Origin of the sequence: Pseudomonas sp. M5, from assembly GCF_016907075.1 — a bacterium.
GTDB classification, from domain to species: Bacteria; Pseudomonadota; Gammaproteobacteria; order Pseudomonadales; family Pseudomonadaceae; genus Aquipseudomonas; species Aquipseudomonas putida_E.
On record NZ_JAFBBH010000001.1, the window covers coordinates 2,888,884 to 2,945,859 of the forward strand.

Here is a 56,976-nt window from a genome sequence, read left to right on the forward strand (position 1 = left end):
TGAGGAGAAATTTCGTAAGATGGAAGTTGTGAACCTTTTGTTGGAGTGGAACCTAGCAGGCGAATCTGTTCACGCCTCTTTATAGCAGCGCTTATTATTTCCAAACGAAGTTCTTCAGAAATATCCGGAACGCCTTGCACTTTATTCTCAGAGTCAACCCGCGCAACAATATAGCGTAATGATTCGTTATAATGTGGTTTTACGGCATTACTTTCAAATCCACTTATCTCTTCATCGTCGTGCGCAACGCAAGAGTAAATCTCAGAAATATCTGGATCATAGGCAGGCTCTTTAACTCGCATCTCGGTCGCATATATGCCGTATTGTGCAATTACTCTATGCACCTTCGTCGCTGGATAAATCAGGAATGATTGCTTCTTTTTTTTGTCGATACGGTAACACTGTTGAGTCAATGGGTCGACCAAGAAGCTTCTGATCCTAAGTATTGGTTCTTTGTTCACGGGCAGATCAGCCTCTGTTGATACAGCCAAGCCGCGATGAGTGATTTTAAATAGATATCTCCCATTCATATGAGATATCTCTATCCATCCTGCTTGCATCAGAGGGATCAAGATTTCTATTACCAACTGCTTAGGAAGGCTGGTTTGCCTAGAGAGTTCATCAGGTGTAGTTGGGCCTGAGGCAATGGTTTGTAGTATCAAATGATCGACAGCTCCCCAGTTTATGCGTTTCATAATTTTGAATTTATGAACCCCATAACCAAATGGAACCTTAACAAATATAGTTGAGTTGATCTGTTTGTCTTCCATTGAACGCTCCTACGAAATTTTGCTCAGGCTCAAAATTTGCTCGTACTGTATGGTTGCAATTTTTCCAGCATTCTTGAGGCTTTCAATTTCATCCACTAGCTTAACAAGGAACTCATTGTTAGTATTGCCCTTGCGAATTTCTTCATTTCTTATTTTTTGCGCCCAGCAAGACATGAACTCATAAGACCCTACTATTACCATTTGATATTTAGCTCTGCTAAGAAGCACATTCATTCTTCGGCTGTCTAGCAGGAACCCCAATGCGCCAAAAGAGTATGACTCGCTATTGTTTCGAACTAGGGATATGGCGACAATATCGGCTTCCGCCCCCTGAAAACTGTCAACAGTTTTGCAAAAAGTAGCTGAGTCGTCAGGCTTGGAGAATTTCTGTAAGTTTTTGAGATCAAGCTCTGCTCGTTCTAGATCCCTTTCCAGGTATCTGACCTGGACCGCATACGGGGATAATATCGCTAACTTTGGCTGCTTATCACTCGGTACAGCTCGAAGCCGAGCTAGTGCCTTAATCAGAACTTTTCGCTCAAGCGTATTATTCCACGTAGGCTTCTCTTCTTTCGACTTCACTCCTCGATTGGCTTGAGTGTCCGGGGTCTCAATCCAAACTATCGCAGCACTGTTTAGTCTAGCGGTTACTTTGCAACCGCCTTCAAAGTAAAATGGTCTAGGATTCGATAAGTACTCAACCTTTTTTCTATCGTAGGTCGTGAGTTTTTTATCATAAAACGTGGACGAGATTAAATCTGCAATATCTGGGTGCATTCTGTGCTGAATAGACAGCATGCTTGCAATTGGTCGGTGAAATTCATTTGAACCATAATATTCAAGTGATTTTTTTGCGACGGATACTTCTTCATCAATGAGTGATTCGAAAAGTAAGTGCAGACGGAGCGCTTCAGAGCTTATTTCACTTAGGAGTTCAGATGAAATCTCTCTTATCTTTTCAGATGTGAACATCTCCTTAATGAATTCACCTTTGATTTGGCTATTATAAATTTCAGTAGACATTTCTAGTGCGCCTCTGAGTCGTTCCGGGTCTCTCAAGGTCTGGCGCATTTGTTCAGTCGCATAAGGGGGGAGTTGCTTATGATCTCCAATCATCAATCTTCGATACGACAGAAGTAGAGGACTTAACAGTTCAATGCCCGTGACCTTTCCGGTCTCTTCCATAATACTCCAATCAAACTGGGACCGAGTTTTAATGAGATCCTCTATCTGCCTAGAGTTGGTAGTTGTGAAAACTAAATTCGCCGATCTCAATAACTGCCCCATGAAAGAAAATCTCAAGGCCCTATTGCCATCTCTACAGAGATCTAGAATTTTGTCTTTCGTAATGTTTGCCGGGGCATCTCTGAAGGAATCACTGTTTTTTAGGCCTATCAGATAATCTCGCGCTAAATCATCTAGCTGCGTTAGTGCGTCCTTCTCATCATCGCCTGATGCGTCTTTTATACAGCTAACTATCAGAGGAGATGTTTTTCCTTGAGACGCCAGGGAGTTTTTAACCTCTTGATAGAGGTGTTGAACTGTAGAATGACTCTGAGCTGTAAGTAGTAACCTAGAGCTAGGCTCCGTTTCAAATACCTGCCTAACTAATGCAGTGACTAAGTGAGTTTTCCCAACTCCGGGAGGACCTTGAACCAGATATAGAGGCAAAGTGCTTTGAATTTTTCTAAAGACATCCTGCTTTGACGTATCTAATTGCTCAAATGCAGAATTGGCAACAGCAGTCTCGTGCGAATCCATGCATTCTAGGTGCGGATATTCAAGCATCTTTGCTAGCTCTGCATGCTCACTAAGCGCATCGATTGCAAATGCTCTTCTACTTAACTGCTTAGTAGTACCTTGTGCAGATGCCGGGACTAAGTAGCAGTACTGATATAGCGGGTCTGGATTACTTGCCTGAAACTCAAATATGCTCTCTCCTGATATTTCTTGGTGCTGCAGGAATGTGAGCACAACTTCTTGATCGTCTTCGGAGAAATTAATATTGCTTACTAGATTCCAACTTGGCTCTGATACTTTTTCCCCGAGCAAAAGTTCTTTAAATCTTTTTGCCGGGCTATTCACCTTCAGCATTCCAGAAATGTCATCAGCGACAGTGTCAGACCTACTTTTAAGTCGCACAATGTTTTGTCCAGGATCCTCTACGTCTGGAGAGTAGGTAATTATTTCTACGGGATAAATTTCTGACTTGGCATATGCTATTTCTGCCAAGTGATATGCAGCAAATCCGAGAAGAAGTTTAGTTGACTTCTCATCAACTGTTCTATTTTTGCGCAATTCATCAATGACACTATGCCATGATTTGGAATTCTGGGAGGCTAGGCCAGTCCGGTCATTGTGTGTGAAACACGAAATTTTTGAATTAATTATTGTTGTCGGGTTTGTGCCATCGACTTTACGCGGCGGGGTAAGATAAGCTTGAGTACAGAATGCATAATCCCACGATCCGTCTGCGTCAACAGTATTCCTTTTATTTTTCGTCAACACGTATGTTAGGGTTGATCCTAAAAGTATAATTTCCTCTGCATCTTTATCTGTCTTGTATATAGAAAGAATGGAGATATCGCGCAAATCATTTTCTATAAAATTTATGAATTCTGAAACATTGTGCGCTGGGATAGGTATCCCGTGGGCTTCGAAAAATGCTTTTTGTATCGCCGAATATACAGGAACTCGCTTTGCGCCTGCCCCTGGATTATTTGCAGGAGGTGTAAGGAGGAATGCAATGCTAAAACTCTCTACTTGCGGCGAGCTAAACTGATCTAGTTTTTTTATTATTGATTCTAGCTTTGGCTGAACTACCTCATAACTCAATCCTTCAAACGTAATGCTTGAGTCAATTCTTATCACCCCAGTCAAGCCACGAATAAGATTTATCTCGTCAAGTATTAAATCTGTTTCTTCGATTATCTCTTTTACTGGCCTACTTAAGTCATATATTGAAGACATACTTATATCTAAGATCTCAATAATTAGCCTGCCTAAGTCATGCCAGTCAGTGAGAAATGAGAATATATTCTCTTTGGAGTAATCCGGGGAATTATTTATAACTCTTTCGTCAGACATGTGCTGTAGTCGGATCGACCATTCGAATCCTGTTAACTGAAAGTCATTTTCCTCACTGCTTATGTCGGTAAGAATAGAGTTGGAATCGAGATTTCGGTGCAAAATTCCTTGAGAGTGTAATATTTGCAGAGCCTGCGAAATTCTATCAACGTTCCGCCATAGCTTAACCCTGTTGGATTTTTTCTTTAAGTTACCCACCCATGGCCTAACTCTAAGTGTCCCTTTTACACTTTTAGATACATGGAGTGAGAGTGGACGACGGTCCCCGGTACCTAAAACCAAGTAGAATCCGTCCTGATCACTATTGGAAGCGACAATTGGGGCGATAAAATCACCGACTCCCGGGCACCCCTTGAGCCGGTGAAGTTGGCGTACTTCATAAAGCCATATATCTTGTAGTGTTCTCTCAGTATCAGGGCTTTCTTGGACCCAGTGCTTGATCAGCACTGGCAACCCCTCTAACTCTGCTTCAATCAGTGCCGGTGATTGGTCTGTTGAGTCAAATTCCTTGATAATATTTAAATTTTCAAACCTTTCTAAATAACGGCTCCCTGATATCATTTCTTTCTCCCTGATGACGGTTATTTTTGGTGTTACATTTAGATTCAACGCCTTTGATGATAAACATTGTCAATCTAAGGCATAGCTAGCCCGACGCTAATGGCTCAATGCTATCTAATCCGCGTTCCCGGTGCTGAAATTCTTTCGTAGATCGGAAAAAGTCTCTAGCGGGGCCTAGGCTAAGGTCCTCTGTCATGCCCTGACAGGCGCAGGTATGCGAACGTATGTCGCGTTTTTTTGAACGCGGCGTTAACGTCTCCCGCTGATTGGACGCTCTTATCCTAGTGGTCAGCCGTAGCTAGGTTGTCGGTCGTACTCTCAGTCCCGGCCGGCCCGCTTCCCAAGCAATGTCACGGGCCAGGCTCAGTCTTCCCCACGTCATCCCGCCAAGAATGCTGAGTGTTATCAGGGATCAAGGCCCCTGCGACCTGTGGGGATGTCCTCTAACGCGGGACTGGCGGCTCCTTACGACCAAGAGCAAGGGCATCTCATGATCTGGCCTCCTGAGCACCGTTACGGTGGGCGGGTGGAGGCTACACTGGCTGACGAGACCAGTGCCACGAGATCCTGAGCCGGGAGAACGCAGCGGTGCGATGACCGGGGCATGCCTGACTGTCAGTCAGGTGCAGTCCATTCCTTGGTCTGCGGCACCATCATCTACATCGCTGTTGCTGGTGACATCGGCGTTTGTCACGCCGATTGTCACGAGTGGGGTAGCCGCAAAGCCAAGTGCGATGAGGGCTGCAGCAGTGTTAGACGCGCCCGTCTCTTTCCAGTGAAAGAGACGGGCGCAGGTTGGCGCACGCGAAATGGCCATGCGGGTAGGTTGCTGCAGGGCAGCGAAGTACGAGGTGTTGTCAGGCGCACAAAGGGCCATGATCTGAAGTAGGCATCCATCACCGGGGAGGTGACCGGGCGAGCTGCCGGACGCGAATCGCCATTTGGGGGAGAACCACCGCGGGAGCGGCGTGACCTTGAAGGTTCGGGTCACCTGGGGTGCTGTCATAGACAGCGCTTGCACGGCCAGTTCTACGCCTGTGGATAAAACCGGTCAAGGGTCGAAACTCAGCGCTACTTGGGACGTGAAAAGCGGTTATCCACCGATGGAATTGAGTGGTAAATCCCGGACAACGTCTTGGCTTTTAGCTATTCAAAGTAAGGTCCATCCAAACAGGGCGGCTTTGCAGCCCTGTTTGGATGGACCCGCGTGAAAGAGCAGCCAGCGCCGATCTTACAGGCTCACCCGCGATTGAATGCGCCATGACCATTTGGCAAGGCGGTGACGTAATCGCCTACCGGGTGGGCAAACTCATGCGGAGTGACATGGCCCGATCTGTTGGCATCGATGTAATTACTCCACCACGCCATGATCAACCGACGCTGCTCCAGAAATTGGGCCTTGTGGATATACGCGGCGCGCACGCGGTTACGCTCCTGATGGCTCATCTGCCGCTCAATCGCCGCGTCCGTCCACAGCCCTGATTCGAGCAAGGCGCTACAAGCCATGGTCCTGAAACCATGCCCGCACACGTCCTTGGTGGTGTCGTACCCCATATTGCGCAGCACCTGGTTAACCGTGTTCTCCGACAAAGGCTTCCAGTACCTGTGATCACCGGGCAACACCAATTCAGAGAAGCGATTCAAGCTACGCAACTGTTCAAGGATCTCGATGACTTGCGGAGACAGCGGCACTATCTGAATGTCCCCGCTCATCTTGGTCCCGCGCGTGGAATAGCGGACGCCTTCAATCGGCTTGCGGGTATCGGGGATCTCCCACATCGCACGTTGCAGGTCGAATTCATCCCACCGCGCAAAGCGCAGTTCGCTGGAGCGCACGAACACATGCAGCGTCAGCAGCACTGCGAGCCGGGTCAGCTCGCGACCAGTGTAGTTGTCGATTCGATCCAATAATTCAGGAAGGCGGTTTAGCGAGAGTGCAGGACGGTGCACGGTGCGCGGCGCTTGAATCGAGCCGGCGAGATCGAGCGCCGGATTCTGAGTGATCTGCCGCGCCCGCTTCGCACCCCGCATGATCGTGGATAGATAGTTCTGCACACGCAGCGCAACATCCATGGTGCCGCGATCCTTGATTCGCTGGGTGACCTCAAGGAGATCGTGGGTGTCGAGCTCAGCAATCGGCCGCTGGCCAATCAGTGGAAACACATGGGTGCGTAACCTGCTCAGCACCGTCTTGGCGTGGCCCTCGGTCCAGCGCCGAGACATTTCGACGTGCCACTCCAGGGCAACGGTTTCAAAGAGTAGGCTCGCACGCTGAGCAGCGATTTTGGCCTTCTGCTTTTCTTCCATCGGATCAAGGTTATCGAGCAACAAGGCCTTGGCCTCATCACGCTTGGTCCTCGCGACGGCCAACGAAACGATGGGGTACTGCCGATGATCAGCGTGCCTTCCTTGCCGTTGGGTTTGAAATACCGCAGCCGCCAAGTCTTCGAGCCACAGGGCGTGACGTACAGGTACATGCCCCCGCCGTCGAACAATTTATAGGCGCGATCACGCGGTTTGGCCGTGCGGCACTTGAGGTCGCTGAGCGGAATGGCTAGACGTGGCATAGGGATACGTTCTCCATTCAGGAAAGACGCTGTACCCCAAAAATACCCCCGGTTATTGGGGATTTTGTTGGTTCCCGACGGAGGGTCGTGGAAACGAAAAACCGGCCATAAGGCCGGTTTAGAGCGCTTCCAAAGCATTCAGTGGAATGCAGTGGAGCTGGATGTGGTGCCGGAGACAGGAATCGAACCTGCGACCTTCGCGTTACGAGTGCGCTGCTCTACCGACTGAGCTACACCGGCGTGTAGCGCAACGTACCACTGCCGCAGCCGTTACGCAAACGCCTGTTTCCGCTGACTTATTCCCCTGCCTTTAGGCCCCTTTGCAGCCACTGGGCGCCAGGTCTTCCTCGATGTTGGTGGTGCAGCGCCAGCCGGTAGCCGAGCGCGTCAGGGTGAGGGCCTTGCCCACCACATTGGCCGGCGCGTCCACCAGGGTGCAGACGATGCTCCCGCTGCCGTCGGCAGCCTTGCCGGCAGCGGTGATCGCGCAATGCGCGGTCGCGGGCTGGCCGCCCAGTGCAGCTACATCGCCCACATCCTTCCCTTCATTCAAGCGCAGGTCCATCGCTGTCTTCAGCGCGCTGATCTCCAGCAAACCGGCAGCCGCCTTGGTGCGTGACTGGTGGTTGGTGTACATCGGGATGGCGATGGTCGCCAGGATGCCGATGATCGCGACGACGATCATCAGTTCGATCAGGGTGATACCGCGTTGCCCTTTCATGAACGGTTTCCTTTTTGATACGCGTGTTCGTTGAGGTCAGGCTCGACCCCGGCTGGCAGCGGCGCAGTAGGCCTGAACAGACACCTTTTGTCACCCCTGCCGGCCGGGGCGTCATCTTCGCTGAACTACTCTAGTGAGCATCGCCAATGCGCGCCCCTTCATGGACACGACAAGCTGTTTCCAGGCTTGTCACACGGGCAGAAAAGGACATTTGCATGAACCATTCAACACAGCTCTACGCCTGGCAGGGCATCGATGCCAATGGCGCAGAAGTGCGCGGGCAGATGGCTGGGCGCAGCCCGGCCTATGTGCGGGCCGGGCTGCAGCGCCAGGGCATTCGCGTGGCTAGTTTGCGGCCCGCGGGCGGGCTGGTATGGCGCTGGCCTGCACGTCGGGCAAAGAGCGACCCGGCGGGTTTCAGCCGGCAGTTGGCAACGTTGCTGAGGGCAGGTGTACCGCTGCTACATGCCTTCCAGGTGATGGGCCGCAGTGGGTGCAGCGCGGGGCAGGCGGCGTTGCTGGAACGTTTGAAACAGGATGTGGCGGCGGGGTTGGGGCTGGCGGATGCGTTGCAGCGCCACCCGCAGTGGTTCGACGGGCTTTACTGCAACCTGGTACGCGTGGGCGAGCAATCCGGGACCCTCGACCGGCAGCTTGAGCAACTGGCGGGCATGCTGGAGCAGCGCCAGGCACTGCTCAAACGGGTGCGCAAAGCGATGCTGTATCCGCTGCTGCTGTTGCTCACCGGCCTGGGCGTGTCGGCGGTGCTGTTGCTGGAAGTGATTCCGCGCTTTGAAAGTCTGTTTGCCGGCTTTGATGCTGCGCTGCCGGCGTTCACGCAATGGGTCATCGGCTTGTCCACAGGGCTGGGCCGCCATGGGCCGCTGCTGTTGATAACCCTGCTTGTGGTGGCATTGGGTATGCGCCAGCTGTATCGGCAGCATGCGCCAGCACGCCTGTGGATATCTTGCCAGGTACTGCGCCTGCCGGTGTTCGGTCGGCTGCTGGGGCAAGCGGCGCTCGCCCGTTTTGCACGCAGCCTGGCTACGGCGTATGCCGCTGGGGTACCGCTGCTGGATGGGCTGGGCACCGTGGCCAGGGCCTGTGGGGGCGAGCTGCACGAGCGGGCCATTTTGCGGCTGCGCCAGGGCATGGCCAATGGGCAAGGGCTGCATCAGGCGATGGCGGCTGAGCCGTTGTTCCCGCCGCTGCTGGTGCAGCTGACGGCCATCGGTGAATCAAGCGGCACCCTGGACCAGATGCTGGAAAAAGCCGCCAGCCTTTACGAGGAACAGGTCAGCCAGGCGCTGGACCAGTTGACCAGCCTGCTGGAGCCAGCCATCGTGCTGGTCCTGGGCCTGCTGGTCGGTGGCCTGGTGGTGGCGATGTACCTGCCGATCTTCCAGTTGGGTAGTTTGATCTGAACATGACTTTATGGACTTTACTGGCCGAACAGCCGGCGTATTTCTTCACCCTGGCGACCGTGCTTGGCCTGTTGGTCGGCAGCTTCATCAATGTGGTGGCGTATCGGCTGCCGATCATGCTGGAGCGCCAATGGCAGCGTGAAGCGCAGGAGGCGCTGGGGCTGCCGACCGATGAGCATGAGCGCTTCGACCTGTGCCTGCCCGCTTCACGTTGCCCGCACTGTGGGCATGCGATCCGTGCCTGGGAGAATATTCCGGTGCTCAGTTACCTGGCCTTGCGCGGGCGCTGCTCTGCGTGCAAACAGCCTATCGGCTCACGCTACCCGCTGGTGGAGCTTGCCTGCGCCTTGCTGTCGCTGACGGTGGCCTGGCACTCCGGTGCCGGGATGGAGGCACTGGCCTTGCTGGCCTTTACCTGGAGCCTGCTGGCGCTGAGCCTTATCGACCACGACAAGCAGATCCTGCCGGATGTGCTGGTGCTGCCAATGCTGTGGCTGGGGCTGATCGTCAATGTTTTCGATACCGTGGTGCCATTGTCCGACGCCATCTGGGGCGCGGTGGCCGGTTATCTCAGCCTGTGGACAGTGTATTGGCTGTTCAAGCTGATCACCGGCAAGGAAGGCATGGGTTACGGCGACTTCAAGCTGCTGGCGCTGATCGGGGCCTGGGGCGGCTGGCAGGTAGTGCCGCTGACCTTGATGCTGTCGTCGCTGGTCGGGGCGGTGGTGGGGCTGTGCATGTTGCGCCTGCGCAGCCATTCGATGGGTACGGCAATACCTTTTGGTCCTTATCTGGCCATTGCGGGGTGGATTGCCGTGCTCTGGGGTGATGAAATATACGCCTCATACCTGCAACTGCTTGGATTCTGATGACCACTGCGCCGTTCACCCCCTGGATTCTCGGCCTCACCGGCGGCATTGGCAGCGGCAAAAGCGCCGCCGCCGAGCGCTTCGTCGAGCTTGGTGTGCACCTGGTCGATGCCGACCAGGCCGCGCGTTGGGTCGTGGAGCCCGGCCGCCCGGCCTTGGCCAGCATTGTCGAGCGCTTTGGCCCGGGCGTGCTGCTGGAGGACGGCCAGCTCGATCGCACAGCATTGCGCCAGTTGATCTTCGCCGACCCGGCCCAGCGCAAATGGCTTGAGCAGCTGCTGCACCCACTGATCGGGCAGGAGATTTTCAGCTACCTGGCCAAGGCTGAGTCGCCGTATGCGGTGTATGTGTCGCCGCTGCTGATCGAGTCTGGCCAGTACCAGAAAACCCAGCGTGTGCTGGTGATCGATGCACCGCAAGCCCTGCAGGTTGCGCGCACCTTGCAGCGGGACAACACCAGCCCCGAGCAGGTGCAAGCCATCCTCAAGGCTCAGTTGGCCCGCGAAGAGCGCTTGCGCCATGCCGATGATGTGGTGGTCAACGACAGTGACCTTGCCGCGCTGCATGCGCAGATCGACCATCTGCACCACTTTTACCTGACTTTAAGAGGAGGCCAGCCATGAGCCAGCCATTGACCGTCGATTGCCCTACCTGTGGCGCACCTGTGGAATGGGACGCGAAGAACGCGTTCCGGCCGTTCTGCTCTGACCGTTGCAAGTTGATCGACCTGGGCGCCTGGGCGGCTGAGGAGCACAAGATTGCGGGGTCGCAAGAGTCCGAGGATGAGTTGTATTCGGGGGACCTGGAGCCGCGGCACTAAGGCGCCGCACCGGGACCTGAGCGGCCTTGTGTCGCGAAAGGGCTGCGCAGCGGCCCTCGATGTTTCGGTATTGATGCAACAATTGCTGGGGCCGCTCTGCGGCCCTTTCGCGACACAAGGCCGCTGCTACTCGTCCTTCCACGGTGCCTGCAGGTACCGCGTGCGGTTGAATGTCTCCAGCCACTCCGGGCAGAACACCACCAGCGCACTGACCACCATGCCGTTGATGAACGCCTCCGGGAACATCATCAGCCACAGGTAGCCGACAAAGTCGCTGAGCCACTCCGGCATGGCGAAACGCCCGTCCAGCCACAGCAGCCCCAACCCGGCCAGCAGGCACACCAGCACGGTCAGTGCTGCGGGAAAGAACCCCGAGCAGAAGATATAAACGAAGAGGTTACGCGGCTGTGCCCGCTCGACCAGGATGGCGCACACCTCAGTGATCAGCACCGGCAGGCCGATCAGCAGCAGGCCGTTGATACCAAGCGCTGCCAGGTCCTGGCGCCCCAGCGCCAACAAGCCGAGCTGGGCCAGAAACCCGCCAAGCACCGCCAGCGGCCAGTCCAGCAACAACGTCACGGCGGTCATGCCGATGAAGTGGTACGACACACCGGTGTCGAAGTCGCGCCGGACCAGCCAGAGTGCAAACAGGCAGAACACCGTACCGAACAGCAGGTGCTGCCGGCGGCTGTCGGCGAACAGTTCCAGCCAGCGAGTGCGGCTGGCCGCCCACAGCAGCAAAGGGACGAACCCTACCCAACCGAGCGTAAGGCTGGTGCTGGACAAGACTTGCGCGCTGATCACTTGACGAATGCCCCTGTCGAGACTGTGGACATACCTGAGTCTACACCCATTCAAAAACAGCATCTTATCGTCATGGTTTAGCGTCTAAGCTGTGAGCATGGATGACTCAGACTACCTGCGCCTGCTCACCATCCAGGCCGAACAAGCCAATGCCTTTCTCTCCAATGCTCGCAAATGGGAGCGGGAGCGTTGGGTATGCCAGCGCCTGCTGCAGGGGCTGAATATCCCCTATCGCAGTGAAGATTTCACCCCGGCCGGCCAGGAGCCGCCCGACGTGCTGTTCCGCGATGCGTCGTTCGAGGTGTTTTTTGTGCTCGACGAAGGCCGCCGGCTCAATGATGAGTGGCGCGAAGAGCTGCAGCGAAGGCGCAGCGCCTTTTCACTGGCCCAGCTGGTGCGGCGCGAGGCGCGGCCCAGGCGTATCGCCGCCACCGAGCTGCTGGCGCGGCTGGCGCCCACCTTGCGCAAAAAGGCGCACAACTATCGCGAACGCGGGCTGGACCTGAGCGAGCTGGACATCATCGCCTTCGCCAGCCTCAAGCGTGAAGTGCTCGACCTCAACACCCACTTCCCGCCGCCCACCGAGTACCTGCGCCAGGGTTGGCGGTCGCTGTCGCTGGTAGGGCCGACCTTTGCCCGCGTGCTGTTCGCCCACCCCGATGCACCGGACTTTCTGCGCGGCAACCTGGGGCGCAGCATCGTGTTCGACGTGGGCATCAGTCTTTGATCCAGTGCCGAGAGTCTTTGCGATGGCGTACACTCGGCGCCAGGGATAGAAAGCTTTATCATTTGTCTCAAGTACTTGCCGGAACGCTGTAGCGTTCAGGCAGTCACATACGTCTACCTGACGAGGCCCACCATGACCAGCCGACTGAATCCGGAAGATCAGCGTCGTGTCGATGAGTATCTGCGAGCCCCTCAGCACCAAGTCGAGCGCAAGCCATTCCGGCCGTGGCTGCTCCTTGTGCTGGTGGTGGCCGTGACCATCGGGCTGGGCCTCATCAGCCGCCTGTTGAGTGGACTGGTGCTATGAGCTGCCTCGCGCTCGCCCTCCCCTCGTGCAGTTTGCGGCCGGCCCCTGGGGCCACGAATTCCGTAAACCTTATGAGATATCCCCATGACTCATCGCATCGTGATTGTCGGCGGCGGCGCCGGCGGCCTGGAACTGGCGACCCGCCTGGGTAAAACCCTCGGCAAGCGCAAGCAGGCCGAGATCACCCTGGTCGACGCCAACCTCACGCACATCTGGAAGCCGCTGCTGCACGAAGTGGCCGCCGGCTCGCTCAACTCCTCGGAAGACGAACTGAACTACGTGGCCCAGGCCAAGTGGAACCACTTCAACTTCCAGCTGGGGCGCATGAGCGGCCTGGACCGTGAAGGCAAACAGATCCAGCTGGCCGCCACCCTTGATGAAGAGGGCCGCGAACTGGTGCCTGCGCGCACCTTGCGCTATGACACCCTGGTCATTGCCGTGGGCAGCAACACCAACGACTTCGGTACCCTGGGCGCGGCGCAGCACTGCCTGTTCCTGGACACCCGCAAGCAGGCCGAGCGTTTCCACCAGCAACTGCTCAACCACTACCTGCGTGCCCATGCGGGTGACCAGGCCAGCGAGAAGATCAGCGTGGCGATCGTCGGCGCCGGTGCCACCGGTGTGGAGCTGGCGGCCGAACTGCACCACGCAGCGCACGAACTGGCGGCTTATGGCCTGGACCGTATCCAGCCAAAAGACATGCACATCACCGTGATCGAGGCGGGCCCGCGCGTGCTGCCGGCGCTGCCAGAGCGCATCAGCGTGCCGGTACACAAGACCCTGGAAAAGCTCGGCGTGACGGTGATGACCAACGCTGCCGTCAGCGAAGTGACCGCCGATGGCTTGAAGACCGCCAACGGTGAAGTGATCCAGGCCAGCCTCAAGGTGTGGGCGGCCGGTATTCGTGCGCCGGGCTTCCTCAAGGATATCGACGGCCTGGAAACCAACCGTATCAACCAGCTGGTGGTGCGCCCTACCCTGCAAACCACCCGCGACGATGACATCTTCGCCTTCGGTGACTGTGCAGCCTGCCCGCAACCGGGCAGCGACCGCAACGTGCCGCCACGCGCCCAAGCAGCGCACCAGCAGGCCGAGATGCTGGCCAAGAGCCTGAAAGCGCGCCTGGAGAACAAGCCGCTGCCGACCTATGCCTACAAGGATTACGGTTCGCTGGTGTCGCTGTCGCGCTTCTCGGCGGTGGGTAACCTGATGGGCAACCTGATGGGTAGCGTGAAGCTGGAAGGCTGGCTGGCGCGGATGTTTTATGTGTCGCTGTATCGCATGCACCAGATGGCGCTGTACGGGTTCTTCCGCACGGCGATGATGATGCTGGGTAGCAAGATTGGGCGGGGCACTGAGCCGCGACTGAAGCTGCACTGATCGTGTAGAAAGGGGGCCGCTGATGCGGCCCTTTTTTTTGCTTCCGGTTGGCGGTACTGGCCAAAACTTTTCGCGAGACAAAAGAAAAAGGGCATCTCAGTTGAGATGCCCTTTTTACATGGTGGGTCGTGTAGGATTCGAACCTACGACCAATTGGTTAAAAGCCAACTGCTCTACCAACTGAGCTAACGACCCTGAAAATGGTCGGGGTGAGGGGATTCGAACTCCTGACATCCTGCTCCCAAAGCAGGCGCGCTACCGGACTGCGCTACACCCCGAGATTGGCTCCGCGACCTGGACTCGAACCAGGGACCCAATGATTAACAGTCATTTGCTCTACCGACTGAGCTATCGCGGAACTGAACTTCGGTACATCTTTACAGCTTCGAAGTCTGTGTTAGCTTCGATCTCTTTGGCTATCCGCTTTCGCGTTGTCGCTGCTGAGGCCGGCTATTCTACATTCTTCGTTTTGCTTGTCAACCACTTTTTTTCATTCAACTTACTGATTTCTAAGTTGTTTTGCGGTCACCGATGTTGCTGGTGATTCGCTTAGTGCCTGACAACGCGGCGTATATTAGGGGCACTCTAATTTCTGTGCAAGCGTTTTTTTCAAAAATTTCAGCAAGTTATGGAAAATACTGGCGAGCCCCCGATTTTGCTGGGTTTGGCCGGGGCTGTCCGCCGGCAAGCCGCCCCCCCACAGGGTTCCACGTTGGCTGCCGAAACGCTGCGGCCAATAAAAAAGCCCCGCAGGTGCGGGGCTAGTTTTTGCAGCGAAGGGATCAGGCGAACACGATTTCTTCGCCTTGCACCTTGGCAGTGATCGCCGAACCCGGCATGAATTTGCCGGCCAGGATCATTTGCGCCAGCGGGTTCTCGATCCAGCGCTGGATCGCACGCTTCAGCGGCCGGGCGCCATACACCGGGTCGTAACCCACCGCGATCAGCTTGTCCAACGCCTCCGGGCTCAGGCTCAAGGCCAGCTCGCGCTCGCTCAGGCGGCTGCGCAGGCGGCCAAGCTGGATCTCGGTGATGCCGGCGATCTGCTCGCGGCCCAAGGGCTCGAACACCACCACTTCGTCGATCCGGTTGACGAACTCCGGACGGAAGTGCGCACCCACCGCATCCATCACTGCCGCACGCTGCGCTTCGCGATCACCGGCCAGCTCCTGGATCTGCGCCGAGCCCAGGTTGGAGGTCATCACGATCACCGTGTTGCGGAAGTCCACCGTACGGCCATGGCTGTCGGTCAGGCGGCCATCCTCGAGCACCTGCAGCAGCACGTTGAACACATCCGGGTGGGCTTTCTCCACTTCATCCAGCAGCACCACCGAGTAAGGCTTGCGCCGTACCGCTTCGGTCAGGTAACCGCCCTCTTCATAACCTACATAGCCTGGCGGGGCGCCGATCAGGCGAGCCACGGAGTGTTTCTCCATGAATTCGGACATGTCGATCCGCACCATGGCCTCTTCGGTGTCGAACAGGAATTCGGCAAGGGCCTTGCACAGCTCGGTCTTGCCCACACCGGTCGGGCCTAGGAACATGAACGAACCACTTGGCCGGTTCGGGTCGGAAAGGCCTGCACGCGAACGGCGTACGGCGTTGGCTACGGCGGTCACCGCCTCGTGCTGGCCGATCACGCGCTGGTGCAGCAGGTCTTCCATTTTCAGCAGTTTTTCGCGCTCGCCTTCCAGCATCTTGGCCACCGGGATGCCGGTCCACTTGGACACTACTTCGGCAATCTCTTCCTCGGTCACCTTGTTGCGCAGCAGCTGGTTTTCGGTCTTGCCATGCTGGTCGACCATCTGCAGGCTGCGCTCCAGGTCCGGGATAACCCCGTACTGCAGTTCGGCCATGCGGTTCAGGTCGCCTTTGCGACGGGCCGCTTCCAGCTCCTGGCGGGCTTGCTCGATCTTTTGCTGGATCTGCGCCGAGCCCTGCACTTCTGCCTTCTCGGACGCCCAGATTTCTTCCAGGTCGGAATACTCACGCTCCAGGCGCTCGATTTCCTCGGTCAGCTTCTCCAGGCGCTTCTTGGCTGCTTCGTCTTCTTCTTTCTTCAGCGCCTGGGATTCCACCTTCAGCTGGATCAGGCGACGGTCGAGGCGGTCGAGTACTTCCGGCTTGGAGTCGATCTCCATGCGGATACGGCTGGCCGCTTCGTCGATCAGGTCGATGGCCTTGTCCGGCAGCTGGCGGTCGGTGATGTAGCGGTGGCTGAGCTTGGCCGCAGCAATGATCGCGCCGTCGGTGATGGCCACCTTGTGGTGCACTTCATAGCGCTCTTTGAGGCCACGCAGGATGGCGATGGTGTCTTCCTCGCTCGGCTCCTCCACCAGTACCTTCTGGAAGCGCCGCTCCAGGGCGGCGTCCTTCTCGATGAACTGGCGGTATTCGTTGAGCGTGGTGGCACCGACGCAATGCAGTTCACCACGGGCCAGCGCCGGCTTGAGCATGTTGCCGGCGTCCATGGCGCCTTCGCCTTTACCGGCACCGACCATGGTGTGCAGCTCGTCGATGAACAGGATGATCTGGCCTTCCTGCTTGGACAGCTCGTTGAGCAACGACTTGAGGCGCTCTTCGAACTCACCGCGGTACTTGGCACCGGCGATCAGCGCGCCCATGTCCAGCGCCAGCAGGCGCTTGCCCTTGAGGCCGTCCGGGACTTCACCGTTGATGATGCGCTGGGCCAGGCCTTCGGCGATGGCAGTCTTGCCCACGCCGGGTTCGCCGATCAGCACGGGGTTGTTCTTGGTACGGCGCTGCAGCACCTGCACGGTGCGGCGAATTTCGTCGTCACGGCCGATGACCGGGTCCAGCTTGCCCTCTTCAGCACGCTTGGTCAGGTCGACGGTGTACTTGTCCAGCGCCTGGCGTGACTCTTCGGCATTGGCGTCGTTCACCGCCGCGCCGCCGCGCAGGTTGTTGATGGCGTTTTCCAGGGCCTTCTTGCTCACGCCTTGGCTAAGCAGCAGCTTGCCGAGCTTGCTGTTCTCATCCATGGCGGCGAGCAGCACCAGCTCGCTGGAAATGAACTGGTCGCCCTTCTGCTGGGCCAGGCGGTCGGCCTGGTTGAGCAGGCGCGCCAAGTCCTGCGACATGTTCACATCGCCGGTGGGGTTCTGGATTTTCGGCAGTTGGTCGAGTTCTTTTACCAGTGCCTGGCGCAGGTTGTTGATGTCGAAGCCGACCTGCATGAGCAGTGGCTTGATCGAACCACCTTGCTGCTCGATCAACGCCTGCAACAGGTGCAGGGGTTCGATGGCAGGGTGGTCCAAGCCAACGGCCAGGGACTGGGCATCGGATATCGCTAATTGAAGCTTGCTGGTCAAACGGTCTATTCGCATGGGGATACCTTCCTGTAAGGGCAGGTCGGAGCGATGGACAGCGCCTTTGATGAAGAAACCTGCCTGAGATGACCTTATAGATAAGGGTGATTCTGGAAGTTTCAAGCGTAGCGGGGTTGACTAAAGTCAGCCTAATGGATTAGCGGTGCCCCAATCGCCGGCAAGCCGGCCACAGGAATGCGCAAACTTCAAGAAAGGTGGGTACTTGTGGGAGCCGGCTTGCCGGCGATGAGGCCGGGCCTGTCAGCGAGGATCTAGCCAGACCAAAGAAGCAAACCGCCCACCCTGCGGGGTGCGGCGATAGGAGAAAAACCGCTCATCGCTGACGGTGCAAAAACCACCGCCATAAACAGCTGTCACACCGCGCGCCGCCAGGCGAATGCGCGCCAGCGCATAGATGTCGGCCATCAGCTTGCCCGGCCGCTCACCCTCGACAAAGGCCTTGGCAGCCTCCGGGTGCACAGCGGTGAAGGCATCCCGCACTTCCAGGCCCACTTCGAATGCCTGCGGGCCGATGGCAGGCCCCAACCACACCAGCACCTCTTCAGGCGGCAATGCCAGGCGCTCCAGCGTGGCTTCCAGCACGCCACCGGCCAGCCCGCGCCAGCCCGCATGTGCGGCAGCTACACGGGTGCCCGCGCGGTCGCAAAACAGCACGGGCAGGCAGTCGGCAGTCATTACGGTACAGGCAATGCCTGGCTGGTCGGTCCAGCTGGCGTCGGCTTCGGCGACCACCGATGGGTCGGCATCCGCCACGATCAGGCCATGCACCTGCTTGAGCCAGGCGGGCTGAATGGCATATTCGTCGCTCAGGCGGCGGCGGTTCTCGGCGACCGCAAGCGGGTCGTCGCCCACGTGGTCACCGAGGTTGAAGGATGCATAGGGCGGCAGGCTAATGCCACCCTGGCGGGTGGTGACACAGGCGCGAACCGAGGCCGGGGCGGGCCAGTCGGGGAACAGCAGCGCCTGCGTCAGGCCACTCATCCGATAAACGCCTCGCGGTCCTGGTTCAGCAGCGACAGCAACCAGACGAAGTCATCCGGCAGTTCCGACGCCCACTCCATGCGCTCACCGGTAGTGGGGTGGTCCAGCGCCAGGAAGCGTGCGTGCAGGGCCTGGCGCGGGAAGGTCTTGACCGCCTCGACCATGGTCGGGCTGGCTGCCGGCGGGATGCGGAAGCGGCCGCCGTAGGTCTGGTCGCCGACCAGCGGGAAACCGACATGGGCCATGTGCACACGGATCTGGTGAGTACGGCCGGTTTCGAGCTTGACCCGCACGTGGGTGTGCGAACGGAAGCGCTTGAGCACACGGTAGTGGCTGACCGCCGGCTTGCCGCCTTCGGTCACCGCCATACGCTGGCGTGCGCCACCGTGACGGCCGATCGGGGCGTTGATCTTGCCGCCGGCAGTCACCACGCCGATCACGATGCACTCGTAGATCCGGCTGACCGTACGGCTCTGCAGCTGCTCGACCAGCTTGGTCTGCGCCTGCAGGGTCTTGGCCACGACCATCAGGCCGGTGGTGTCTTTGTCCAGGCGATGGACAATGCCAGCGCGCGGTACGTTGACGATATCCGGCACATGGTGCAGCAAGGCGTTGAGCAATGTGCCACTGGCGTGCCCGGCAGCCGGGTGCACGACCAGCCCGGCCGGCTTGTTGATCACCATGATCTGGTCGTCTTCGTAGACGATGTCCAGCTCGATGTCTTCGGCGATCCACTCGCCCTGGGCCTCTTGCTCGGCCTCAAGTGCAAGCATGGAGCCACCATGGACGGTGTCTCGAGGGCGCACGACGGCACCATCGACCGTCAGGCGGCCCTCTTTGATCCACGAAGTAAGCCGCGAACGCGAGTACTCGGCGAACAATTGGGCGGCGACCTGGTCGAGGCGTTGACCGCCCAGTTCGGACGGTACCTCTGCGCTAAGTTGAATGATCTCGGACATGCTCGATTCGGCGGGCGCACAGCCTTTGGTTTCGGCTGCGAGCTTGTGGTTAAATACGGCTTCTTTTGTCCCGGGGTTGGCCGGGGCGCTCATCATAACAGGACGGCACCGCCCAAGACAGCGGCCGTCAAAGGGACGCAAGCCGCTATGCAAGTGAAACACCTGCTGCTGATCGCCATCCTCGGGCTTACCGCGGCCTGTTCCTCTAATAAAGAGGTCATTGACGAGAACCTCAGCGAGGCCGAGCTGTATCAGCAGGCCCAGGCTGATCTGGACAACTCCAGCTACAACAGCGCCGTGAACAAGCTCAAGGCCCTGGAGTCGCGCTACCCGTTCGGCCGTTACGCCGACCAGGCGCAGCTCGAGCTGATCTACGCCAACTACAAGAATTCCGAGCCCGAGGCTGCCAAGTCGGCTGCCGAGCGCTTCATCCGCCTGCACCCGCAACACCCGAACGTCGACTACGCCTACTACCTCAAGGGCCTGACCTCGTTCGACCAGGACCGCGGCCTGGTGGCGCGCTTCCTGCCGCTGGACATGACCAAGCGTGACCCGGGTGCCGCCCGCGACTCGTACAACGAATTCGCCCAGCTGACCAGCCGCTTCCCCAACAGCCGCTACGCCCCGGACGCCAAGCAGCGCATGATCTACCTGCGCAACCTGCTGGCGTCTTATGAAATCCACGTGGCCGACTACTACCTGAGTCGCCAGGCTTACGTGGCCGCCGCCAACCGTGGCCGCTACGTGGTGGAAAACTTCCAGGAAACCCCATCGGTCGGCGACGGCCTGGCCGTGATGGTCGAGGCATACCAGAAGATGCACCTGGACGACCTGGCCGCCACCAGCCTGGAAACCCTCAAGCTCAACTACCCTGACCACCCGAGCCTGGTCGATGGTGAGTTCCAGCCCAAGCAGACCGAGTCTGACGGCCGCGGCTGGCTGTCCAAGGCCACCCTGGGCCTGATCGAAACCGACGCGCCACTGCCACCGGGTGAAACCCGCGCCAACCAGGACGTGGTCCGCCAGTTCCAGGATGCCCGCGCCGAGATGCCGCAGGACTTGCTGCCCAAAGATGAAGACGGCGACCCGATCCTGCCGGAAGGGCCGAAAGAAGCCGAAAAAGACCGCTCCTGGTTCAGCTACATGACCTTTGGTCTGTTCGACTGATTCAACGGGGTGCGAGAAAGGGAGACTGAGGTCTCCCTTTTTTATTGGCCTCGTCCTAGACTGTCGCCTCAATCAATAGACAAGCTGGACACCATGGTTCGCCTACTTTTCTGGATCGCCCTGATCGCCGCCGCGTTCTGGCTGTGGCGCAAATTCAAGATCAGCCAGCAGTCGCCGTCCGAGCCGAAACTCGACGACCCGCTGAAGATGGTGCGCTGCGCCCACTGCGGCGTGCACCTGCCCAATGACCGGGCGCTGCAGCAGGGCAGTCAGTGGTATTGCAGCCAGGCGCACCTTCAGCAAGGGCCTGGCCAGCAGGACTGAGCCAGTACCGCACGGGCCCAATCGGCGGCAAGCCGGCTCCCACGCTGTACCTTGTGGGAGCAACTGTCTTGCCGGCGATTGGGCCGCTAAGCGGCCCCGGCGATTTCAGCCCAGACGCCCGGCCGGGGCATAAGGCGCCGGGTCAATGATTGGCTCCCCCCCCGTCAGCAAATCAGTAAACAACTGACACGAAGCCGGCGCCAGCACCAACCCATTGCGGTAATGCCCGCAGTTCAACCACAACCCGTCATGCCCCGGCACTCGGCCGATATACGGAATGCCTTCCGGCGACCCCGGCCGCAGCCCGGCCCAGTGCGCCACCACCGTGGCATCCGCAAGCTCCGGCAACAACTCTGCCGCTGAAGCCTTGAGGCTCGCCAGTGCATCCTCGGTCGGGGTCTTGTCGTACCCGGCATGCTCCAGCGTGCTGCCCACCAAAATGTGCCCGTCACGGCGCGGAATCGCATAGCGTCCCTTGGCCAGCACCATGCTCGGCAAGAAGTCTTCGGCGCACTTGAACAGGATCATCTGGCCTTTCACCGGTTCCACCGGCAGCTCAATGCCCAGCGTGCGCAGCAGGTCGCCGCTCCAGGCGCCAGCGCTGAGCACGACATCATCAGCCTGCAGCACGCCGTCTGCGGTCTGCACGCCAGTCACGCGCTCACCGTCCTGAACAAAGCCGGTGATCTGGCAGTGCTCGCGCAAGGTCACGTTGGGCATTGCCAGCAGCGCAGCCTTCAGTGCCTTGACCAGCCGCGGGTTGCGCACATTGGCCACGCCTGCCATGTAGATGGCGCGCTTGAAGCCTGGGCCCAGTACGGGGACCGCGTCATAGGCCGCCGAAATATCCACAGGGCTGAGCGGCCGCCGCTCGCGTTCTGCCCAGGCCAGCGCCTCGGCTTCATCGTCCAGGTCGAGCCAGTACAAGCCGGTGGTGTGGACTTGCGGATCAATACCGGTGCTGGAGAACAGGTGCTCACCCAGCTGTGGATAAAAGTCCTGCGACCAGTGCGCCAGGGCAGTGACTGCCTGACTGTAGCGCCAAGGGTAAAGCGGCGAGACGATACCGCCGCCCGCCCAGGACGATTCACGCCCGACCTCGGCCTGGTCACATACCACTACCTGGCCGACCTTCGCCGCCAGGTTGAACGCCGTCAGCAGGCCGATCACACCCCGCCGCCGACCACCACTACTTGCTTGTTCATCTGTCGATCCAACACCTGAAGTAAAACCGCGATGCACGGGCATCATTCAACCTTCAGCTCCCCCAGCAGCGCTCAATAGCCCCGGTGCCATCGGGGTTGCTCTGTACACCGGCCTGGTCGAGCTGGAAATCACCGCAGCGATCGTCCGCCATCAAACCATGCGGCAGCCGCCGTGCACGCAGCGTGAAGGTATCGCTGCCGCGTTCGGCATGCAGGCTGTAATGGCGATTGCCAGCGGGCAATGCCGGTTCGCCCTCGGCGTACTGGCCGGTGCGTACACGGTGGTGTTCCAGGCGCAGGGCAGCGTCATGCAGCAGGCCAACCACTTCGCTGCGTGCGGCTCGCCTGAGCTGGTCGCTGTAACTGGGGTAGGCAATGGCTGCCAGAATGCCGGTGACAGCCACGACAATCAACAACTCGATCAGGCTCAGGCCTTGCTGCATGTCAGTCTTCCCTCAGTCTCTGCCGCCAGAGAATCCGCTGCGGTGCCTGTGTTTGAGCCGCTGGCATGGCATACACCGCCTCCAGCACTTGCCTGGCCGCGAGTTGCCGGCTGACTGCGGTCACCCGGTAAAGCATGACGGGTTCATCCCTCGGCCTATGCGCGGCCCGGGTAGTTAGGCCAAGGTTCTGCAACTGGAAGTAACCGCTCTCGCTGGCTTGCCATTGCCCCAGCAAGTCATGCGCGCGCGGGGGTGGCAGGCACGCTTGGCACAACCCAGGCGGCGCGCGCTGCAGTTCGGCCTCTGCGACCAGCAGCGTGGCTTCGGCCTGATCGAATGCCTGCAAACCCTCGCCCAGGTAGCCGGCCATGCGCGTTTCCAACAGGGCATCGCGCAACGCCGAAGCCGCGAGCAGGCCAAGCAAAAGGCTGAGGACCAGCGCCAGCAGCAGTACCATGCCACGCTGGCGCTTCATGGCCTGGCAACCGGGTTGCGGATCGCCACACTCATGTCGTGACGCTGCTCGATGCCCAGACCAGGATCGAACAAGGTCAGTTGCACATCCACCCGCTGCCCTTCGGCGGTGTCGACAGGTTCAACGCGCATTTCGCGCACGTGGTCGACCAAGGGCTGAGAGCTGTTGCGCCGCATGAACCTCAGTGTGCTGCCGCGAAGTTGGTAGTGGTGCCGGCTGATGGGAAATGCCAAGGGCAAACCGGGGCTTTGAGCACGCCCCGCGTGCACCTCGGCCTCGCTGATACAATCGGTGTGCAAGGTCCAGTCCGGAGCCCCGGGGTACCCAGGCAGCTCTGCCACTATCAGGCTCAGGCTTGCCGGGCCAATCTGCAAAGGCCGCGCAAACGCTTCTCGCGCAGATGGGTCCCTGAAGTCGCCAGGCTCAAGGCGCAGGCAACCGAACATGCCGGCCATACGGATATCCTGGGCCATACGCAACAATGCCAGACGGGCGTCCGCCTGCATGCGCAACGCAGCAGATTGAAGGAGTGAGCTCTGGTGGGCCGAGATGAAAAGCTGGCTGGCGGCAGTCAGCAGCATCAGGCCGATGGCAAGCGCAAGCATTGCCTCGACCAGGCCGAAACCACCCTGCTCACGCTTCATGGCCGCGGCACCGTCAGCTTGCCAGCGGCCTTGCCCCGTTCAAGCAGCGTATGGGCGCCCAGCGCATCCTGCATATCACGACGCGCACTGTCAGTGGCCTGCAATGCCTGCAGCTGCAACGCTGCGGCAGCGAACATGCCCAGTGCCACCACCGCTACGGCCAACAGTACCTCCAGAAGCGTCATGCCCCGTTGTTTCGTGTGCATCCCTGCACCTCCTGCGATCTTTCCCGCAATTGCCTTGCACCTCGCCGACTGGACCTCTTGCCCAACGACCGTGAAGCTACAGCCAAGCACTTCCAGGGAGGAATGCACGGTGAAGCAACAGGGCGTAACACTGATACAAATGATGTTCGGGCTGGCTATGGCGGCGCTGCTGACGCAGCTTGGCATGCCGGCCTACGCGAAATTGAGCGATGACCTGCACAGGGCAGCAGCAGCCCGCGACTTGGCCCAGGCGCTGCGTAGCGCACGCAGCCACGCGGCCCTGCAAGGCCAGGCGGTAGTGGTGCAGTCTTTGGACAATGATTGGGGCAAGGGTTGGCGCGTGCTGTTGGAGCATAACCAGCAGTTGCTGCGCGAGTACCGACTGGCTCGGCCCCAAAGGGTGAAAGCCAATATCGGGAACCAGGTAAAATTCAGCGCACTGGGTGTGCCATTGGGGAAGAGCAACAACTTGTCAGGGGGGCGGCTGGAGGTCTGTGAGCGCTCGTCTGCAACCAGCCGGCATCGTGTTGTGCTAGCGACCAGCGGTAGGGTCAGCCTGCGCACTGATGAACTAAAAAAGTCCCTGTGCGCAGGCCGCTGATCAGATCAGCGAACGAACCCGCAGCTCTTTGGGCATGGAGAACGTGATGTTCTCCGGGCGCCCGTCAAGCTCTTCGGCGCCCGTGGCACCCCAGGCCTTGAGCTGGTCGATCACGCCACGCACCAGCACTTCGGGGGCCGAAGCGCCAGCAGTGATACCAATCCGCGCAGCCTGGTCGAACCAGCCGCGTTGCATGTCCTCGGCGCCATCGATCAGGTAGGCCGGGGTACCCATGCGCTCGGCCAGCTCACGCAGGCGGTTGGAGTTGGAACTGTTGGGGCTGCCCACCACCAGTACCACATCACACTCACCGGCCAGTTGCTTGACGGCGTCCTGGCGGTTCTGAGTGGCGTAGCAGATGTCGTCTTTGCGCGGGCCGCCGATGTTCGGGAAGCGCGTACGCAGGGCATCGATGACACGGCTGGTGTCGTCCATCGACAGCGTGGTCTGGGTGACGAACGCCAGGTTGTCCGGGTCGCGCACCTGCAGCCGGGCAACATCCTCCTCGTCTTCGACCAGGTAGATGGCACCGCCGTTGCTGGCGTCGTATTGCCCCATGGTGCCTTCGACTTCCGGGTGCCCTTCGTGGCCGATCAGGATGCACTCACGGCCGTCACGGCTGTATTTGGCGACCTCGATATGCACCTTGGTCACCAGCGGGCAGGTGGCGTCGAACACTTTCAGGCCGCGGCCGGCGGCTTCCTGGCGCACGGCCTGGGAAACACCATGGGCGCTGAAAATGACGATGACGTCGTCCGGTACCTGATCCAGTTCTTCGACGAAGATGGCGCCACGGCTGCGCAGGTCTTCCACCACGAACTTGTTGTGCACCACTTCATGGCGCACATAGATCGGCGGGCCGAAGACTTCCAGCGCACGGTTGACGATCTCGATCGCCCGGTCGACCCCTGCGCAGAAACCGCGAGGGTTGGCGAGTTTGATTTGCATGCTCGGCTCCAGGCTTACAGGGCCTTCACCTCGAGGATCTCCACCTCGAAGGTAAGGGTCTTGCCTGCCAGTGGGTGATTGAAGTCGATGGTCACCTGATTGTCATCGAACGCTTTGACCACACCGGGCAATTCGGTGTTGGCGGCATCGTTGAAGATGATCAGCAGCCCTTCGGACAATTCCATGCCCTCGAACTGGGACCGTGGCATGACCTGTACGTTCTGCGGGTTAGGCTGGCCGAAAGCATTCTCCGGGGCAACCACGACCGTGCGCTTGTCACCGGCCTTGAAGCCGAACAGCGCGGCCTCGAAGCCCGGCAGCAGGTTGCCATCGCCAACCTTGAAGGTGGCTGGAGCCTTGTCGAACGTGCTGTCGACGGTATCGCCGTTTTCCAGGTGCAGCGCGAAGTGCAGGGTAACTTCGGTGTTCTGGCCGATACGGGTGTCAGTCATGGACCGGATCCTCGGACTTCTTGCTCTTGAACATATCCAGCGCCAGCATCACCGCACCAACGGTGATGGCGCTGTCGGCCACATTGAAGGCCGGGAAGTGATGAACGTTCTTCCAGTGCACCAGGATGAAATCCACCACATGGCCCAGCACGATGCGGTCGTACAGGTTGCCCAGCGCCCCACCGAGCACCAGCGCCAGCGCCACGGCCAGCCAGGTCTCGTTGCGCCCCAGGCGCTTGAGCCAGACCACCAGCACGGCGCTGACCACCACGGCGATCAGGGCGAACAACCAGCGCTGCCAGCCGGAGCTGTCGGCAAGGAAGCTGAACGCCGCGCCGGTGTTGTAGGCCAGGGTCCAGCTGAAGTAGTCAGGGATGACCACGATCTGCTGATACATGCTCAGGGCGTTGTTGAAATACAGCTTGGTGGCCTGGTCAACGACCAGGACCAGCAGGCTGAGCCAGAGCCATGCAAGGCGCCCGAAGCGCCCCGCTGCAGGGTTAGGCATAGTGGCGCACCTCACCGGAACCGCTCAGGTTGTCGACGCAACGGCTGCAGATTTCCGGGTGCTCCGGATGGCTGCCGACGTCGGCGCGGAAGTGCCAGCAGCGGCCGCACTTGGCGTGGCCAGACTTGACCACTTTCAGCTTGAGGCCTTCGACTTCGGTGGCCACGGCATCGGCCGGCGCCTGGGCGAACGGCACCACGCTGGCAGCGGAGGTGATGAGTACGAAGCGCAGCTCATCGCCCAGCTTGCTCAGGTCGGCGCTGAGGCCCTCTTCGGCGAACAGGGTAACTTCGGCCTGCAGGTTGCCGCCGATGACCTTGGCGGTACGCTGGTTTTCCAGCTCCTTGTTGACCGCAGCCTTGACCGCCATCACGCGGTCCCAGTAGGCGCGATCCAGCTCGGTGCCTTCCGGCAGCTCGCTCAGGCCCTGGTACCAGCCGTTGAGCATGACCGACTCGTTGCGTTCGCCCGGCAGGTACTGCCAGATTTCATCGGCAGTGAAGGCCAGGATCGGCGCGATCCAACGCACCAGCGCTTCGCTGATGTGGTACAGCGCGGTCTGGCAGGAACGACGGGCGACACTGTTGGCGCCAGTGGTGTACTGGCGGTCCTTGATGATGTCGAGGTAGAAGCCGCCCAGCTCCTGCACGCAGAAGTTGTGGATCTTCGAGTAGACGTTCCAGAAGCGGTACTCGCTGTAGTGCTCTTCCAGCTCGCGTTGCAGCAGCAGGGTACGGTCCACTGCCCAGCGGTCCAGGGCCAGCATGTCCTCTGGGGCCAGCAGGTCGCGGGCCGGGTCGAAGCCGGACAGGTTGGAGAGCAGGAAGCGGGCGGTGTTGCGGATACGGCGGTAGGCGTCGGCGCTGCGCTGCAGGATCTGCTCGGAAACGGCCATCTCACCCGAATAGTCGGTGGCCGATACCCACAGGCGCAGGATGTCGGCACCCAGGGTGTTGTTGACCTTTTCCGGTTCGATGGTGTTACCCAGCGACTTGGACATCTTGCGGCCGCTTTCGTCCACGGTGAAACCGTGGGTCAGCAGTTCGCGGTACGGCGCGTGGTTGTCGATGGCGCAACCGGTCAGCAACGAGGAATGGAACCAGCCACGGTGCTGGTCGGAGCCTTCCAGGTACAGGTCCGCACGCGGGCCGGTGGCGTGGCCGATGTCGTGCGAGCCGCGCAGTACGTGCCAATGGGTGGTGCCGGAGTCGAACCACACGTCCAGAGTGTCGGTGATCTTGTCGTACTGGCCGGCTTCATCACCGAGCAGTTCGGCGGCGTCCAGCTTGAACCAGGCCTCGATGCCCTCCTGTTCGACGCGCTTGGCCACGGCTTCCATCAGCTCGACGGTGCGCGGGTGCAGTTCGCCGGTCTGCTTGTGCAGGAAGAACGGGATCGGCACACCCCAGTTGCGCTGACGCGAGATGCACCAGTCCGGGCGGTTGGCGATCATCGAGTGCAGGCGCGCCTGGCCCCAGGCCGGGACGAACTGGGTGTCTTCGATGGCTTTGAGCGCACGCTCACGCAGCGGCTCGCCAGTGCTTGGCTGCTTGTCCATGCCGACGAACCACTGCGCGGTAGCGCGGTAGATCAGCGGGGTCTTGTGGCGCCAGCAGTGCATGTAGCTGTGGCTGATGGTTTCGGTGTGCATCAGCGCACCGACTTCGCTCAGCTTTTCGACGATGGCCGGGTTGGCCTTCCAGATGAACTGGCCGCCAAAGAACTCCAGCGACTCGACATACACACCGTTGCTCTGCACCGGCGTGAGGATATCGTCGTTGACCATGCCGTAGCGCTTGCAGGTAACAAAGTCGTCTTCACCGTAGGCCGGCGCGGAGTGGACCACACCGGTACCTGCGCCCAGCTCGACGTAGTCGGCCAGGTAGACAGGCGACAGGCGGTCGTAGAAGGGGTGACGGAAATTGACCAGCTCCAGGGCCGAGCCTTGGGCGGTGGCGATGACCGAGCCTTCCAGGTTGTAGCGCTTGAGGCACGACTCGACCAGTTCTTCGGCCAGCACCAGCAGACGCTCGCCGGTATCGACCAGAGCGTACTTGAACTCCGGGTGGATGTTCAGCGCCTGGTTGGCGGGGATGGTCCACGGGGTGGTGGTCCAGATCACGATGGCAGCGGGCTTGGCCAGCGCCGGCAGGCCGAACGCGGCAGCCAGTTTGTCAGCGTCGGCGACCGGGAAGGCCACATCGATGGTCTGCGACTTCTTGTCGGCGTACTCGACCTCGGCTTCTGCGAGCGCGGAGCCGCAATCGAAGCACCAGTTCACAGGCTTGAGGCCCTTGAACACGAAGCCCTGCTTGACCATTTCGGCCAGGGCACGGATTTCACCGGCCTCGTTGGCGAAGTTCATGGTCTTGTAAGGGTTGTCCCAGTCACCCAGCACACCCAGACGGATGAACTCGGTCTTCTGCCCTTCGATCTGCTCGGCAGCGTATTCGCGGCACAGCTCACGAGTGCGGTCGGCCGTCAGGTGCTTGCCATGGGTGACTTCGACCTTGTGCTCGATCGGCAGGCCGTGGCAGTCCCAACCGGGTACGTAAGGCGCGTCGAAGCCCGACAACGTCTTGGAGCGGACGATCATGTCCTTGAGAATCTTGTTCAGCGCATGACCGATGTGAATCTTGCCGTTGGCATAGGGCGGGCCGTCGTGCAGGACGAACTTCGGACGATCCTTGCCAATTTCGCGCAGCTTCTGGTACAGGCCAATGCTGTCCCAGCGCTGCAGGATCTGCGGTTCGCGCTGAGGCAGGCCGGCCTTCATGGGGAAGGCGGTGTCCGGAAGGTTTAGCGTGGCTTTGTAGTCGGTCATTTCAGGCTCTTGGTTAGCGGTTGAGCGTGCCAATGTGCACGTGCGGCGGCGATATCCGCATCGATCGCCGACTTCAGCGCCTCCAGGGAGGCGAATCGCTGCTCTTCACGCAGCTTGTGGTGGAATTCCACCGTCAGGCGCCGGCCATACAGATCGCCGGCATAATCCAGTAGATGAATTTCAAGGTGCGGGCGGCCGTCGCCGGCCACGGTGGGGCGCACCCCGATGTTGCCGACACCCGGCCAGGCCTTGCCGTCGATTTCGATGCTGGCCAGGTAGACCCCGGACAACGGTACGCGACGGCGCTTGAGCTGGATGTTGGCGGTGGGCGTGCCGAGCTGGCGGGCCAGCTTCTGGCCGTGCAATACGCGCCCGGTAATGCTGTAGGGGCGGCCCAGCAAGTGCTCGGCGAGCTCGAAGTTGCCTTCGGACAACGCCTGGCGTACCTCAGTACTGCTGACCCGTAAACCGTCCTGGAACACCGTGTTGGCGGCCTCGACGGTGAAACCGTACTGCTTGCCGGCTTCGATCAGGAAGGTGAAATCGCCAGCGCGGTCGCAGCCAAAGCGGAAGTCGTCGCCCACTTCAAGGTGGCGCACGCCCAGGCCATCGACCAGGATCGCCTCGACGAATTCATCGGCGCTCAGGTTGCTCAGGCGCTGGTTGAACGCCAGGCACAAGACCCTATCGATACCTTCGCCAGCCAGCAGCTCGACCTTGTCGCGCAGGCGCGCCAAGCGGGCCGGCGCGGTGTCCGGAGCGAAGTACTCGCGCGGCTGCGGCTCGAAGATCACCACGCACGTAGGCAGGCCAAGTGCCTGGCCGCGCTCGCGCAGACGCGCCAGGATTGCCTGGTGGCCGCGGTGAACCCCGTCGAAGTTGCCAATGGTGGCGACACAGCCCCGGTGCTCGGGGCGCAGGTTGTGAAGACCTCGAACCAGCTGCATAACGCGCTTCTTGCTCATAAAGTGGCCGATTATAACCACACCCGGGCGCTGGTGACAGGCAGCAGCGCCCCGGTGCAGCGTGGAAAACGAAAAACCGACGCCTGACCCGCCATCCAGCTCAGTGCAGGGCCTTGCGGGCGAAATGCCGGGGCCTGAAGCCGCACAGGTAAAGGCAACCGAAATAGGTCACGATACCGGCCACGATCAACGCCCCGAGGCGCACGAAACGCTCGAACATGTTGCCTTGCTCCCACGCCGGCAGGTAGTGCATGCCCACCAGCAGTACGGCCACCATCAGCGCTACTGCCAGCACCAGCTTGAGCAGGAACAGCGTCCAGCCCGGCTGCGGCTGGAACAGCTGCTGGCTGCGCAGCTTCCAGAACAGCAGGCCCGCATTCAGGCAGGCGCCCAGGCTGATCGCCAGGGCCAGGCCGGCGTGCTGCAGCGGGCCGACCAGGGCCAGGTTGAACAGTTGGGTGCAGATGAGGGTGAAGATAGCGATCCGCACGGGCGTACGAATATTCTGCTGCGCATAGAAGCCCGGTGCCAGTACCTTGACCAGAATGATCGCCAACAGGCCTACCGAATAGGCGATCAGTGCCTGCTGCGTCATCGCCGCATCGAAGGCGCTGAACTTGCCGTACTGGAACAATGCAACGGTCAGCGGCTCGGCGAGTATCGCCAGGGCCAGCGTGCAGGGCAGCACCAGCAGGAAGCACAGGCGCAAGCCCCAGTCGAGGATCCGCGAATACTCCTCACGGTCCTTGTTGGCGTAGGTCTTGGCCAGGGTCGGCAGCAGGATGGTACCCAGGGCAACGCCAAGCACGCCCGAGGGCAACTCCATGAGGCGGTCGGCGTAGTACATCCAGGACACCGAGCCGGCCACCAGGAAGGAGGCGAAGATGGTGTTGATGATCAGCGAAATCTGACTGACCGAAACGCCGAGGATGGCCGGCAGCATCTGCTTGAGCACGCGCCACACACCGGTGTCACGCAGGTTCAGGCGCGGCAGCACGAGCATGCCGATTTTTTTCAGCGCCGGCAGCTGGTACAGCAACTGCGCCAGGCCTCCGGCCAGCACGCCCCAGGCCAGTGCCATGATGGGCGGGTCGAAATACGGCGTGAGCAGCAGGGCGAAGATGATCATCGCCACGTTGAGCAGGGTCGGCGTGAAGGCCGGGACCGAAAAACGGTTCCAGGTATTGAGGATCGCCCCGGCCAAGGACGACAGTGAGATCAGCAATATATAAGGAAAGGTCACCCGCAGCAGGTCGGTGGTCAGCTGGTATTTCTCGGCATCGTCCGCAAAACCGGGCGCCGTGGCCCAGACCACCCAGGGTGCCGCAAGCACGCCAATCACCGTGACCAGGGCCAGGACCAGCGTCAGCAGGCCGCTGATATAGGCGATGAAAGTGCGCGTCGCCTCCTCGCCCTGCTGGGTCTTGTATTCGGCAAGGATCGGCACGAACGCTTGGGAGAAGGCCCCCTCGGCAAAAATGCGCCGCAGCAGGTTGGGCAACTTGAAGGCGATGAAAAAGGCGTCGGTAGCGATGCCGGCGCCGAAAACACGGGCCAGGATGGTGTCACGCACGAACCCCAGCACCCGGGAAATCATGGTGATGGAGCTGACTGCAGCCAGGGATTTGAGCAGGTTCATCGAAAAGATTCACGCCAAGGGCAGAGGACGCTGCCAGACAGCGTCCGAATGTGCGATACTCCCGCGCCTTCGCAGGGGAGCCAAAAATTCCCGAGTTTACAGGTCGTGCAGCAGAAAGGAATATTTCCCTCCTGTTGGTACACCGCTCGGCGGAACCCTGCAGGTGGCCTTGACATCCGGTCAACTGATCGGCATGATTCGCGGCCTATTTTGTTTGCTATTTACCTAAAGTCTTTCGAGGAGCTCGACGGTGGCCAACACACCTTCCGCCAAGAAACGTGCAAAACAGGCTGAGAAGCGTCGCAGCCACAACGCCAGCCTGCGTTCCATGGTCCGCACCTACATCAAGAATGTAGTCAAAGCCATCGACGCAAAAGACGCCGAAAAAGCGCAAGCCGCTTACGTTCTGGCTGTACCTGTAATCGACCGTATGGCCGACAAGGGTATCATCCACAAGAACAAAGCTGCTCGCCACAAAGGCCGTCTGAATGGCCACATCAAGGCGCTGAAAGAAGCTGCAGCTGCCTAAGCGACGCTTGTCGAAAAACCGACCCTAGGGTCGGTTTTTTATTGCCTGCGATTTGATGATGCTTGTGTTGCCAGTTACGGCCTCATCGCCGGCAAGCCGGGCCCCACAAAAGCGATAGGGCCGCATAGCGGCCCCTGCATTACTTGGCGATCTGGATCTTCGGTGCCCACTGCAGCCAGGCGTCCTCAGGCTTGTCGAACAAGGCAAAGGTCTGCTGCGGCCGCGCCGGGTTACCCATCTGCTCGCCATCAGGCGTGGCGAATGCAATACCACCGTCGATGAGGGTCTCCAGCGACTCGGTACGCACAGTGGCGCCCTTGAACAAGCCCCAGTCGAAACCGAAACCGCTGCTGTTCCAGAACCGGCTGCCACCGCGCACCAGCGCGGCATAGCGTGGCTCGATCAGGATGTGAATCAGCACGCGGTCTGCCGTCTGGCCCAACTCGAAGCCCGTTACCTTACCCACCGCGACCTCACGGTAGGTCACCGGCACGCCCGGCTTGATCGACCCCCTGCGCGGGGCGCTGAGGGTCAATGGCAGGCCGACTTCCACCCCGGTGACCTCAGGCGCGTCAGCCAAGGCTATGAAATCACGCTGCGGGCCTTTGTCCTTAACAGCGGGCTGCACTTCCAGGTACTGGCCGCCAATCAGGGTGTCGAGGTTTTCTGTACGCACCAAGCCAAGGGCCGGCTTGACCACCCAGAACTGCGTACCTGCACGGGCGATGCGGTCTGCCGCTTCGGTGATACGTGCGCGCAACAACACAGCCTGCAGGTCTTTGGTCAGGTCGACACTCTCGACACTACCAACATCCAGGCCACGGAAACGGATGGGCGTTCCCGGCTTGAGGCCATCTGCACGGTCTACACGGATGGTTATCAGCGTGCCGGCACGGTTTACCGCCTCCTGGCTGTCGTGCAGCCGGAACCTTGGAATATGGCGCTTGAGGGCTACGTTCGGCGTTGGCGTGTCGAAGGCGATGCCACCGGCCATCAGGGTCTGCAGCGACTCACTCTTTATCTTGATGCCCGACAGGCCACCGGTGAGGGTAATGCCGCTGACGTTCCAGAAACGCGAAGAGCCATTGACCAGGTTCTCGTACTCCTTTTCGATGTGCACACCGATCAGGATGCGATTGCTGTTGCGGGCGAACTGGTAGCTCTGCACGCTACCAACCTTGACCTGGCGATACATCACCGGGCTACCGACCTCCAACGAGCCCAGCGTATCGGCGAACAGCACCATGTGCAGGCCAGGCGCCTTGAGGTCCAGCGGCGGTGCCTTGGCCCTTGCTTCGAACTCGCGCTGCGGCGTGGCCCCCTTCTCACCCGGGCGAATGGCAATGTAGTTACCCTTCACCAAGGCCTCCAGGCCTGTGATACCCGCCAGAGAAATGGAAGGTTTGACCACCCAGAACTGCGTGCCATCGACCAGATAGTCTTCGGTCAGGGGGTCCAGGGTCAGCTCAGCCATGGCGCTGCCAAGGTTGTTTTCCATCTTCAGGGCTTTCAGCGAACCGACTTGAATGCCTTTGTACATGACCGGGGTGCGCCCCGCCTGCAGGCCCTCATAGTCGCTCAGCTTGACCTTCACACGGATACCCGCCTGGGCGGCATCGAAATCTTCGTACAAGCGGAATGGCAGGCTCGGGTCGGTGGGCGGGCTATCCTTGCGGTATTCCGGTGTAGCAAAGGCGATACCACCGGCAACGATGCTGGAGAGGGATTCGCTGCGTACTTTTACCCCGGACAGCCCGGCATCGATGCTGATGCCGCTGGCATTCCAGAAGCGCGTGTGTTTGCGCACCAGGCTGGCATAAGCCGGCTCGATGAAGACTTTGACCTCGACCGTGCTCTGATCTTCTGACAGGCGATAGCTCTTTACCCGGCCAACCTGGATCTGCTTGTAGAACACAGGGCTATCGCGGTTGAGCGAGCCCAAGCGATCGGCCTTGAGCGTAAGGTGCAGGCCCGGTTCGCTGTCCGAAAGCGGTGGCGCCACCTTCAATGCCTTGAAGCGCTTGGTTCGCTCACCCTCGCCAGGGCTGACGGCAATGTAATTCCCTGACACCAATGTCTCGAGACCCGAGATACCCGCCAGCGTGACACTGGGCTTGACCAGCCAGAACCGTGTCCCTTTGGTAAGGTGAGGCTCTGCGTCTTTGTTCATCTCGATAGTGGCAATGACACCTTGGTTTTCGCCCTCGGCATCGAGCACCAGGCTTTTTACCTTGCCCACGGGCATGCCTTTGTAGATGACTTCGGTTTTGTTGGCGACGATGCCCTCACCGCTCTCGAAACGAACCTCGATTTCCACACCCGCATCACGGTAGGCCTGCCAGGCCAGCCACCCTCCAATCATCAAAGCGATCAGCGGCAGAATCCAGATGGCCGACCAGTTGGAGGCGGGCCGGGTTTTAGCCGTTGGCATGTCACTCATGGTCGTCATCCGACTCCGTGTTATCCCAAATCAGTCGGGGATCGAAAGTTAAAGCAGCGAGCATCGTGAGAATCACCACAGTAGCGAAGGCGACAGCGCCCAGGTTGGCTTCGACACTGGCGATACGGCCGAAATTCACCACCGCCACCAAGATGGCGATGACGAAGATGTCCAGCATGGACCAGCGTCCTATGAACTCGATGAACCGATACATCAAGATGCGTTGCCGCGCTGACAAGGGTTGGCGGCGCTGCACCGAATACAACAACAAACCGATGCCCACCAGTTTGAAGGTGGGCACCAGAATACTGGCAATGAACACCACTGCGGCAATGGGCAACATGCCATGCTTGAGCAGGGTAATGACGCCGGACATGATCGTGTCCGGGCTGCCCTGCCCCAATGTACTGACAGTCATGATCGGCAGCACGTTGGCAGGTATGTACAGGATCGAGGCAGCGATGAGTAGCGCCCAGGTACGAACGATACTGTTGGGCCGACGTGCATGCACAATCGCGCCACAGCGCGTGCAGGTCTGCGACTTGCTCTCGGAATCCTGTCGATTCAGTTCATGACACTCATTGCAGACCATAATGCCCGCATCAATCGCCCGCATGCAGATCCTCCCCTGACAGCGCACTCCAGATCTGGTGTGGAGACATCACCACTTCAAGCCAAACCTGAATCAGCAACAGGCTTATGAAGCAAAACAACCCTAGCCCTACGGTCAGCTCGGCAAGGTCGACCAGCTTCACGATTGCGACCAATACGCCCATGAAGTAGACCTCGAGCATGCCCCAGTCACGCAAATGATGATAAATGCGATAGAACAACAGCCCGTAGCTACGCCCGACGTTCAGGCGGATGCTCAATAGCACCATGAGCTGGCACATCAGCTTGAGAAACGGAACCGCCATGCTGCACAGGAACACCACGACAGCGACACCGCGCATTTCGGAGTTGTACAAGCCCAGCACGCCACTCCACACCGTATCGTCTGAAGTCTGGCCAAGCAGGTGCAGCTGCATGATTGGCAGGAAGTTGGCAGGCACGAAGAGCAGCAGCGCGGTCAGCACCAGTGCCAGGCTGCGATTGACCACATTGTGCCGGTGAGCGTATAGCTCATAACCACAGCGGGGGCACTGCGCCTTTTCATCGTGTTGCAGTTGGGGCTTGCGCATCAGCAGGTCGCATTCATGGCACGCGACCAGCTCGTCAAGCGGCAACTGCTCTAGCGCTTGGGTTTCGACTGGGTTGGGCATCTCGAGGTTCTGAATAGGTAGGTCGGCTCTATTCTAGTGATACAGCTCGAAATGTGGGAGCCGACTTTCGGGAAACGGAGCTGGAAAGACAAAACCCCTACCTGCTCGCGCAGATAGGGGTTTTGCGAAATGAATCTTGACGATGACCTACTCTCACATGGGGAAACCCCACACTACCATCGGCGATGCATCGTTTCACTACTGAGTTCGGGATGGGATCAGGTGGTTCCAATGCTCTATGGTCGTCAAGAAATTCTGTAGCCAGAATGTCCAGATGGACAGCCCAGCGAATTCGGATATGCGATATTTGTGATGCTGCGAACTTTCGGTTCTTTCGTCTTCACCACCACAATCTGCAGAAGCAAATTGCTTGGGTGTTATATGGTCAAGCCTCACGGGCAATTAGTATTGGTTAGCTCAACGCCTCACAGCGCTTACACACCCAACCTATCAACGTCGTAGTCTTCGACGGCCCTTTAGGGGATTCAAGATCCCAGTGAGATCTCATCTTGAGGCAAGTTTCCCGCTTAGATGCTTTCAGCGGTTATCTCTTCCGAACATAGCTACCCGGCAATGCCACTGGCGTGACAACCGGAACACCAGAGGTTCGTCCACTCCGGTCCTCTCGTACTAGGAGCAGCCCCTCTCAAATCTCAAACGTCCACGGCAGATAGGGACCGAACTGTCTCACGACGTTCTAAACCCAGCTCGCGTACCACTTTAAATGGCGAACAGCCATACCCTTGGGACCGGCTTCAGCCCCAGGATGTGATGAGCCGACATCGAGGTGCCAAACACCGCCGTCGATATGAACTCTTGGGCGGTATCAGCCTGTTATCCCCGGAGTACCTTTTATCCGTTGAGCGATGGCCCTTCCATACAGAACCACCGGATCACTAAGACCTACTTTCGTACCTGCTCGACGTGTTTGTCTCGCAGTCAAGCGCGCTTTTGCCTTTATACTCTACGACCGATTTCCGACCGGTCTGAGCGCACCTTCGTACTCCTCCGTTACTCTTTGGGAGGAGACCGCCCCAGTCAAACTACCCACCATACACTGTCCTCGATCCGGATAACGGACCTGAGTTAGAACCTCAAAGTTGCCAGGGTGGTATTTCAAGGATGGCTCCATGAGAACTGGCGTCCCCACTTCAAAGCCTCCCACCTATCCTACACAAGCAAATTCAAAGTCCAGTGCAAAGCTATAGTAAAGGTTCACGGGGTCTTTCCGTCTAGCCGCGGATACACTGCATCTTCACAGCGATTTCAATTTCACTGAGTCTCGGGTGGAGACAGCGCCGCCATCGTTACGCCATTCGTGCAGGTCGGAACTTACCCGACAAGGAATTTCGCTACCTTAGGACCGTTATAGTTACGGCCGCCGTTTACCGGGGCTTCGATCAAGAGCTTCGCTTGCGCTAACCCCATCAATTAACCTTCCGGCACCGGGCAGGCGTCACACCCTATACGTCCACTTTCGTGTTTGCAGAGTGCTGTGTTTTTAATAAACAGTCGCAGCGGCCTGGTATCTTCGACCGGCATGAGCTTACGGAGCAAGTCCTTCACCCTCACCGGCGCACCTTCTCCCGAAGTTACGGTGCCATTTTGCCTAGTTCCTTCACCCGAGTTCTCTCAAGCGCCTTGGTATTCTCTACCTAACCACCTGTGTCGGTTTGGGGTACGGTTCCCAGTTATCTGAAGCTTAGGAGCTTTTCTTGGAAGCATGGCATCAACCACTTCGTCGCCTAAAGGCAACTCGTCATCAGCTCTCGGCCTTGAGATCCCGGATTTGCCTAAGATCTCAGCCTACCACCTTAAACTTGGACAACCAACGCCAAGCTGGCCTAGCCTTCTCCGTCCCTCCATCGCAATAACTGGAAGTACAGGAATATTAACCTGTTTTCCATCGACTACGCTTTTCAGCCTCGCCTTAGGGACCGACTAACCCTGCGTCGATTAACGTTGCGCAGGAAACCTTGGTCTTTCGGCGTGCGAGTTTTTCACTCGCATTGTCGTTACTCATGTCAGCATTCGCACTTCTGATACCTCCAGCAAGCTTCTCAACTCACCTTCACAGGCTTACAGAACGCTCCTCTACCGCATCACCAAAGGTGATACCCGTAGCTTCGGTGCATGGTTTGAGCCCCGTTACATCTTCCGCGCAGGCCGACTCGACTAGTGAGCTATTACGCTTTCTTTAAAGGGTGGCTGCTTCTAAGCCAACCTCCTAGCTGTCTAAGCCTTCCCACATCGTTTCCCACTTAACCATGACTTTGGGACCTTAGCTGACGGTCTGGGTTGTTTCCCTTTTCACGACGGACGTTAGCACCCGCCGTGTGTCTCCCATGCTCGGCACTTGTAGGTATTCGGAGTTTGCATCGGTTTGGTAAGTCGGGATGACCCCCTAGCCGAAACAGTGCTCTACCCCCTACAGTGATACATGAGGCGCTACCTAAATAGCTTTCGAGGAGAACCAGCTATCTCCGAGCTTGATTAGCCTTTCACTCCGATCCACAGGTCATCCGCTAACTTTTCAACGGTAGTCGGTTCGGTCCTCCAGTCAGTGTTACCTAACCTTCAACCTGCCCATGGATAGATCGCCCGGTTTCGGGTCTATACCCAGCGACTAAACGCCCTATTAAGACTCGCTTTCGCTACGCCTCCCCTATTCGGTTAAGCTCGCCACTGAATATAAGTCGCTGACCCATTATACAAAAGGTACGCAGTCACCTAACAAAGTAGGCTCCCACTGCTTGTACGCATACGGTTTCAGGTTCTATTTCACTCCCCTCTCCGGGGTTCTTTTCGCCTTTCCCTCACGGTACTGGTTCACTATCGGTCAGTCAGTAGTATTTAGCCTTGGAGGATGGTCCCCCCATATTCAGACAAAGTTTCTCGTGCTCCGTCCTACTCGATTTCATTGATAAGCGATTTTCGTGTACGGGGCTATCACCCACTATGGCCGCACTTTCCAGAGCGTTCCACTAATCTCAAACCAACTTAAGGGCTGGTCCCCGTTCGCTCGCCACTACTAAGGGAATCTCGGTTGATTTCTTTTCCTCAGGGTACTTAGATGTTTCAGTTCCCCTGGTTCGCCTCTTGCACCTATGTATTCAGTACAAGATACTCAGCTTGTGCTGAGTGGGTTCCCCCATTCAGAGATCTCTGGATCACAGTCTGTTTGCCGACTCCCCAAAGCTTATCGCAGGCTACCACGTCTTTCATCGCCTCTGACTGCCAAGGCATCCACCGTATGCGCTTCTTCACTTGACCATATAACCCCAAGCAATCTGGTTATACTGTGAAGACGACATTCGCCGAAAATTCGCATGTTGCTCTTCCGAGCAGAACTCACAAATTTTACCTTAGCCTGATCACACACCAGTGAAAGTGCATGTCAGTCTATTTCTATCACATATCCGAATTTTTAAAGAACGATCTGACAAAAGCCAGAAATCAACATTCGATGCGAATGCTCATTTCTGAGTTTGATCAAGGTACAGCAGAAGTGGTGGAGCCAAGCGGGATCGAACCGCTGACCTCCTGCGTGCAAGGCAGGCGCTCTCCCAGCTGAGCTATGGCCCCGCATATTGGTAGGTCTGGGCAGATTTGAACTGCCGACCTCACCCTTATCAGGGGTGCGCTCTAACCAACTGAGCTACAGACCTATATAGGGTCTTGATCGTCTTCGACAATGAATCAAGCAATTCGTGTGGGAGCTCATCAGCAGGCTGATGTCGTCGATTAAGGAGGTGATCCAGCCGCAGGTTCCCCTACGGCTACCTTGTTACGACTTCACCCCAGTCATGAATCACACCGTGGTAACCGTCCTCCCGAAGGTTAGACTAGCTACTTCTGGTGCAACCCACTCCCATGGTGTGACGGGCGGTGTGTACAAGGCCCGGGAACGTATTCACCGCGACATTCTGATTCGCGATTACTAGCGATTCCGACTTCACGCAGTCGAGTTGCAGACTGCGATCCGGACTACGATCGGTTTTGTGAGATTAGCTCCACCTCGCGGCTTGGCAACCCTCTGTACCGACCATTGTAGCACGTGTGTAGCCCAGGCCGTAAGGGCCATGATGACTTGACGTCATCCCCACCTTCCTCCGGTTTGTCACCGGCAGTCTCCTTAGAGTGCCCACCATAACGTGCTGGTAACTAAGGACAAGGGTTGCGCTCGTTACGGGACTTAACCCAACATCTCACGACACGAGCTGACGACAGCCATGCAGCACCTGTGTCAGAGTTCCCGAAGGCACCAATCCATCTCTGGAAAGTTCTCTGCATGTCAAGGCCTGGTAAGGTTCTTCGCGTTGCTTCGAATTAAACCACATGCTCCACCGCTTGTGCGGGCCCCCGTCAATTCATTTGAGTTTTAACCTTGCGGCCGTACTCCCCAGGCGGTCAACTTAATGCGTTAGCTGCGCCACTAAAATCTCAAGGATTCCAACGGCTAGTTGACATCGTTTACGGCGTGGACTACCAGGGTATCTAATCCTGTTTGCTCCCCACGCTTTCGCACCTCAGTGTCAGTATCAGTCCAGGTGGTCGCCTTCGCCACTGGTGTTCCTTCCTATATCTACGCATTTCACCGCTACACAGGAAATTCCACCACCCTCTACTGTACTCTAGCTTGCCAGTTTTGGATGCAGTTCCCAGGTTGAGCCCGGGGCTTTCACATCCAACTTAACAAACCACCTACGCGCGCTTTACGCCCAGTAATTCCGATTAACGCTTGCACCCTCTGTATTACCGCGGCTGCTGGCACAGAGTTAGCCGGTGCTTATTCTGTCGGTAACGTCAAAACACTAACGTATTAGGTTAATGCCCTTCCTCCCAACTTAAAGTGCTTTACAATCCGAAGACCTTCTTCACACACGCGGCATGGCTGGATCAGGCTTTCGCCCATTGTCCAATATTCCCCACTGCTGCCTCCCGTAGGAGTCTGGACCGTGTCTCAGTTCCAGTGTGACTGATCATCCTCTCAGACCAGTTACGGATCGTTGCCTTGGTGAGCCATTACCTCACCAACTAGCTAATCCGACCTAGGCTCATCTGATAGCGCAAGGCCCGAAGGTCCCCTGCTTTCTCCCGTAGGACGTATGCGGTATTAGCGTTCCTTTCGAAACGTTGTCCCCCACTACCAGGCAGATTCCTAGGCATTACTCACCCGTCCGCCGCTGAATCAAGGAGCAAGCTCCCGTCATCCGCTCGACTTGCATGTGTTAGGCCTGCCGCCAGCGTTCAATCTGAGCCATGATCAAACTCTTCAGTTCAATACTGCTTGGGTTTTTAAGAAACCCTAAACTTGGCTCAGCAATCTCAAATGACTATGTGATTTCTCGCATGGTCACTTGTGATGCTGATAATCTTTCTGACTATCAGTCCGTACTCACAAGCACCCACACGAATTGCTTGATTCGATTTGTTAAAGAGCGTTTGGTTAAGAGCTTTTCGTCTCAACCGAGGCGCGTATTCTACGCTTTCCTCAGAGCCTGTCAAGCGTTTATTTTGAAGTTTTTTGCGAGAAACTCGTTTAGCTTCAAACACTTGGCTCGCTGCGATCTCTCGTAGCGGGAGGCGAATCATACAGCGTTTAGAAGCGCTGTCAACCACCATTTCACCGCTATCGATCAGGCGATCGAAGCACCACCAGCACCACCTGGATTAAGCAACTCTTTGAATTTCAAGGAGTTTCTCGTTCCGACTACGCTGGAAGTGGGGCGCATTATAAGGGGATTCGAACGCCCGTCAAGGCTTAATTTCAATAAACCTTGATATCGCCTAAAACAAAGCGGGGAGGCCTGTCGGCCTCCCCGCTTCGCTTCTCACGCTTTAAAGGCTAGGGAAGGCAAATTGCGACGCCTCATGGCTCGCACGCTGCGGCCAGCGCTGGGTAATCGCCTTGCGACGGGTATAGAACCGTACCCCATCCGGGCCATAAGCATGCAGGTCGCCAAACAGCGAGCGCTTCCAGCCACCAAAGCTGTGGTACGCCACAGGCACCGGCAGCGGCACGTTCACACCAACCATGCCCACTTCGATCTCGTCACAGAACAGGCGTGCCGCCTCACCATCACGGGTAAAGATACAGGTCCCGTTACCATACTCGTGATCATTGATCAGCTGCATGGCCTGCTCCAGGCTGTTCACACGCACCACGCACAGCACAGGGCCGAAGATCTCTTCTTTATAGATGCGCATCTCTGGCGTCACCTTGTCGAACAGGGTGCCACCCACGAAGTAGCCGTCTTCATTACCCGCCACACGGAAACCACGGCCATCCACCACCAGCTTGGCGCCAGCAGAAACACCGTCATCGATGTACCCCACTACCTTGTCACGGGCAGCAGCAGTCACCAGCGGCCCCATGTCCAGGCCGCACGAGGTGCCGGCACCGATCTTGAGCGCCTTGATCTGCGGCTCCAGCTTGGCGATCAGCGCATCGGCAACCTGGTCGCCCACACACACCGCCACCGAAATAGCCATGCAACGCTCGCCGCACGAACCGTAGGCAGCGCCCATCAGTGCGCTGACGGCGTTGTCCAGGTCGGCATCCGGCATCAGCACTGCGTGGTTCTTCGCGCCACCCAAGGCTTGCACGCGCTTGCCGCGCTTGGTGCCTTCGGCATAAATGTACTCGGCGATCGGGGTCGAGCCAACAAAGCTCAGCGCTTTCACTTCCGGCGCCTCGATCAGCGCGTCCACAGCTTCCTTGTCACCGTGCACCACGTTGAGGATACCCTTGGGCAGGCCGGCCTCCAGCAGCAACTGGGCAATGTACAAGGTCGAACTCGGGTCACGCTCGGACGGCTTGAGGATAAAGGCGTTACCGCAAGCGATGGCCAACGGGTACATCCACAGGGGGACCATGGCCGGGAAGTTGAACGGCGTAATACCGGCGACCACGCCCAGCGGCTGGAAGTCGGACCAGGCATCGATGTTCGGGCCGACGTTACGGCTGTATTCACCCTTGAGCACCTCAGGCGCTGCGCAGGCGAACTCGACGTTCTCGATACCGCGCTTGAGTTCGCCTGCCGCGTCTTCCAGCGTCTTGCCATGCTCTTCGCTGATCATCTGCGAGATGCGTGCTTCGTTCTGCTCCAGCAGTTGCTTGAAGCGGAACATCACCTGGGCACGCTTGGCCGGCGGGGTGTTGCGCCAGGCCGGGAATGCAGCCTTGGCAGAGTCGATCGCTTCCTGAACGGTCGCGCGGCTGGCCAGCTCGACCTTGCGTACTGCCTGGCCAGTGGACGGGTTGAAGACATCGGCGGTGCGCTCACCCTTGGAAACCAGCTCGCCGTGGATCAGGTGCTGAACAATGCTCATGCAAAACTCCAGATAAAGAAGGTTGATGCTGGCGCGCAAACAGCTCACGCGCCTTACGTCAGAATCGGAAAGATCAGTCGATCTTGTTCAGCGCTTCACCGACCGCGTCGAACAGACGGTCCAGTTCCTGCGGCTGTGTATTGAACGTTGGGCCAAACTGCAAGGTGTCGCCGCCGAAGCGCACGTAGAAGCCGGCTTGCCACAGCTTCATCGCGGCTTCATACGGACGGACAATGGCATCGCCATCGCGGGCAGCGATCTGGATCGCGCCGGCCAGGCCGTAGTTACGGATATCGACGACGTTCTTGGTGCCCTTCACGCCGTGCAACAGCTTCTCGAAGTGCGGCGCCAGCTCGGCGGCGGACTGCACCAGATTTTCCTTCTGCAGCAGGTCCAGCGCGGCGATACCGGCGGCACAGGCTACCGGGTGGGCCGAGTAGGTATAGCCGTGCGGGAATTCCACAGCGTATTCCGGGGTCGGCTGGTTCATGAAGGTCTGGTAGATCTCGCTGCTGGCGATTACCGCGCCCATCGGAATGGCGCCGTTGGTGACCTGCTTGGCGATGCACATAAGGTCAGGGGTCACGCCAAAGGCCTCGGCCCCCGTCATCGCACCCATGCGGCCGAAGCCGGTGATCACTTCGTCGAAGATCAGCAGAATATTGTGCTGGGTGCAGATTTCACGCAGGCGCTTCAGATAGCCCTTCGGCGGCGGCAGTACACCAGCCGAACCCGCAAGCGGCTCGACAATAACAGCAGCGATGTTCGAAGCATCGTGCAGTTCGATCAGCTTGAGCATTTCATCAGCCAGGGCGATGCCGCCCTCTTCCGGCAGGCCTTTGGAGAAGGCATTGACCGGCAGCACAGTGTGCGGCAAATGGTCGACGTCCAGCAGCTGGCCAAACATCTTACGGTTGCCGTTTACGCCACCCAGGCTGGTACCAGCGATGTTCACACCGTGGTAACCACGGGCACGGCCAATGATTTTGGTCTTGGTGGCCTGGCCCTTCAGGCGCCAGTAGGCGCGGACCATCTTCAGCGCGGTATCGGCGCACTCGGAACCGGAGTTGGTATAGAAGACGTGATTCAGGTCACCGGGGGTCAGCGCGGTGATCTTCTCGGCCAACTGGAACGAAAGCGGGTGACCGAACTGGAAGGCAGGGGAGTAATCCAGGGTGCCGAGCTGACGTGCAACCGCTTCGGTGATTTCCTTGCGGGTATGCCCGGCACCACAGGTCCACAGGCCCGACAAGGCATCGAAGATCCTGCGCCCTTTGTCATCGACCAGGTAATTGCCTTCGGCCGCCACGATCAGCCGTGGGTCGCGATGGAAATTGCGGTTGGCGGTGTAAGGCATCCAGTGCGCATCCAGCTTGAGCTGGCTTGCGATACCGGCAGGAGCGGTCTCGGGCATGTTCATCGGCGGTTCCTCGAAAAACGAATAGGCAACGATGGATGTTGTTGCAGCTAAATTCGCACGTGGATAAAGTCTGAAAAAGACTACATTTCTAATCTTCAGGTAGCGCAAGACTAAACTTATGAGCCGACGTCCCGACCCACTCGCCCAAGTCAGCGATTTCGACATCCGCCTGCTGAAGATCTACCGCAGCGTGGTCGAGTGCGGCGGCTTCTCGGCTGCCGAAAACGTGCTGGGCATTGGCCGCTCGGCCATCAGCCAGCAGATGAATGACCTGGAGCAACGCCTGGGCCTGCGCCTGTGCCAGCGTGGCCGCGCCGGTTTTTCGCTGACCGAGGAGGGCCGCGAGGTCTACCATTCGGCGCTGCAACTGCTCAGCGCGCTGGAAACCTTCCGTACCGAAGTCAACGGCCTGCACCAGCATCTGCGCGGGGAGCTGAACATCGGCCTGACCGATAACCTGGTGACCCTGCCGCACATGCGCATCACCCATGCATTGGCCGAACTCAAGGATCGCGGCCCCGAGGTGCGCATCCAGATCCGCATGATCGCCCCAAGCCAGGTCGAGCAGGGTGTGCTCGATGGCAGCCTGCATGTCGGCGTGGTGCCGCAGACCAGCCCGCTATCCGGCCTTGAGTACCAACCGCTGTACAGCGAACGCTCGCTGCTCTATTGCGCGGTTGGCCATCCGCTGTTCTATGCCGACGATCAACAGATCGACGAAGCCCGCCTCAACAGCCAGGAGGCGATCGCTCCGACCTTCCGCTTGCCCGCCGAAATTCAGGCCCATTATCAGGCCCTGAACTGCACCGCCAGCGCCTCGGACCGTGAGGGCATGGCATTTCTGATCCTTACCGGCCGCTACATCGGCTACCTGCCCGACCACTACGCCACGTTCTGGGTTCAGCAAGGTCGCCTGCGCGCCCTCAAGCCCTCGCAGCGCTTCTATGACCTGAGCCTGAGCTGGGTAACGCGCAAGGGCCGGCGGCCGAACCTGGTACTGGAAAGCTTCCTTGAAAGCCTGGCTGCGACACGCTGATGCCTGCTTGTGACGCTAATGCTTGTTACTTGAGCGCAGGAAGGTAATCTTGTCCGACATCCGTTGCCACAGACCTGTACGGAATCGTCCATGACCCTAGAAGTCCCTGCGCATCGCCTATCCGCCTCGGGCAAGCCCGCTGGCCGCATCCGCCAGAAGAACGAACAGGCCATCATCCAGGCCGCCGAAGACGAGTTCGCCCGCCATGGCTTCAAGGGCACCAGCATGAACACCATTGCGCTGAAGGCCGGTTTGCCCAAGGCCAACCTGCATTACTACTTCACCAACAAGCTCGGCCTGTACATTGCCGTGTTGAGCAACATCATCGAGCTCTGGGACAGCACCTTCAACGCCTTGAGCGTTGATGACGACCCCGGTGCTGCGTTGAGCCATTACATCCGCACCAAGATGGAATTCTCCCGGCGCAATCCGCAAGCCTCGCGGATCTTCGCCATGGAGGTGATCAGCGGAGGCACTTGCCTGACCGAGTACTTCAGCGCCGACTACCGCGAGTGGTTCCGGGGCCGGGCGGCGGTGTTCGAGGCCTGGATCGCGGCAGGCAAGATGGACCCGGTAGACCCGGTTCACCTGATATTCCTGCTATGGGGCAGCACCCAGCACTATGCCGACTTCGCCACCCAGATCTGCCAGGTGACCGGCCGCAGCCGCCTGACCAAGCAAGACATGGAAGATGCGAGCAACAACCTTATCCACATCATCCTCAAGGGGTGCGGCATCGCGCCGAGTGCCTGACATCGACTTATGCCTTCTACCCTGCTCGACCTCTGCGAGTTTCGCGAGGAAATCCGCAAAAGCCGCTTCATTACCCTCGCCGGCCCGATATCCAGTGCCGCCGAGGCGATGGGTTTCATTGAACGCCATAGCGACCCGGCTGCCACGCACAACTGCTGGGCCTGGAAGCTGGGCGGGCAATACCGCAGCAGCGATGACGGCGAACCCGGCGGCACGGCCGGCAGGCCAATCCTGGCTGCTATCGAAGCCCAGGACTGTGACCAGGTCGTGGTATTGGTGATCCGCTGGTACGGCGGCATCCAGCTAGGCACCGGCGGCCTGGCCCGGGCTTATGGTGGCGGTGCCAACAAGTGCCTGCAGCAGGCGCCGAAAAGGCTGCTGGTGCAACGCAGCGAGTACCGCTGCAGCTGCAGCTTCAGCGAACTGGCCCTGGTCAAACTGCGCCTGGCAGAAGTCGACGCGTTGGTGCTGGAAGAACGATTCACCGCCAACGGGGTGGATCTGCACATTGCGGTAGGCGAAGCACACATCGGCGCGCTGCAACAGCAACTGGCCGACCTCAGCCGCGGGCGCATCCTCTTGGAAGCCTGCTGACCTTTGCCCACAACAACTGTGGGCCTGCCTGTGGATAAGCTTGGGGCACTCTGATGCAGGCCACGCCCATCAAGGCCTGCAGAGCATTGAGCGTTTTTTGATCACTGCATGATGAAAAGCTCGACCCGCTGAGCTGTCAAGAGTTATCCCCAATCGTCAAGCGTATAACACTACGGCCGCTTGGTAGTTTGCACACATTAACTGTGGAATAGCCTGTGGATAACCCGTTAGCCAACAAGCGAAGCACCCGGGCGCACACAGCCAAACGCCGTTGCTCATTTCTTGACCAGTGTTGATGCGGCGCATGACGCCAGGCTGAAGTATGCTCAAATCCTTTTCTTCTACCGCGACAGGAATGCTCCTATGACCACTCCACGAACTGCCCTCATCATCGGCGCCTCCCGCGGGCTTGGCCTTGGCCTGGTGCAGCGCCTTCACGAAGATGGCTGGAACATTACAGCCACGGTGCGTGACCCGCAAAAAACCGGCGCACTCGGCGAAGTGCCTGGGGTGCGCGTCGAGCAGCTGGAAATGAACGACACCGCACAGCTCGATGGCCTGAAGCAGCGCCTGCATGGCGAAGTCTTCGACCTGGTGTTCGTCAATGCCGGCGTCATGGGGCCGCTGCCGCAGGACCTGGAAACCGTGCAGCGCAGTGAAATCGGCGACCTGTTCATGACCAACGCCGTGGCGCCGATCCGCGTCGCCCGACGCCTGGCCGGCCAGGTGCGTGAAGGCTCGGGCGTGTTGGCGTTCATGAGCTCGATCCTGGGTAGCGTGACCATCCCCGACGGTGGCGAGGTCTGCCTGTACAAGGCCAGCAAGGCCGCCCTGAACTCGATGATCAACAGCTTCGTGGTCGATCTGCAGCGACCTGGCCTTTGCGTATTGGCCATGCACCCGGGTTGGGTAAAGACCGACATGGGCGGCGAGAACGCCGAAATCGACGTGCTCACCAGTACCCAAGGCATGCTCGAACAGATCAAGGCGCAAAGCGGCAACGGCGGGCTGCGCTTCATCAACTACAAGGGCGAATCGCTGGTCTGGTGAGTTGAACCTGATCAGTGGTTGAAACAATGCAGGGCCAGGCCGGGCGCAATGCCCGGCCTGGCCCTGTAGAATGGCGGCAACCGTACCTGATTTGAGAACACCCACTATGTATGAATGGTTGAACGCCCTGCCCAAGGCTGAACTGCACCTGCACCTGGAAGGCTCACTGGAACCCGAGCTGCTGTTCGCCCTGGCCGAGCGCAACAAGATCGCCCTGCCCTGGAACGACGTCGAAGCCCTGCGTAGCGCTTACGCCTTCAACAATCTGCAGGAATTCCTCGACCTTTATTACCAAGGTGCGGACGTGCTGCGCACTGAGCAGGACTTCTACGACCTGACCTGGGCCTACCTGCAGCGCTGCAAGGCGCAGAATGTCATCCACACCGAACCGTTCTTCGACCCACAGACCCACACTGACCGTGGCATCCCGTTCGAAGTGGTGCTCAATGGTATCAACCAGGCACTCAAGGATGGTCGTGAGCAGCTGGGTATCAGCAGCGGCCTCATCCTGAGCTTCCTGCGCCACCTGAGCGAAGAAGAAGCACAGAAAACCTTGGACCAGGCCCTGCCCTTCCGCGACGCGTTCATCGCGGTAGGCCTGGACAGCTCCGAGAAAGGCCACCCGCCGAGCAAGTTCCAGCGCGTCTTCGACCGTGCCCGCAGCGAAGGCTTCGAGGCCGTGGCCCACGCTGGCGAGGAAGGACCACCCGAGTACATCTGGGAAGCCCTCGACCTGCTCAAGATCAAGCGCATCGACCATGGCGTGCGCGCCATGGAAGACGAGCGCCTGATGCAACGCATCATCGACGAGCAGATCCCGCTCACCGTGTGCCCACTGTCCAATACCAAACTCTGTGTGTTCGACCACATGAGCCAGCACAACATCCTCGACATGCTCGAGCGCGGCGTGAAAGTGACCGTGAACTCGGATGACCCCGCCTACTTCGGCGGCTACGTCACCGAAAACTTCCATGCCTTGCACACTCACCTGGGCATGACCGAAGACCAGGCTCGCCGCCTCGCGCAGAACAGCCTGGACGCACGGTTGGTCTGACCGGACACGGCGTTGCGGTTACCCCACCTGCAACGTCGGAACGCGGGCAATGCGATTGATCTGCTGAATCCCCAGGGCCGAGATCTGCAATGCCCGCGTATTCTCGGCCTCACGTATCCATCCCGATTGCAGGAACAAGGTGAGCAAGGCCTGCCCCAGGCTACCGCCAAGATGAGGCCCCTGGTCGCTCCACTCATTACAGTGGCAGATCACGCAACCGCGCTGCTGCTGAGGTGCCAGTGCATCGATATAGACGCCAATGCTTGCCAACTGCGCCCGGCCCTTCTCACTGACCATCATCTGATGCACGCTGCCCTCCAGCCAGCCTGCTACCACCAATCGGTGATAGAGCTCACCGGCCAGCTCGCCGCCCAGGTGATCAGCGCAGCGACGCGCCCGGCGCATCGACATTGGCATCGGCAGCGGCTTGGCCTGCGCGCCCCTGTCATTACCCAGTTGCACACTGGCCAAGGCTTCTACGGCTGCGCCCACCTGGGGCGTCGCCAGCCGGAAGTAACGCTTGCGACCGCGCGCCTCAAGCCTGAGCAGGCCTGCCGAAGACAGCAATGACAAATGGGCGCAGGCCGAGGAGGAGGTCAACCCAGCCATCATCGCCAGCTCATCGGTCGGTCGCGGCGTGCCATCAATCAGCGCCCACAACATGGCGCTCCGCTTGGGGTCGGCCATCAGGCCGGCAATCTGACTGATACTGCTGACTGTATTCATGTCCCTTTAACTCCCTGCAAGATCACATCTGAATTCCAATGGCCAACATTGGCAACGCCGATTGCCCCCTAGCTGCTACCGGCCTGGCACCGGGGTCAGTATAAGCCGCATGAAAGCCCGCTCTAGCAGCCGTGCAGACAGACCTGTGGGTCAAAGGGGGATGGGTAGGGCAACCCTTGATCCATTGAGATAGGCGAACGGCCCCCGCCTCAGTTTTAGGTGACAGGCATCAGACCGCGAAATAAAGGGGAAGAAACAACGCACGAGGAAGAATGGCCCCGTGCGGGCAGCGACTCTGCCGACAGCGCCGTTCCATAAATAGCGCAAATAAAAGCGAAGGTTCGACACCCTGCAGAAATTGCATCTGGAAGCGTCCGACGCCCCTGCCGGAAAATGCCCTGACCGCCAGTCAGGACAACCATTCATGCCCTGGCACCACGTAACCGCAGCGCTACACTTGACCCGCTCTCCCCACCATTCGGAGGTATGCCGCGATGGAGATTATCGTCAGTGCGTCCAACCGCAACCCCAACTGCCCCTGGGAGGTCAGGCTCGACCAGCATGTGGTGAGCTTCCGCAGCGAAGCAGAAGCACGTGCCTTCGTCGTCACGCTGGAAGCCCGTTTGCGCGCGCCTCACCCGCTCAAGCCGGACGCGTGGCCTGCAAGCGCCGGGTCAACAGCGCAACACTGACCACCAGTGCCCCGCACAGGCTGATTACCAACGCCATGGGCACTGCACTGCCGTCGTGCAGCAGGCTGACCAAAGCTGCCGCGCCTGCGGCAACGCTGAATTGCAGGCACCCCATCAAGGCCGAGGCGCTGCCGGCGCGTGCGCCCTGGCCGCTCATGGCGCACGCCGAAGCATTGGGGATGATGCAGCCCAGGCTGGCGATGCAGATGAACAGCGGCACCAGCAATGGCCATAGTTCAGCCGGGCGCAGCGCTGCTACAGCGAGCAACGCCAGGGCCGCGACCAGGTACAGCCAGACGGCACGCACCAGCAGGAAGGCCGGACCACGCTTAGCCAGCATGCGCGCGTTGATCTGCGCCACCAGGATGAAACCTGCCGCATTGGTACCGAACAGCCAGCCGTAGTGTTCGGCCGGCACACCGTAGAGCTTGATGAACACGAAAGGTGAACCCGCGATGTAGGCAAACATACCTGCGATGGCGATCCCCCCTGTAAGGGCATGGCCAAAGAACGTGCGGTCAGCCAACAACCGCACGTACTGGCGCAATGCGCCGGATAAAGGCTGGCGTGGCATATGCGCGGGTAAGCTCTCGGGCAACCCCAGGCCGACCGCCACCAGGCAAGCAGCGCTGAACAGGCTCAATGTCAGGAAAATCGACTGCCAACCAGCCAGGTTAACCAGTACGCCGCCGAGCATCGGCGCCAGAATGGGCGCCAACCCCATCACCAGCATCAGTTGTGAGAACACTTTGGCCGACGCCACCGGGTCGCACTTGTCGCTGACGATGGCCCGTGACAACACCATGCCGGCGCAGCCGCCCAACGCCTGGACGAAGCGTGCCAGGATCAGCGTGTCGAGGTTAGGCGCGTAGGCACAGGCCAGCGACGCCAGGGTAAACAGCGCTACGCCGAACAGCAGCGGTTTGCGCCGGCCAAAGCGGTCGGCCATCGGCCCATAGGCCAGTTGCCCCAGCGACAAGCCGAGGAAGTAGGCAGCCAGAGTGGTCTGGACATGTTTTTCGTCGGTGGCGAACGCCTGCGCCATGGCCGGGAAGGCGGGCAGGTAGAAGTCGATCGCCAGCGGCCCGAACGCACTGAGTGCGCCCAGGATAAGCACCATTCGCAGGTTCATCAGGAATCCATAGCAGGCTAAGCAAGTGCGTAAGTCTACCTGCAGTGGACAGTATCAGCATGAAAACATTTGCAACAAAACAGGGCCGCAAACACGGCCCCTTCCAACTCAAGCCACCTCAGCCTGGTAGCCCTCTTCACGAATCGCAGCCAGCAACTGCTCAGCACCCAGAGCGCTCTGCACACGCACCTGCTTGCCGGCCAGGTCGACCTCGACCTGGGCGTTTGCATCCTGTTCCTGCACCGCGCGGGTCACCGCCTTAACGCAGTGGCCACAAGTCATGCCTTGTACGTTGAACACTTGCATGGGTGTTGCCTCCTTCAGGGTTTAACTCAGTTTCAAGCTTGCCATCGGGGCAAGGTCAAGTTCTGCATCCAACGGCCGGGCTGGAAATCCGCACCAACCTCGGCCAAGCTGCGCCTTTGACGATTCGGCAAGCAGGAGATTCTTCATGTTCAGGACAGCACTGGGCGTTGTCGGGCTATTGGGCACGCTGGCCGCGGTGCCACCGGCAAGCGCCGAAGGCAACTCGGACTACAGCGTGCTGATCATTTCACGCGAACGCCTGGAAGTGGCCACCAGCTGCGAAATCGGTGTCTACCTCAACGACCAGCTTTCCGGGCGCGTGTTCCAGGAACAGTCGACCTCTTTCAACCTGCCGCCCGGCCCTGTTGATGTACGCTTGCGCCTGCTGCCGGGGCAGATGCCCGGCTGCGCGCCCGGCCTGGAAGACCAGCGCAGCACGCGACTGACCCTGCAGGCGGGCCAGATCAACAAGTACCGCATTGCCATGGGCCACAATGGGCTGGTACTGAGGCGAGCCAACCTGGACTATTGACCTTCCCCACATGGCAAGGTTGATGCTGGTGGCCTGTCCAAGGAGGAGAGCCATGCCCGCATCCACTGTATTCGACCTGCCGATCGCCGGCATGACCTGCGCCAGCTGTGCTGGCCGTGTCGAGCGCGCTTTGCGCAAGGTCAGCGGCGCTGAACAGGTCAGCGTCAACCTCGCCAACGAACAGGCCAGGGTCCAGGCCCCGGCCGGCAGCCTGCCCGCCCTGGTCGAGGCTGTGCGCGGCGCCGGATACGAGGTACCGACCCGCACCGTAGAGCTACAGATCGATGGCATGACCTGCGCCAGTTGCGTCGGCCGTGTCGAGCGCGCGCTCGGTAAACTACCGGGCGTTGAGCAGGTCAGTGTCAACCTTGCCAACGAACGTGCCCACCTTCAGGTGCTGCAGGGCGTTGATGACAACCTGCTGCTCGGCGCGGTCGAAAAGGCCGGCTACAGTGCCAGCCTGCCGCTGTCGGTCAACAATGACCAGGAAGCCGTCCAGCGCCGCCTGCGCAACGAACGTCTGGCCGTCGGCGCTGCCCTTTTGCTGGCCCTGCCCCTGGTGTTGCCGATGCTGCTTCAACCGTTTGGTCTGCACTGGATGCTGCCGGCCTGGGCGCAATTCGCGCTGGCCACCCCCGTGCAGTTCATCCTTGGCGCACGCTTTTATGTGGCGGCCTACAAGGCTGTGCGCGCCGGCACCGGCAACATGGACCTGCTGGTCGCGCTGGGCACCAGTGCCGGTTACGGTCTTAGCCTGTACCAATGGGCCAAGGCCTCTGCCGGGATGGCCCCGCACCTGTACTTCGAGGCATCGGCGGTGGTGATCGCCCTGGTGTTGCTGGGCAAGTACCTGGAAAGCCGGGCCAAACGCCAGACCGCCAGCGCCATACGGGCCCTCGAAGCGCTGCGCCCAGAGCGCGCAATGAGGGTGCTCGATGGCCATGAAGAAGACGTTGCAATTGCCCAATTGCGGCTCGGTGACCTGGTGCTGGTCAAGCCAGGGGAGCGCTTCCCGGTCGATGGTGAAGTGGAAGAAGGCAGCAGCCACGCCGACGAAGCCCTGATCAGCGGCGAGAGCCTGCCAGTGCCCAAGCAACCCGGCGATAGCGTTACCGGCGGCGCGATCAACGGCGAGGGCCGGCTGCTGGTGCGCACCAGGGCATTGGGCACAGAAACCGTGCTGGCCCGCATCATCCGCCTGGTCGAAGACGCCCAGGCGGCCAAGGCGCCCATCCAGAAACTGGTGGACCGGGTCAGCCAGATCTTCGTCCCGGCCGTGCTGGTCATCGCACTGCTGACCCTGATCGGTTGGTCGCTGGCCGGCGCCCCCCTGGAGACCGCGCTGATCAATGCCGTCGCCGTGCTGGTGATTGCCTGCCCTTGCGCCCTTGGCCTGGCCACACCTGCAGCGATCATGGCGGGTACAGGCGTTGCCGCGCGCCACGGCATCCTGATCAAGGACGCCGAGGCGCTGGAGCGCGCACATGCGGTGAACCGCGTGGTGTTCGACAAAACCGGAACGCTCACCTCCGGCAGCCCGCGCGTTGTCCACAGCCAGGCCCTGGTCGGTGATAGTGCCGAGTTGCACCGCCTGGCGGGGGCCCTGCAACGTGGCAGCGAACACCCCTTGGCCAAGGCGGTACTCGACGCCTGCACCGAGCAAGGCCTAAAGGTTCCCACGGTAGCCGACAGCCAGTCGCTTACCGGCCGCGGCATCGCTGGCCGGGTGGAAGGCCGCGAACTGGCGCTGGGCAATCGGCGCCTGCTCGACGAGTGCAACCTGCAACCCGGCGCCCTCGCCACAGAAGCACAGGCCTGGGAAGCCGAAGGCCGTACCCTGTCCTGGCTGATTGAACGAGGCGCACAACCTCGCGTGCTGGGGCTGTTCGCCTTCGGCGACAGCATCAAGCCCGGTGCCGACCAGGCCATCGCAGCCCTGCGCAAGCGCCATATCAGCAGCCACCTGCTGACCGGTGACAATCGCGGCAGCGCCAAGGTGGTAGCCGATACCCTAGGCATCGACGACGTGCACGCCGAAGTGCTGCCAGCCGACAAGGCCGCCACGGTAGCCGAACTGAAAAAGCACGGTGTGGTGGCGATGGTCGGCGACGGTATCAACGATGCCCCAGCGCTTGCCGCCGCCGATATCGGCATCGCCATGGGCGGGGGCACCGACGTGGCCATGCAGGCAGCCGGCATCACACTGATGCGTGGCGACCCACGCCTGGTGCCTGCCGCCCTGGAAATCAGCCGCAAGACCTATGCGAAAATTCGCCAGAACCTGTTTTGGGCATTCATCTATAACCTCATCGGCATCCCACTGGCCGCGCTGGGTTACCTGAACCCGGTACTGGCTGGCGCCGCCATGGCGTTGTCCAGCGTCAGCGTGGTGAGCAATGCCTTGTGGCTCAAGACCTGGAAACCCACCAGCACCTCGCAGGAGGCCCCATGAATATCGGCCAGGCCGCCCGCCGCAGCGGGCTCAGCACCAAGATGATCCGCTATTACGAAGCCATAGGCCTGCTCAAACCGGCCACCCGCAGCGACAGCGGCTACCGCCTGTACCAGCCAGAGGACCTGCACAGCCTGGCCTTCATCAAGCGCTCACGCGACCTGGGGTTTTCCCTGGAAGAGGTGGGCAAGCTGCTGACCCTGTGGCAGGACCGGCAACGCGCCAGCGCTGATGTGAAGGCTCTGGCTCTGCAACACATCGATGAACTGAACCGGCGCATTGAGGAGTTGGCCAGCCTGCGTGACACCTTGAGCGAACTGGTAGCCCACTGCAAAGGCAATGACCGGCCTGACTGCCCGATACTCAAAGATCTCGCAAAAGGGGGCGAGTGCTGTCACTGACGCATTTGGCCCCCACGCCCACACCCTTGGTATGCCATATTAGCCTGAAGCCGACCGAATAGTCGCCAAATGCGCCTAGGCCCAATAAATACGGGCATTTTCATTCAAAAAACCCCGGACGCTGCCGATACAGTTTCTACCTGCCTCGCGTGTCGAAAAAAATAAATTCCGGGAGCGTCGATGAACATCAAACAGAAACTGACCTGGGCATTCGCGGTCATCGCCGCACTGCCCATCGTCCTCGTAGCCACCTTGGTGGTCATCAACCTGCGCGGCGAAGCCCGCGAGGATTTTCTTGACGGCAGCAGCCGGGAAATCCGCCAGGTCAGTAACGCGATGAACCTGTTTTTCCAGGGCATCACCCAGAACGTCGACTACCTGGCCAGCCTCCCGCAGGTCACCGGTAGCAGCGACAACGTCAAGAAACACATAGGCGCCGACGCCGCGCAAATCACCCCGAGCGAACAGGACAAGACACTGTTCGAGCTGTTCACGCGCCTGGCCAAGAGCCACCCGGACTACGCCTACGTGTCCTATGGCCTGCAAGACGGCGGCTACGCCTTCTGGCCAGGCGACCCGAACATGAGCAACTATGACCCGCGCACCCGCCCCTGGTACCAGGCGGCCATGGCCAACCCTGGCAAGACCCTGCGCACCGCCCCTTACTACTGGGCCGGCGACGATGCCGTATTGGTCAGCACCGTGCGTACCGTTGCCAACCAGCTGGGCAGCCCCGGTGGCGTGGTCAACATCGACGTATCGCTCAAGGGCCTGACCGAGATCGTCCAGCAGATCAAGCTGGGCGAAAGCGGCTACCTGATCCTCATGGAAAACAACGGTAACGTGATGGTCGACCCGCGCGATGCCAGTCACAACTTCAAACAGCTGGCCAGCTTAGGCGACGGTTATGCCGAGCTGGCCAAGGCCGGCAAGGGTTTGGCTGAAGTCGACATTGGCGGCGTGCGCTACATGGCCAACGTCTACCCCGACGAAAAACTCGGCTGGACCTTCATAGGCCTGATCCAACAAAGCGAAGTGATGCAAACCACTACCCGCCTGACCTGGCTCATCGGCGGCGTCGCGCTGGTGCTGGCCGCGCTGTTCGCCGTGGTCGGTGCCACTTTCGCCAAACTCATCGTGCGCCCCATCAACAGTGTTTCCAGTGGCCTGGAAGACATCGCCCAGGGCGAAGGCGACCTGACCCGCAACCTGGAGGTGCGTGGGCGTGATGAAACCGCGCAACTGGCCGGCTGGTTCAACCAGTTCCTCAGTGCCATCCGCAGCCTGATCCAGCACATCGGCGCGGCGGCGAGCAAGATCCTCAGCACGTCCACCAGCTCTACTCAGGTCTCCAGCGACATGGCCGAGGCCGCCGGGCGCCAGCGCGAAGCGGTGGACATGGTGTCCACCGCATTCCACGAAATGGTCGCCACCGCCAACGAGGTTGCCCGCTCCTGCAGCCAGGCCGCGCAATCGGCCGACAGCGGCCAGCAACAGGCCCGCGAAGGCCAGCAGCAGATCGATGCGGCCGTCAG

46 protein-coding genes, 6 tRNA genes, 3 rRNA genes and 2 pseudogenes (2 of these 57 cut by a window edge) are annotated in these 56,976 nt (G+C 59.4%); 21 read left to right on the forward strand and 36 right to left on the reverse strand.

Annotation, left to right across the window (positions count from 1 at the left end; all coding sequences use genetic code 11):
• From JOE27_RS13165 to JOE27_RS13185, 5 genes and pseudogenes are all read right to left on the reverse strand, one after another.
• Positions 1-770, reverse strand: the 5' end (the start) of a protein-coding gene (locus JOE27_RS13165) for a phospholipase D-like domain-containing protein (protein WP_204918937.1). Its footprint begins 1,072 nt before the window's first position; 770 of the gene's 1,842 nt are visible here — the first part of the coding sequence; its start codon is at positions 768-770; its stop codon lies beyond the left edge, outside the window.
• Positions 771-779: 9 nt separating this feature from the next.
• Entirely contained in the window at positions 780-4,418 is a 3,639-nt protein-coding gene (locus JOE27_RS13170; RefSeq protein WP_204918940.1) for an AAA domain-containing protein, read from the reverse strand.
• A gap of 1,239 nt (positions 4,419-5,657) precedes the next feature.
• A pseudogene (locus tag JOE27_RS13175) lies at positions 5,658-6,985 on the reverse strand (integrase arm-type DNA-binding domain-containing protein).
• Positions 6,986-7,149: 164 nt separating this feature from the next.
• A tRNA-Thr gene (locus JOE27_RS13180) sits at positions 7,150-7,225 on the reverse strand.
• 70 nt (positions 7,226-7,295) lie between these two features.
• Positions 7,296-7,706, reverse strand: a complete 411-nt coding sequence (locus JOE27_RS13185; protein WP_204918942.1) for a pilin — start codon at positions 7,704-7,706, stop codon at positions 7,296-7,298.
• A gap of 215 nt (positions 7,707-7,921) precedes the next feature.
• On the opposite strand from JOE27_RS13185, the gene JOE27_RS13190 reads away from it, so the two are divergent.
• The 4 genes from JOE27_RS13190 to yacG are packed head-to-tail and all read left to right on the forward strand — an operon-like array spanning position 7,922 to position 10,819.
• A complete protein-coding gene (locus JOE27_RS13190; RefSeq protein ID WP_204918944.1) occupies positions 7,922-9,130 on the forward strand; it encodes a type II secretion system F family protein in 1,209 nt (402 codons plus the stop codon).
• Positions 9,131-9,132: 2 nt separating this feature from the next.
• A complete protein-coding gene (locus JOE27_RS13195) occupies positions 9,133-9,999 on the forward strand; it encodes an A24 family peptidase (RefSeq protein ID WP_204918946.1) in 867 nt (288 codons plus the stop codon).
• Complete coding sequence (gene coaE, locus JOE27_RS13200) at positions 9,999-10,622, forward strand: dephospho-CoA kinase (RefSeq protein WP_012316340.1); 624 nt, start codon at positions 9,999-10,001, stop codon at positions 10,620-10,622. The genes JOE27_RS13195 and coaE overlap by 1 nt, the downstream gene beginning before the upstream one ends.
• A complete protein-coding gene (gene yacG, locus JOE27_RS13205) occupies positions 10,619-10,819 on the forward strand; it encodes a DNA gyrase inhibitor YacG (protein ID WP_012316341.1) in 201 nt (66 codons plus the stop codon). Before coaE ends, yacG begins: the two co-directional genes overlap by 4 nt.
• A 126-nt stretch (positions 10,820-10,945) precedes the next feature.
• Here the strand turns inward: yacG and JOE27_RS13210 are convergent, their stop codons facing one another.
• Positions 10,946-11,686, reverse strand: coding sequence for an energy-coupling factor ABC transporter permease (locus JOE27_RS13210; protein ID WP_052326222.1), 741 nt, complete (start codon positions 11,684-11,686; stop codon positions 10,946-10,948).
• Between the two features lie 34 nt (positions 11,687-11,720).
• Here JOE27_RS13210 and JOE27_RS13215 point away from each other — a divergent pair, with 34 nt between their 5' ends.
• The 3 genes from JOE27_RS13215 (at position 11,721) to JOE27_RS13225 (ending at position 14,036) form a co-directional block, all read left to right on the forward strand.
• Positions 11,721-12,350 (forward strand): DUF1780 domain-containing protein, encoded by a 630-nt coding sequence (locus JOE27_RS13215; RefSeq protein WP_012316343.1) that lies wholly within the window; start codon positions 11,721-11,723, stop codon positions 12,348-12,350.
• Positions 12,351-12,482: 132 nt separating this feature from the next.
• Entirely contained in the window at positions 12,483-12,656 is a 174-nt protein-coding gene (locus tag JOE27_RS13220) for a DUF3094 domain-containing protein (protein ID WP_012316344.1), read from the forward strand.
• An 84-nt stretch (positions 12,657-12,740) separates the two neighbouring features.
• Entirely contained in the window at positions 12,741-14,036 is a 1,296-nt protein-coding gene (locus tag JOE27_RS13225) for an NAD(P)/FAD-dependent oxidoreductase (protein WP_012316345.1), read from the forward strand.
• A gap of 119 nt (positions 14,037-14,155) precedes the next feature.
• Here JOE27_RS13225 and JOE27_RS13230 read toward each other — a convergent pair.
• From JOE27_RS13230 to rluD, 6 genes are all read right to left on the reverse strand, one after another.
• Positions 14,156-14,231: transfer RNA gene (locus JOE27_RS13230), tRNA-Lys, on the reverse strand.
• Between the two features lie 6 nt (positions 14,232-14,237).
• Positions 14,238-14,314 (reverse strand) — tRNA-Pro (locus JOE27_RS13235).
• Between the two features lie 4 nt (positions 14,315-14,318).
• Positions 14,319-14,394: transfer RNA gene (locus tag JOE27_RS13240), tRNA-Asn, on the reverse strand.
• Between the two features lie 424 nt (positions 14,395-14,818).
• Positions 14,819-17,383 (reverse strand): ATP-dependent chaperone ClpB, encoded by a 2,565-nt coding sequence (gene clpB / locus JOE27_RS13245; protein ID WP_204918949.1) that lies wholly within the window; start codon positions 17,381-17,383, stop codon positions 14,819-14,821.
• Positions 17,384-17,626: 243 nt separating this feature from the next.
• A complete protein-coding gene (gene pgeF / locus JOE27_RS13250) occupies positions 17,627-18,367 on the reverse strand; it encodes a peptidoglycan editing factor PgeF (protein ID WP_174142570.1) in 741 nt (246 codons plus the stop codon).
• Positions 18,364-19,326 carry a 23S rRNA pseudouridine(1911/1915/1917) synthase RluD gene (gene rluD / locus JOE27_RS13255; protein ID WP_039602973.1) on the reverse strand — a complete coding sequence of 321 codons (963 nt, stop codon included), beginning with the start codon at positions 19,324-19,326 and terminating at the stop codon, positions 18,364-18,366. Before rluD ends, pgeF begins: the two co-directional genes overlap by 4 nt.
• A 147-nt stretch (positions 19,327-19,473) precedes the next feature.
• Here rluD and JOE27_RS13260 point away from each other — a divergent pair, with 147 nt between their 5' ends.
• Positions 19,474-20,493, forward strand: a complete 1,020-nt coding sequence (locus JOE27_RS13260; RefSeq protein WP_046784645.1) for an outer membrane protein assembly factor BamD — start codon at positions 19,474-19,476, stop codon at positions 20,491-20,493.
• A gap of 93 nt (positions 20,494-20,586) precedes the next feature.
• Positions 20,587-20,817 carry a PP0621 family protein gene (locus tag JOE27_RS13265; protein WP_012316350.1) on the forward strand — a complete coding sequence of 77 codons (231 nt, stop codon included), beginning with the start codon at positions 20,587-20,589 and terminating at the stop codon, positions 20,815-20,817.
• 105 nt (positions 20,818-20,922) lie between these two features.
• Here JOE27_RS13265 and thiO read toward each other — a convergent pair.
• The 5 genes and pseudogenes from thiO to JOE27_RS13290 all read right to left on the reverse strand — a co-directional run bounded on the left by thiO (position 20,923) and on the right by JOE27_RS13290 (position 23,790).
• Positions 20,923-22,022 (reverse strand): annotated as a pseudogene (gene thiO, locus JOE27_RS13270) (glycine oxidase ThiO).
• Positions 22,023-22,075: 53 nt separating this feature from the next.
• Entirely contained in the window at positions 22,076-22,465 is a 390-nt protein-coding gene (locus tag JOE27_RS13275; RefSeq protein ID WP_046784647.1) for a type IV pilin protein, read from the reverse strand.
• A 1-nt stretch (position 22,466) separates the two neighbouring features.
• A complete protein-coding gene (locus JOE27_RS13280; RefSeq protein ID WP_119687800.1) occupies positions 22,467-22,940 on the reverse strand; it encodes a hypothetical protein in 474 nt (157 codons plus the stop codon).
• Complete coding sequence (locus JOE27_RS13285; RefSeq protein ID WP_204918951.1) at positions 22,937-23,584, reverse strand: prepilin-type N-terminal cleavage/methylation domain-containing protein; 648 nt, start codon at positions 23,582-23,584, stop codon at positions 22,937-22,939. The genes JOE27_RS13280 and JOE27_RS13285 overlap by 4 nt, the downstream gene beginning before the upstream one ends.
• Positions 23,581-23,790, reverse strand: a complete 210-nt coding sequence (locus tag JOE27_RS13290; RefSeq protein ID WP_046784650.1) for a prepilin-type N-terminal cleavage/methylation domain-containing protein — start codon at positions 23,788-23,790, stop codon at positions 23,581-23,583. Before JOE27_RS13290 ends, JOE27_RS13285 begins: the two co-directional genes overlap by 4 nt.
• 109 nt (positions 23,791-23,899) lie before the next feature.
• On the opposite strand from JOE27_RS13290, the gene JOE27_RS13295 reads away from it, so the two are divergent.
• Positions 23,900-24,391 (forward strand): GspH/FimT family protein, encoded by a 492-nt coding sequence (locus JOE27_RS13295; protein WP_196997072.1) that lies wholly within the window; start codon positions 23,900-23,902, stop codon positions 24,389-24,391.
• On the opposite strand, the gene ispH is transcribed toward JOE27_RS13295, so the two are convergent.
• From ispH to murJ, 6 genes are all read right to left on the reverse strand, one after another.
• Positions 24,392-25,339 (reverse strand): 4-hydroxy-3-methylbut-2-enyl diphosphate reductase, encoded by a 948-nt coding sequence (ispH, locus tag JOE27_RS13300; RefSeq protein ID WP_012316357.1) that lies wholly within the window; start codon positions 25,337-25,339, stop codon positions 24,392-24,394. It abuts the gene before it with no gap.
• Positions 25,340-25,353: 14 nt separating this feature from the next.
• On the reverse strand, positions 25,354-25,791 hold the full coding sequence (gene fkpB, locus JOE27_RS13305) for an FKBP-type peptidyl-prolyl cis-trans isomerase (RefSeq protein WP_012316358.1): 438 nt from the start codon (positions 25,789-25,791) through the stop codon (positions 25,354-25,356).
• Complete coding sequence (gene lspA / locus JOE27_RS13310; RefSeq protein WP_012316359.1) at positions 25,784-26,299, reverse strand: signal peptidase II; 516 nt, start codon at positions 26,297-26,299, stop codon at positions 25,784-25,786. The genes fkpB and lspA overlap by 8 nt, the downstream gene beginning before the upstream one ends.
• On the reverse strand, positions 26,292-29,123 hold the full coding sequence (gene ileS / locus JOE27_RS13315; protein WP_012316360.1) for an isoleucine--tRNA ligase: 2,832 nt from the start codon (positions 29,121-29,123) through the stop codon (positions 26,292-26,294). Before ileS ends, lspA begins: the two co-directional genes overlap by 8 nt.
• Positions 29,120-30,070, reverse strand: coding sequence for a bifunctional riboflavin kinase/FAD synthetase (gene ribF / locus JOE27_RS13320; protein ID WP_204918953.1), 951 nt, complete (start codon positions 30,068-30,070; stop codon positions 29,120-29,122). Before ribF ends, ileS begins: the two co-directional genes overlap by 4 nt.
• Positions 30,071-30,188: 118 nt before the next feature.
• Positions 30,189-31,727 carry a murein biosynthesis integral membrane protein MurJ gene (murJ, locus tag JOE27_RS13325; RefSeq protein ID WP_204918955.1) on the reverse strand — a complete coding sequence of 513 codons (1,539 nt, stop codon included), beginning with the start codon at positions 31,725-31,727 and terminating at the stop codon, positions 30,189-30,191.
• Positions 31,728-31,977: 250 nt separating this feature from the next.
• Here murJ and rpsT point away from each other — a divergent pair, with 250 nt between their 5' ends.
• Positions 31,978-32,256 carry a 30S ribosomal protein S20 gene (gene rpsT / locus JOE27_RS13330; protein WP_003247625.1) on the forward strand — a complete coding sequence of 93 codons (279 nt, stop codon included), beginning with the start codon at positions 31,978-31,980 and terminating at the stop codon, positions 32,254-32,256.
• Positions 32,257-32,395: 139 nt separating this feature from the next.
• On the opposite strand, the gene JOE27_RS13335 is transcribed toward rpsT, so the two are convergent.
• The 10 genes from JOE27_RS13335 to JOE27_RS13380 form a co-directional block, all read right to left on the reverse strand.
• The gene (locus tag JOE27_RS13335) at positions 32,396-34,696 is read right to left on the reverse strand and encodes an MlaD family protein (protein WP_046784655.1); all 2,301 of its coding nucleotides are present in this window, start codon (positions 34,694-34,696) and stop codon (positions 32,396-32,398) included.
• Positions 34,689-35,312, reverse strand: coding sequence for a paraquat-inducible protein A (locus JOE27_RS13340; protein WP_046784656.1), 624 nt, complete (start codon positions 35,310-35,312; stop codon positions 34,689-34,691). The genes JOE27_RS13335 and JOE27_RS13340 overlap by 8 nt, the downstream gene beginning before the upstream one ends.
• A complete protein-coding gene (locus JOE27_RS13345; RefSeq protein ID WP_125923355.1) occupies positions 35,299-35,958 on the reverse strand; it encodes a paraquat-inducible protein A in 660 nt (219 codons plus the stop codon). The genes JOE27_RS13340 and JOE27_RS13345 overlap by 14 nt, the downstream gene beginning before the upstream one ends.
• Positions 35,959-36,092: 134 nt before the next feature.
• Positions 36,093-36,208: ribosomal RNA gene (gene rrf / locus JOE27_RS13350) — 5S ribosomal RNA — on the reverse strand.
• Positions 36,209-36,339: 131 nt separating this feature from the next.
• Positions 36,340-39,231, reverse strand: a 23S ribosomal RNA gene (locus tag JOE27_RS13355).
• A gap of 236 nt (positions 39,232-39,467) precedes the next feature.
• A tRNA-Ala gene (locus tag JOE27_RS13360) sits at positions 39,468-39,543 on the reverse strand.
• Between the two features lie 6 nt (positions 39,544-39,549).
• A tRNA-Ile gene (locus tag JOE27_RS13365) sits at positions 39,550-39,626 on the reverse strand.
• A 77-nt stretch (positions 39,627-39,703) separates the two neighbouring features.
• Positions 39,704-41,240 (reverse strand): 16S ribosomal RNA (locus tag JOE27_RS13370).
• The 16S, 23S and 5S rRNA genes sit together here with 2 tRNA genes alongside, the layout of an rRNA operon.
• Before the next feature lie 559 nt (positions 41,241-41,799).
• Positions 41,800-43,293: a CoA-acylating methylmalonate-semialdehyde dehydrogenase gene (locus JOE27_RS13375; protein ID WP_119687806.1), complete on the reverse strand. Its 1,494-nt coding sequence runs from the start codon at positions 43,291-43,293 to the stop codon at positions 41,800-41,802.
• 73 nt (positions 43,294-43,366) lie between these two features.
• Complete coding sequence (locus tag JOE27_RS13380; protein WP_115273819.1) at positions 43,367-44,713, reverse strand: aspartate aminotransferase family protein; 1,347 nt, start codon at positions 44,711-44,713, stop codon at positions 43,367-43,369.
• Between the two features lie 118 nt (positions 44,714-44,831).
• On the opposite strand from JOE27_RS13380, the gene JOE27_RS13385 reads away from it, so the two are divergent.
• From JOE27_RS13385 to JOE27_RS13405, 5 genes are all read left to right on the forward strand, one after another.
• Entirely contained in the window at positions 44,832-45,749 is a 918-nt protein-coding gene (locus JOE27_RS13385; RefSeq protein ID WP_012316368.1) for a LysR family transcriptional regulator, read from the forward strand.
• Positions 45,750-45,839: 90 nt separating this feature from the next.
• On the forward strand, positions 45,840-46,502 hold the full coding sequence (locus tag JOE27_RS13390) for a TetR/AcrR family transcriptional regulator (protein ID WP_046787871.1): 663 nt from the start codon (positions 45,840-45,842) through the stop codon (positions 46,500-46,502).
• A 9-nt stretch (positions 46,503-46,511) separates the two neighbouring features.
• Positions 46,512-47,096 carry a YigZ family protein gene (locus JOE27_RS13395; RefSeq protein WP_119687807.1) on the forward strand — a complete coding sequence of 195 codons (585 nt, stop codon included), beginning with the start codon at positions 46,512-46,514 and terminating at the stop codon, positions 47,094-47,096.
• A gap of 363 nt (positions 47,097-47,459) precedes the next feature.
• Positions 47,460-48,146 (forward strand): SDR family oxidoreductase, encoded by a 687-nt coding sequence (locus JOE27_RS13400; protein ID WP_115273817.1) that lies wholly within the window; start codon positions 47,460-47,462, stop codon positions 48,144-48,146.
• Positions 48,147-48,252: 106 nt separating this feature from the next.
• Positions 48,253-49,200 (forward strand): adenosine deaminase, encoded by a 948-nt coding sequence (locus JOE27_RS13405; protein WP_119687808.1) that lies wholly within the window; start codon positions 48,253-48,255, stop codon positions 49,198-49,200.
• Positions 49,201-49,218: 18 nt separating this feature from the next.
• Here JOE27_RS13405 and JOE27_RS13410 read toward each other — a convergent pair whose 3' ends face one another.
• A complete protein-coding gene (locus JOE27_RS13410) occupies positions 49,219-49,926 on the reverse strand; it encodes a helix-turn-helix transcriptional regulator (RefSeq protein ID WP_046787867.1) in 708 nt (235 codons plus the stop codon).
• A gap of 494 nt (positions 49,927-50,420) precedes the next feature.
• On the opposite strand from JOE27_RS13410, the gene JOE27_RS24865 reads away from it, so the two are divergent.
• Complete coding sequence (locus tag JOE27_RS24865; RefSeq protein ID WP_080952191.1) at positions 50,421-50,618, forward strand: hypothetical protein; 198 nt, start codon at positions 50,421-50,423, stop codon at positions 50,616-50,618.
• Here JOE27_RS24865 and JOE27_RS13415 read toward each other — a convergent pair.
• Positions 50,569-51,750 carry a multidrug effflux MFS transporter gene (locus JOE27_RS13415; protein WP_115273815.1) on the reverse strand — a complete coding sequence of 394 codons (1,182 nt, stop codon included), beginning with the start codon at positions 51,748-51,750 and terminating at the stop codon, positions 50,569-50,571. The genes JOE27_RS24865 and JOE27_RS13415 overlap by 50 nt on opposite strands.
• Positions 51,751-51,858: 108 nt before the next feature.
• Positions 51,859-52,056 carry a cation transporter gene (locus JOE27_RS13420; protein ID WP_046787865.1) on the reverse strand — a complete coding sequence of 66 codons (198 nt, stop codon included), beginning with the start codon at positions 52,054-52,056 and terminating at the stop codon, positions 51,859-51,861.
• 145 nt (positions 52,057-52,201) lie between these two features.
• On the opposite strand from JOE27_RS13420, the gene JOE27_RS13425 reads away from it, so the two are divergent.
• From JOE27_RS13425 to JOE27_RS13440, 4 genes are all read left to right on the forward strand, one after another.
• Positions 52,202-52,588, forward strand: a complete 387-nt coding sequence (locus tag JOE27_RS13425) for a hypothetical protein (RefSeq protein WP_046787864.1) — start codon at positions 52,202-52,204, stop codon at positions 52,586-52,588.
• A gap of 52 nt (positions 52,589-52,640) precedes the next feature.
• On the forward strand, positions 52,641-55,040 hold the full coding sequence (locus JOE27_RS13430) for a heavy metal translocating P-type ATPase (RefSeq protein WP_204918958.1): 2,400 nt from the start codon (positions 52,641-52,643) through the stop codon (positions 55,038-55,040).
• On the forward strand, positions 55,037-55,441 hold the full coding sequence (cueR, locus tag JOE27_RS13435) for a Cu(I)-responsive transcriptional regulator (RefSeq protein WP_174142006.1): 405 nt from the start codon (positions 55,037-55,039) through the stop codon (positions 55,439-55,441). Before JOE27_RS13430 ends, cueR begins: the two co-directional genes overlap by 4 nt.
• Positions 55,442-55,621: 180 nt before the next feature.
• Positions 55,622-56,976, forward strand: the 5' portion of a protein-coding gene (locus JOE27_RS13440; RefSeq protein WP_204918960.1) for a methyl-accepting chemotaxis protein. Its footprint extends 592 nt past the window's final position; 1,355 of the gene's 1,947 nt are visible here — the first part of the coding sequence; it begins with the start codon at positions 55,622-55,624; its stop codon lies off the right edge, out of view.

Excerpts from the sequence above, each read along its gene's own strand:
- JOE27_RS13430 (WP_204918958.1), top strand. The coding sequence starts at position 52,641 with ATGCCCGCATCCACTGTATTCGACCTGCCGATCGCCGGCATGACCTGC.
- ispH (WP_012316357.1), bottom strand. The coding sequence starts at position 25,339 with ATGCAAATCAAACTCGCCAACCCTCGCGGTTTCTGCGCAGGGGTCGAC.
- JOE27_RS13285 (WP_204918951.1), bottom strand. The coding sequence starts at position 23,584 with ATGAAGCGTGAGCAGGGTGGTTTCGGCCTGGTCGAGGCAATGCTTGCG.
- clpB (WP_204918949.1), bottom strand. The coding sequence starts at position 17,383 with ATGCGAATAGACCGTTTGACCAGCAAGCTTCAATTAGCGATATCCGAT.
- JOE27_RS13425 (WP_046787864.1), top strand. The coding sequence starts at position 52,202 with ATGTTCAGGACAGCACTGGGCGTTGTCGGGCTATTGGGCACGCTGGCC.
- JOE27_RS13405 (WP_119687808.1), top strand. The coding sequence starts at position 48,253 with ATGTATGAATGGTTGAACGCCCTGCCCAAGGCTGAACTGCACCTGCAC.
- JOE27_RS13185 (WP_204918942.1), bottom strand. The coding sequence starts at position 7,706 with ATGAAAGGGCAACGCGGTATCACCCTGATCGAACTGATGATCGTCGTC.
- JOE27_RS13290 (WP_046784650.1), bottom strand. The coding sequence starts at position 23,790 with ATGCACACGAAACAACGGGGCATGACGCTTCTGGAGGTACTGTTGGCC.
- lspA (WP_012316359.1), bottom strand. The coding sequence starts at position 26,299 with ATGCCTAACCCTGCAGCGGGGCGCTTCGGGCGCCTTGCATGGCTCTGG.
- JOE27_RS13280 (WP_119687800.1), bottom strand. The coding sequence starts at position 22,940 with ATGAAGCGCCAGCGTGGCATGGTACTGCTGCTGGCGCTGGTCCTCAGC.
- JOE27_RS13275 (WP_046784647.1), bottom strand. The coding sequence starts at position 22,465 with ATGCAGCAAGGCCTGAGCCTGATCGAGTTGTTGATTGTCGTGGCTGTC.
- JOE27_RS13380 (WP_115273819.1), bottom strand. The coding sequence starts at position 44,713 with ATGAACATGCCCGAGACCGCTCCTGCCGGTATCGCAAGCCAGCTCAAG.
- JOE27_RS13385 (WP_012316368.1), top strand. The coding sequence starts at position 44,832 with ATGAGCCGACGTCCCGACCCACTCGCCCAAGTCAGCGATTTCGACATC.
- JOE27_RS13260 (WP_046784645.1), top strand. The coding sequence starts at position 19,474 with ATGCAAGTGAAACACCTGCTGCTGATCGCCATCCTCGGGCTTACCGCG.
- JOE27_RS13225 (WP_012316345.1), top strand. The coding sequence starts at position 12,741 with ATGACTCATCGCATCGTGATTGTCGGCGGCGGCGCCGGCGGCCTGGAA.
- JOE27_RS13265 (WP_012316350.1), top strand. The coding sequence starts at position 20,587 with ATGGTTCGCCTACTTTTCTGGATCGCCCTGATCGCCGCCGCGTTCTGG.
- JOE27_RS24865 (WP_080952191.1), top strand. The coding sequence starts at position 50,421 with ATGGAGATTATCGTCAGTGCGTCCAACCGCAACCCCAACTGCCCCTGG.
- murJ (WP_204918955.1), bottom strand. The coding sequence starts at position 31,727 with ATGAACCTGCTCAAATCCCTGGCTGCAGTCAGCTCCATCACCATGATT.
- JOE27_RS13170 (WP_204918940.1), bottom strand. The coding sequence starts at position 4,418 with ATGATATCAGGGAGCCGTTATTTAGAAAGGTTTGAAAATTTAAATATT.
- cueR (WP_174142006.1), top strand. The coding sequence starts at position 55,037 with ATGAATATCGGCCAGGCCGCCCGCCGCAGCGGGCTCAGCACCAAGATG.
- JOE27_RS13395 (WP_119687807.1), top strand. The coding sequence starts at position 46,512 with ATGCCTTCTACCCTGCTCGACCTCTGCGAGTTTCGCGAGGAAATCCGC.
- JOE27_RS13420 (WP_046787865.1), bottom strand. The coding sequence starts at position 52,056 with ATGCAAGTGTTCAACGTACAAGGCATGACTTGTGGCCACTGCGTTAAG.
- ribF (WP_204918953.1), bottom strand. The coding sequence starts at position 30,070 with ATGCAGCTGGTTCGAGGTCTTCACAACCTGCGCCCCGAGCACCGGGGC.
- JOE27_RS13390 (WP_046787871.1), top strand. The coding sequence starts at position 45,840 with ATGACCCTAGAAGTCCCTGCGCATCGCCTATCCGCCTCGGGCAAGCCC.
- pgeF (WP_174142570.1), bottom strand. The coding sequence starts at position 18,367 with ATGAGTGGCCTGACGCAGGCGCTGCTGTTCCCCGACTGGCCCGCCCCG.
- JOE27_RS13345 (WP_125923355.1), bottom strand. The coding sequence starts at position 35,958 with ATGCCCAACCCAGTCGAAACCCAAGCGCTAGAGCAGTTGCCGCTTGAC.
- JOE27_RS13335 (WP_046784655.1), bottom strand. The coding sequence starts at position 34,696 with ATGAGTGACATGCCAACGGCTAAAACCCGGCCCGCCTCCAACTGGTCG.
- JOE27_RS13415 (WP_115273815.1), bottom strand. The coding sequence starts at position 51,750 with ATGAACCTGCGAATGGTGCTTATCCTGGGCGCACTCAGTGCGTTCGGG.
- JOE27_RS13215 (WP_012316343.1), top strand. The coding sequence starts at position 11,721 with ATGGATGACTCAGACTACCTGCGCCTGCTCACCATCCAGGCCGAACAA.
- JOE27_RS13375 (WP_119687806.1), bottom strand. The coding sequence starts at position 43,293 with ATGAGCATTGTTCAGCACCTGATCCACGGCGAGCTGGTTTCCAAGGGT.
- rluD (WP_039602973.1), bottom strand. The coding sequence starts at position 19,326 with ATGTCCGAGATCATTCAACTTAGCGCAGAGGTACCGTCCGAACTGGGC.
- yacG (WP_012316341.1), top strand. The coding sequence starts at position 10,619 with ATGAGCCAGCCATTGACCGTCGATTGCCCTACCTGTGGCGCACCTGTG.
- JOE27_RS13400 (WP_115273817.1), top strand. The coding sequence starts at position 47,460 with ATGACCACTCCACGAACTGCCCTCATCATCGGCGCCTCCCGCGGGCTT.
- fkpB (WP_012316358.1), bottom strand. The coding sequence starts at position 25,791 with ATGACTGACACCCGTATCGGCCAGAACACCGAAGTTACCCTGCACTTC.
- ileS (WP_012316360.1), bottom strand. The coding sequence starts at position 29,123 with ATGACCGACTACAAAGCCACGCTAAACCTTCCGGACACCGCCTTCCCC.
- JOE27_RS13195 (WP_204918946.1), top strand. The coding sequence starts at position 9,133 with ATGACTTTATGGACTTTACTGGCCGAACAGCCGGCGTATTTCTTCACC.
- JOE27_RS13210 (WP_052326222.1), bottom strand. The coding sequence starts at position 11,686 with ATGCTGTTTTTGAATGGGTGTAGACTCAGGTATGTCCACAGTCTCGAC.
- JOE27_RS13190 (WP_204918944.1), top strand. The coding sequence starts at position 7,922 with ATGAACCATTCAACACAGCTCTACGCCTGGCAGGGCATCGATGCCAAT.
- coaE (WP_012316340.1), top strand. The coding sequence starts at position 9,999 with ATGACCACTGCGCCGTTCACCCCCTGGATTCTCGGCCTCACCGGCGGC.
- JOE27_RS13220 (WP_012316344.1), top strand. The coding sequence starts at position 12,483 with ATGACCAGCCGACTGAATCCGGAAGATCAGCGTCGTGTCGATGAGTAT.
- JOE27_RS13340 (WP_046784656.1), bottom strand. The coding sequence starts at position 35,312 with ATGCGGGCGATTGATGCGGGCATTATGGTCTGCAATGAGTGTCATGAA.
- JOE27_RS13410 (WP_046787867.1), bottom strand. The coding sequence starts at position 49,926 with ATGAATACAGTCAGCAGTATCAGTCAGATTGCCGGCCTGATGGCCGAC.